The organism is Pseudalkalibacillus salsuginis, assembly GCF_021646685.1.
Taxonomy (GTDB): domain Bacteria; phylum Bacillota; class Bacilli; order Bacillales; family Fictibacillaceae; genus Pseudalkalibacillus; species Pseudalkalibacillus salsuginis.
Genome location: NZ_JAKJHW010000004.1, coordinates 115,343 through 173,013 on the forward strand (window position 1 = coordinate 115,343; position 57,671 = coordinate 173,013).

A 57,671-nucleotide genomic window follows, 5' to 3' on the forward strand; every position below is an offset into this window, starting at 1 on the left:
GGCGGGCGTTTGGATCATGAAATAATCAATATCCAACTCCTAAAATTAGGTATAGAACAGAAGATAGAGGTCGAGGTCGTAGACCGGGATAACATCATCGTTATGAGAAGTCCGGGGTCCTATACAATTGAAGCCATTCATGAATTTCCGTATGTTTCTTTCATTCCATTTTCCCCGCTCGTATCGGGTGTAACACTTGTGGGCTTTCGTTATCCATTAGAGGATGCAATGATAGAATGGGGATCCACCCTTTGCATTTCAAATGAGCTTGTAACAAAAAAAGGTACTTATTCATTTGATAGCGGCATAATTATGATGATAAGAAGCAAAGATCGAGATCAAAAATTACAAACTCCGGGTACTATTTCTAAGTAGACGAATATACTTAAATAGAATGTTAATTTTCCGAAGGTGGGTTCTTCCGGAAACTAACGTTGGAGGAGGCGGAATCATGAAATTTTATACCATCAAACTGCCAAAGTTTTTAGGCGGATTCGTCAGGGCGATCTTAGGATCCTTTAAAAAAGGGTAACAAAAAAGCACCAACCAGGTGCTTTTTTGTTTTTTAAAAGGATAAGAAATTATAGAAATTTTGGTTGGGGTGAAGTGATGTCTAGCTCCACCGCCCAACCATTTGGATCACTTCAGTCCTCCTGCGGCGGCCGACACATTGATTTAGATCGAAGGGTTTACCCACGCAGTCGGACTTCCAGTGACCTTCGTGGCTGACTAGGGCGTTTGCGCTTTTCTTTAGTTAATTGTTGATTTTTGCGCAATCACTTTGCCACTTTGAAATTATCTCTAAATCAAAAAAGGGCCAGCTCCCTCTTGAAAGTGAGCTGGTCCTTTTTGTGCTTTTTAAATTAGACGCGTTCTACTTTGCCTGACTTCAAGGCACGAGCAGATACATATACCCGTTTTGGTTTACCGTCTACAAGAATACGAACTTTCTGAACGTTCGCTCCCCATTTACGTTTCGTAGTGTTTAACGCGTGAGAACGCTTGTTTCCAAAGTTAGTCTTCTTACCAGTAACAACACATTTTCTAGCCATGATTGGTACCTCCTTTATTACAATAAGAAACTTGAATAATCTTAGTAAAATTTTAAGAAAACACTACATTATAGTAGCATGAGATATAAAAGAATGCAACATTGTTTATCAAGTTTATTTACTTGACACGACAATTTCCAATTCCATGATATTTTCTTTCAAAATGAAGGATATTATAGTAAAATGACACTAGCCATAGGTCATTATAATCCAAGGGAGGATTTTGCATGTCTATAGAAATGAAAACAAAGTACGGGGAAATTGATATTTCTAACGATGTTATTGCAACAATCGCAGGTGGAGCTGCGATCGATTGTTATGGTATCATCGGAATGGCCTCGCAAAAGCAAATTAAAGATGGCATCACTGAACTTCTTGGCCGCGACAATTTCAGCCGTGGAATCGTTGTGCGGCAAGAAGAGGATGAAGTCCACATAGACATGTATATCATCGTCAGCTATGGAACGAAAATTTCTGAAGTAGCTCACAATGTACAAACAAAAGTGAAGTATACGCTTGATCAGATGCTCGGCTTATCAGTAGATTCGGTCAACATATTTGTTCAAGGCGTGAGGGTGACGAACCCGTAACGAGGAGGAAGGATTCGTGACAGTTAAGAAGGTAGGCGGGAATAAGCTTTCCCAAATGTTCATTTACGGAGCGGACAACCTGAACAAAAACGTAAAAATGGTAGACGCTCTCAATGTCTTCCCAGTCCCTGATGGGGATACTGGGACAAACATGAATTTAACGATCACGTCAGGTGTTAAGGAAGTGGAAAATAGTACAACCGACGACGCCGGTAAAGTTGCAGCTTCTTTTTCAAAAGGATTGCTCATGGGGGCACGCGGTAATTCAGGTGTCATCCTGTCACAGTTGTTCAGAGGCTTTTCAAAAGCGATTGAAGGAAACAGCGAAATTGACACGAAACTGTTCGCTGAGGCGTTTGAAGCTGGTGTAGAAACGGCTTATAAGGCAGTAATGAAACCAGTGGAAGGTACGATCCTGACTGTAGCTAAGGATGCTGCTAAAAAAGCGACGAAAACGGCACGTAAATCAGACGATATGGTTGACGTCATGGAGCAAACCTTAAAAGAAGCAAAAGAATCCTTGAAGCGTACACCTGACTTATTACCAATCTTGAAAGAGGTCGGAGTGGTCGACTCTGGAGGCCAAGGTCTAGTTACGATCTATGAGGGATTTTTAGCAGTACTTGAAGGAAAAGAGCTTCCAGAGGTCAGCAGCTTAGGTCCATCCATGGATGAACTTGTGAAAGCGGAGCACCATAAGGCACAAAACCATATGAGAACAGATGATATCCATTATGGATACTGTACAGAATTCATGGTGAAATTCAAATCTGAAAAAACGAAGGAGAACCCTTTTTCTGAAGAAGATTTCAGAAATCAACTCAGCAAACATGGGGATTCCCTACTCGTCGTTTCGGATGAGGATCTCGTCAAGGTTCATATACATACGGAAAAGCCGGGAGATATGCTGACTCTCGCTCAAACGTATGGTGACTTGATTAATATAAAAATTGAGAACATGCGGGAACAGCATATGGCTATAATAGATAAAGAAGACAAGCCTGAATCAACAGAGAACATCCAATCTAAAGCTGCAAAAAAGGAATTCGGGATCATTACCGTTTCGATGGGATCCGGGATTGAAGCGTTGTTCAAAAGTTTGGGAGCCACGGTCGTCATTGCCGGAGGGCAAACGATGAACCCAAGTACAGAAGATATTGTCCAGGCAATCCATGAGGCGAACGCTGAAAAGTTGATCATCCTTCCGAACAACGGGAACATCGTCATGGCTGCTGAGCAGGCAGCAACAGTCGTGGAGGAAGAAGTGGCAGTAGTGAAAACGAAAACGGTTCCACAAGGGATTTCTGCACTTCTCGCATTCAATCCAGGCTCTTCACTCGATGAAAACCAATCGGCGATGACTGAAGCGGTCAAACATGTAAAATCCGGACAAATCACCTTTGCAGTACGGGATACGAGCATTGATGGAGTTGATATCAAGAAAGATGATTTCATGGGAATCTTCGATGGGAAGATCGTTGCAGCGAAAGGCACTCAAAAAGAGGCTGCCGAAGCGCTGTTGTCAGAAATGATCAAAGACGAAGATGAAATCGTCACCATCATTTTCGGAGAAGATTGCGATGAAGCTGAAGCAACCGCGCTTGGAGAATGGATTGAGGGAAAATTCCCTGATGCTGAAGTTGAAATCCATCCAGGCAACCAGCCAATATATTCGTATATCATTTCTGTAGAATAAACGCCTTGAATATTCCTACCATGATCAGAACGGATTCCTGACAGGTAGGAATATTCTTTATCTGTCAGAGCTGTTCAATCAGTTCTCTATATGCACAAATGGGGGAATCACAATGAAGTTTAAAAGCGTCTTCGATATCATCGGTCCTATCATGATCGGACCATCCAGCTCCCATACAGCGGGGGCAGCTCGGATCGGACGAGTGGCCCGGTCATTGTTCGGTCGTAAACCCGAATGGGCGCATATTTCCTTTTACGGTTCTTTTGCGAAAACGTACCGTGGTCATGGTACGGATGTGGCGATCGTCGGGGGGATTTTGGATTTCGACACATTCGATGAACGGATTAGTGATTCGTTGAATATCGCTAAACAAGAAAAAATCAAGATCAAAATGTCAGAAGAGGAAGCTTTGACGGATCATCCCAATACAGCACGGATCCGGCTTGGAGATAAGGATGGGGAGCTGGAAGTTGTCGGGATTTCCATCGGAGGCGGAAAGATCGAAATTATCGAGATGAATGGATTCGAACTAGGTTTATCCGGGAATCATCCTGCATTATTGGTCGTACACAACGATCACTATGGTGCCATTGCCGGTGTAGCCAACTTATTAGCCAAGCACCAGATCAACATTGGACATATGGAAGTCGGTAGAAAAGAAATCGGCAGTGAAGCTTTGATGACGATTGAAGTCGATCAAAATATCGGAGACGACGTTTTGAAAGATATTGAAAAACTTCCACATATCATTAAGGCGACACGGATTCATGAATAATGGGAAAGGCGGTATGAGCTATGTTCAGGAATGTCAGTGAGTTGGTGGAACTTTCCATTTCTAAGAATGTTCCGATATCCGAAGTGATGATCGAACAGGAAATGGAAGTGACCGGAAGATCCAAAGAAACAGTCATGGAACTTATGGAAAAAAATCTTGATGTCATGGAAAAAGCTGTGGAACGCGGAATAAGGGAAGGTGTCAAATCCCACTCTGGTTTGACTGGTGGGGATGCTGTTCTTCTACAGAAATATATCGAGAGCGGGAAAAGCCTTGCGGGTACAACTGTTCTGGATGCAGTCAGTAAAGCTGTTGCCACGAACGAAGTGAATGCAGCGATGGGGACGATCTGTGCAACACCTACAGCAGGTTCTGCAGGAGTCGTACCAGGTACTCTTTTTGCTCTTCGGGATAAACTTAACCCAACCCGGGAACAAATGGTCCGTTATTTATTCACTTCAGGTGCGTTCGGATTTGTTGTAGCAAACAACGCCTCGATATCAGGTGCTGCAGGAGGCTGCCAAGCAGAGGTCGGTTCAGCTACAGGGATGGCAGCAGCTGCGATTGTCGAACTCGCTGGTGGAACACCCGAACAATCTGCAGAAGCCATGGCAATCGCACTCAAAAATATGCTTGGCCTGGTATGTGACCCTGTGGCAGGCCTTGTAGAGGTTCCGTGTGTAAAACGAAATGCAATCGGGGCAAGCATCGCCATCACCGCAGCAGACATGTCCCTTGCAGGTATCACAAGCCGAATTCCCTGTGACGAAGTAATCGATGCGATGTACAAGATCGGGCAAACGATGCCGACAGCACTTAAGGAGACTGCACAAGGAGGATTAGCGGCCACTCCGACCGGCAGGGAGCTTGAAGCGAAAATTTATGGAGTGCCGTTAAAGAAAAAGTGATGGATTTATCATTACCTGTCACGCATGTCAAAGGAATTGGAGAAGCGCGGGGAGAGGAATTGGCTGATCTGAAAGTGTACACTGTAAATGATCTTCTCATGTATTTTCCGTACCGCTATGAAGATTTCAAAGTGAGGGATTTGACAGAACTGAAGCATGATGAAAAAGCAACAATCGAAGGGAAGGTTCACAGTGAGCCTTCTCTCCGTTATTTTGGCCGGAAGAAATCAAGACTTACGGTAAGGGTGCTGGTTGGAAAGTATCTTGTCACCGCTGTATTTTTCAACCGTGCCTTTTTGAAGAAGCAGCTTGCTATCGGCCAACCTGTTACGATAACTGGGAAATGGGACCAAAACAGGCTTACGATCACGGCCCAGCATGTGGTCTTCGGCCATCCTGAAAGCGATGAGACAATCGAACCGGTATATTCCATCAAAGGTGATTGGACAGTCAAAAGGCTCCGGAAAGTCATCCGATTATGCATACAGCAATATTTAGATTCAGTGGAGGACATTTTACCTGAAGAGTTGAGGAAGCAATACAAACTCGTCAAACGCAGAGAAGCGATCCAATGGATCCATACACCAGTTACCCACGATCATTTAAAGCATGCTAGAAGATACTTTGTCTATGAAGAATTGTTGATGTTCCAACTGAAAATGCAGTGGTGGCGTAAACAAGAAAAAGAAAAATCCGATGGGATAGAGAGGAAGTTCAACCAATCTGAAATCGAGTCTTTCATTGGGTCACTTCCTTTCCCTTTGACAGGTGCCCAGAACCGTGTAGTGGATGAAATTTTAAAAGATTTACGATCGCCTTATCGTATGAATCGCCTGCTGCAGGGTGATGTAGGTTCAGGAAAGACGATCGTTGCGGCGATCAGCATGTATGCTCTTGTGACGACGAATATGCAATCCGCTTTGATGGTCCCTACTGAAATACTAGCTGAACAACACTGCGAATCCATGACCAGATTGTTCAATGATTTCAATATCGAGGTAGAACTCTTGACTAGCTCGATCAAAGGGAAACGTCGGAAGGATATCCTGGAACGGGTCAGAAGTGGAGATGTTGATATTTTGATCGGCACACATGCCTTGATACAGGACGAAGTCCAATTCAGTAACTTAGGCCTTGTGATCACTGATGAACAGCATCGGTTCGGAGTCGAGCAGAGGAAGGTATTGCGGCTGAAAGGGATGACTCCGGACGTCCTTTTCATGACCGCTACACCGATTCCGAGGACTTTAGCCATATCCGTTTTCGGTGATATGGATGTTTCCACCATCGATGAAATGCCTGCCGGTCGAAAGCCGATAGAGACATACTGGGCGAAGCATGGGATGTTGGATCGGGTGCTCGGATTCATCGAGAAGGAATTGAATCGGGGTAGGCAAGCCTATGTGATCTGCCCGTTGATCGAGGAATCGGATAAGCTGGATTTCCAGAATGCGGTCGATGTGCACGCACAGCTCGTCCACTATTTTACCAACTTCAACGTAGGACTGATGCATGGCCGTCTATCGTTTGATGAGAAAGAAGAGATCATGGCCAGATTCAGTAAAAATCAGGTCCAAGTTCTTGTGTCGACAACTGTTGTCGAAGTAGGTGTGAATGTTCCAAATGCTAGCGTAATGGTCGTGTATGATGCGGAGAGGTTCGGGCTGTCTCAGTTACACCAATTACGGGGAAGGGTAGGAAGGGGAGATGCTCAATCGTATTGTATCCTCATTGCAGATCCGAAATCGGATGTTGGAAAAGAACGTATGCAGATCATGACGGAGACGAATGATGGATTCGAATTATCCCAGCGGGACCTGGAGCTGAGGGGACCAGGGGACTTCTTTGGGAAAAAACAGAGTGGCCTGCCCGATTTTAAAGTCGCTGATCTTGTCCATGATTATAGGGCATTGGAAGTTGCAAGGAACGATGCTGCAAAAATGGTGAACTCTGAAGTTTTTTGGAAAGATCCGCAATATGACGTTTTAAGAAATTGGTTACTTGAACAGGTTGAGGTATGGGAAGAGCTCGATTAGACTTCTATTCCTTGAAAAGAATGACCAATCAATATATACTACTGTTAGTACCTACTCATAAGAGTAAGGGATGGTGAAGGAATGAAGAGAAATAAAAAAGAACGTCAACAACTGTTGAAGGAGACAATTCTTTTAAACCCATTCACAACAGATGAAGATTTAGCGGATCAATTCCAGGTAAGTGTACAAACAATACGGCTTGATCGCCTTGAATTATCGATACCTGAGTTACGGGAACGAATCAAAAGTGTTGCTCGGCAGCAACTGGATGAAGTGAAGGCACTTTCAATTGAAGATGTCATCGGTGAAATTATCGATCTCCAGCTTGATAAGTCTGCAATTTCGATATTGGACATCAAAAAAGAGCATGTCTTTTCAAGGCATAACATTGCTCGAGGACATCATTTGTTTGCACAAGCGAATTCGCTTGCCGTAGCGATCATAAATGATGAAATGGCTCTGACTGAAAAATCCGATCTCCGTTTCACCAGACAGGTTAAAGTCGGAGAACGGGTTGTAGCCAAAGCGATTGTGATCGACAATCAGAGTGATCGATCCATCGTGGAAGTGAAGAGCTATGTTGAACAGGAACTGGTTTTTGAAGGTATATTCACCATGTTCCGTTCCAACAAAAGCAACATAGAAAGGACGTCATTCATAAATGAAAATCGCGATTGATGCAATGGGCGGTGATCATGCACCAGAACAGATTGTGCTCGGTGCTGTTGAAGCTGTCAATCAATATGCCGACCTTGAGGTTGTCCTGGTCGGTGATGAAAATAAGCTCATTCAATATTTGTCCGGAACAGACCGGGTCTCGATTATACATACATCAGAAATGATCTCGAGTGGAGACGAACCAGTACGTGCTGTCCGCAGAAAGAAACAAGCATCGATGGTGTTGTCTGCGGTTGAAGTAAAAGAAGGAAGAGCGGATGCCTGCATTTCTGCGGGAAATACGGGGGCGTTGATGACGACGGGACTCTTACATATCGGTCGTATACCTGGAATCGAACGGCCTGCATTATCCCCGACTCTCCCTACATTGGACGGACAAGGGTTCGTCTTGTTGGATGTTGGGTCCAATATGGATGCGAAACCTGAACACATTTTCCAATATGCTTTGATGGGAAGTGTTTACAGCGAGAAAGTGAGAGGCATCGGAAAACCCCGAGTAGGGTTATTGAACGTCGGGACCGAGGACGGAAAAGGAAACGAGCTCTCTAAACAAACTTTTCAATTGTTAAAAGAAACCGATCTTGTTCACTTTGTCGGCAACGTTGAATCCAGGGATCTTCTTGATGGGGTTGCTGATGTGGTGGTTTGTGATGGTTTCTCTGGCAATCTCGTTTTAAAAACAATTGAAGGAACAGCGCTCTTGATGTTCAAAATGCTGAAGGAACAACTGATGAGCTCAGTGAAAAGCAAATTGGCTGCTGCTGTTTTGAAGCCGGAGTTCAAAGCCATCAAAGAAAAACTTGACTACAGCGAATATGGCGGTGCAGCGCTATTCGGCCTCCGCGCACCGGTCATAAAAGCGCATGGTTCTTCAGATGCGAATGCCGTACTGAATGCAATCCGACAAGCACGCCACATGGTTGAACATGATATGGTGAGAATCATTACTGAAAAAGCAGTTCGACTAGAAGGGAAGGAATGACGAATGGGGAAAATTGCATTTATTTTTCCAGGACAAGGTTCCCAGCAGGTTGGGATGGGACAAGAATTTGTGGAACAAAACGTCCAATCTGCTGAGGTGTTTAAGCAAGCAGACGAACGGTTAGGATACCCTCTTTCTTCCATCATCGCAGAAGGTCCGGAAGAAACCCTTACAAGGACAGAGAACACCCAGCCTGCATTGTTGACCACGAGTATTGCAATCCTGAAAGCTTTGGAGCAATATGATATCCGGCCAGATTTTACAGCAGGACATAGCCTAGGTGAATATACCGCATTGGTCGCATCCAAAGCACTGACCTTTGAAGATGCAGTCTATGCAGTTCGTAGACGCGGCATGTTCATGGAAGAAGCAGTTCCAGCTGGTAAAGGGGCAATGGCTGCGATACTCGGAATGGATGCGGAACAGCTGGATTCGATTACCGACCGCATAACTGCTGAAGGAGATTCGGTTCAATTAGCAAATCTTAATTGCCCGGGACAGATTGTCATATCTGGTTCCAAGGGAGGTGTAGATAAAGCATCAGAGGCAGCAAAGGAAGAAGGGGCGAAAAGAATCATCCCGCTTCAGGTGAGTGGACCTTTCCACTCCGAATTGATGAAGCCTGCTGCAGAAAAGATGGCTGATGTATTGGATGAATTGACGATTACTAATGCAGAAATCCCTGTGGTGGCGAATGTCACTGCTAAGCCGGTTACTGGAGCAGATGAAATCCGTTCTAAATTGATTGAGCAAATCTATTCCCCGGTTCGTTGGGAAGAGACGGTTCGATACTTGCTGGATGAAGGGGTCGATACTTTTGTTGAAATTGGCCCAGGTAAAGTGTTATCTGGTCTCGTGAAAAAAGTCCACAGACGGGCGACGACAGTTGCGATTTCCGATCCAGAATCATTAGAAGCTGCTGTAAAGAAACTAAAGGAGGTATGATTTGATGTTTAATGGTAAAACTGCCTTAGTAACTGGGGCCTCTAGAGGAATCGGCCGCGCAATCGCAATCGAGCTGGCCAAACAGGGAGCTTCAGTTGCAGTGAACTATTCTGGAAGTGAAGAGAAAGCCAGGCAAGTGGTAGAAGAGATTCAAGAAAACGGTGGTAAAGCCTTCGCTATCCAATCCGATGTTTCAAGCGTGGATTCTGTAACGGCGATGATCAAAGAAGTGATCACGACTTATGGTTCTCTTGATATCCTTGTCAACAACGCTGGAATAACACGAGACAACCTTCTGATGCGGATGAAAGAAGAGGAATGGGACACCGTCATCAACACAAACTTGAAAGGTGTATTTAACTGTACAAAAGCCGTTGCACGTCAAATGATGAAACAACGTGCAGGAAGAATCATCAACATCGCTTCAATTGTTGGTGTTTCCGGTAACCCGGGACAAGCTAACTATGTTGCAGCAAAAGCAGGCGTGATCGGTCTTACAAAAACCACCGCAAAAGAGCTTTCCAGCCGTGGAATCACAGTCAACGCTGTTGCACCAGGGTTTATTGAAACCGACATGACTGATGCCCTTGAAGGAAGCGTAAAAGATGAAATGCTAAAGCAAATCCCATTGGCACGCCTCGGAAGACCAGAAGACATCGCAGCAGCGGTCAAGTTCTTGGCTGGTGATGAGAGCAGTTATATTACTGGGCAGACTATCCACGTCGATGGCGGCATGGTAATGTAATAATATGATATGATGCTTAAAATGCATCCAAATGATAAACGTCGAATTTCATCGTTACTCGGTTTTACCGGTCCTCATGTATTGGTAACATACATTCCGGTCCTCAAAACCTTCGTGCCTTGAACTTCTCGTTTCTGATTCGTCTGCATTTTAAGCTTCTAATTATATGCATCCAAATGATAAACGTCGAATTGGTAGAGAATAATATAGGTGTTAAGTGTACAATCAAGGCTCAGCCTACGCCAAGACTTGATTGTGCCTAAGTGAAATTCACGACACTCCTGCGGGAAGAGCGAGTCAGGCGAGACCCCGCAGTGACCTAAAAGTTAAGGATCTTCGACTAAAAATAACCACGTCCTGTGGTGAACGTCGAAGCCAGCACATCCTGTGCAAGTGAGGAGGCTTGCGGATTTTCCCGCGGAAAGGGAGGGTGAATCCCGCAAAACTCGATAATTTTACATCATCTTGTATTTCTAAGATTTACTCCTTTAAGGACATCTCGTATAATATTTGAGAGGAGGTGAACGGACATGGCAGACATTCAAGAGCGTATTACTAAAATCATCGTTGACCGTTTAGGGGTTGATGAGGAAGAAGTCAAGATTGAATCTTCATTTAAAGAGGATCTGGGAGCGGATTCTTTAGACGTCGTAGAACTTGTTATGGAGCTTGAAGATGAGTTCGACATGGAGATTTCTGACGAAGATGCTGAAAAAATTGCTACTGTTGGCGATGTAGTTGATTACATAAACAGCCATCAATAGTATTTTTGTAAGTCCCGCGTCGACACTTGATTGCGGGACTTTATTTTAATAGAATTGATTATGTAATGCGAGACAAGGATTATGGAGGTCACAATGTCCAACCGTACATCATCAAAGAGATATTCACGAACAAAACGCAGACCTTTTACAAAGGAAGAGCTTACTATTCGCTTCAAACCATTCCAGGAAAAGATAGATATACAATTTGAAAATGAAAGATTGCTCTTTCAGGCATTCACTCATTCTTCGTATGTGAATGAACATCGTAAACGCCCGAGTGATGATAACGAACGTCTGGAATTTCTGGGAGATGCAGTCTTAGAACTGACGATTTCACAATATTTATATAAAAAGTATCACAATATGTCCGAAGGTGAATTGACGAAAATGCGTGCAGCAATCGTATGTGAACCATCCCTGGTGACATTTGCGCTTCAATTGAATTTCGGAGATCTTGTATTACTGGGTAAAGGTGAAGAGAATACAGGTGGGCGAACGCGTCCCGCGCTATTAGCGGATGTTTTTGAGGCTTTCATAGGAGCTCTGTATCTAGATCAAGGATTAGATGTTGTAGAACAGTTCTTATGCAAGTTTGTATACCCGAAAATCAATGAAGGAGCTTTTTCGCATGTAATGGATTTCAAGAGCCAGCTTCAGGAATTCATTCAAAGGGAAAATCATGGTACACTCGTTTACCGGATCGTTCAGGAAACTGGTCCTGCACATAATCGGGAGTTTACTTCTGAAGTGTATCTAAGCAGTGAACGTCTGGGAATCGGACATGGCCGTTCTAAGAAGGAGGCAGAACAGCATGCTGCCCGTGAAGCACTTCAATATCTGAATAGAAAATAAAGAAGGTTGATCCATTTCAGAACGGCTCCCTATGGCCAATCGGGGAGACTGGTTCCAAGCTTGGATCAACCTTACTCATTCCAGTTCGTTAAACACATTCATTTTTTACGTAATTCACTTAATTCCTGGATGATTCCCTCTGTTTCATTGACGCTGAAATGCTCTTTTTTCATTACGTAATCATAAAGATCCTTCAAGTCCTCGTACTGCTCTAAATCGAAGTCCTCTGGACGCATGACTCCAGTATTTACTACTTGCAGCTGTTTTTGCATCTGTTCTACCATATAAGCTACATTTTCTTCACTTTTTACTTCGAGATTCACCGAATCATCCTTTCTTCCATCCGTTCTTCAATGACATTGTAGCATGAATCGACAATAGATGCGGAATTTTATCGCAGTTCTTCTGCACATTCCATCTTTATGATAAAATAAACAAGTATGTATTCAAATGCAGAGGATTCAACACCCAAGCATATTGCGAAGATGAATTTAATGAAGGGGGAATCTTAATGTTCCTCAAAAGGTTGGATGTCGTCGGTTTCAAATCATTTGCTGAGCGCATTGGTATCGAATTCGTACCAGGCGTGACCGCCGTGGTCGGTCCGAACGGCAGCGGTAAGAGCAACATTTCAGATGCAGTCCGATGGGTTCTGGGAGAACAATCTGCAAAGTCATTACGCGGAGCTAAGATGGAAGATATCATTTTTGCCGGCAGTGACACACGTAAATCATTGAATGTTGCGGAAGTTACATTGACTTTAGATAATGAAGATCAGCATATACCCATTGAATATAATGAAATTAGTATCACTAGAAGGGTCTACCGTTCTGGGGAAAGTGAATATCTCATCAATAAACAGCAATGCCGTCTAAAAGATATCATCGATTTGTTCATGGATTCAGGACTTGGAAAGGAAGCCTATTCAATCATAGGACAAGGAAAGGTTGAAGAGATCCTGAGCAGCAAGCCTGAAGATCGAAGGAAAATATTTGAAGAAGCTGCAGGTGTTTTGAAATATAAGACACGTAAAATAAAAGCGGAACAAAAGCTCCGTGAGACAGAGGAGAACTTGAACCGTGTAGAGGATATTCTGCATGAGCTTGAGGGACAAGTTGAACCATTGAAGATACAGGCTTCCGTCGCTCGTGATTACTTGGATAAAAAAAGTGAGCTTGAAGTGATCGAGTCTGCACTATTGGTCTATGAAATAGAAGATCTACATACAAGATGGGAAGCTAAGTCCAAAGAAATCGAACAATTGAGAGTTGAAGAAATCAAACTTAAAGACCAGGTTCAACATAAAGAACAGGAGATCGGGGTCATCAGAGATGAACTGGCTGCATTGGACGAGTCGATCGATGAACTTCAAGACGTCCTCCTTAATGTAAGTGAGGAGCTTGAAAAGCATGAGGGCAAGCGTGAAGTCATGCGGGAGCGAAAAAAGAATTATCATCAAAATAAAGAACAGCTTACACTCAAAATCGCTCAGCAAAAAGGAAAAAAGAAATCTATTGAAGAAACTTTACAAATTGAACGCAATCAGTTGGAGCAATACCAGGGTAAGCTGAAGAGTCTTCAAAACAAACTGAAGGGTCACGAACAACAACTTGAACTGGTCGATAAGAATATCGAGGAAGAGCTTGAACAGCTGAAAAGCGAATATTTCGATTGTCTTAATGAACAGACATCGATCAAAAACGAAATCCGTTATTTAACTGAACAGCTTGAGCAGCAAACTTCAAAATCATCCAGGCTCCATGAGCGTCATAGACAGTATATGGAAGAGCGTGACCGAATTGCAATACAAAAAGAAGACCTGACTGAAAAGTTGAAGGATGTCCAAACAGAGCTTGAAATACAAGTCGATGCTTTCATGAAATTGAAAACAGAAATTGAAAAGGATGAAAAAACGCTTAGTGACAAAGAATCTAAATTGTATAAAGCGTATCAATTCATCCAACAGTTCCGTTCGAAAAAAGAAATGATCGAGGAAATGCAAGAGGATTACAGTGGTTTTTTCCAGGGTGTCCGGGAAATCTTGAAAGAACGAGGTAAACGTCTGTCCGGGATTGAAGGTGCAGTGGCTGAACTGATCACTGTATCGAAAAAAGAAGAGACAGCGATCGAAACGGCACTCGGTGCAGCCACTCAGAGCATTGTCGTCCATACAGAGGAAGACGCAAGGACAGCGATCGGCTTTTTAAAGAAAAAGCGGCTTGGGCGAGCGACTTTTTTACCGATGTCAGTCATGAAGAGCCGGAAGCTTCCCCGCCGGGAGGAAGGGAGTGTATCCAATCATCCTTCTTATATCGGTATTGCTTCAGATCTGGCTGCTTATGAAGATAAACATCGGAAGGTCATTGAAAACCTGTTAGGGAACGTTGTGATTGCGGAAAACCTTGAAGGTGCCAATGCTTTAGCTAAAATTCTAAACCACCGCTACCGGATCGTGACTTTGGATGGGGATATCGTCAATCCAGGTGGATCGATGTCCGGAGGTAGCTTGAAGCAGAAGAACACCTCTCTATTATCGCGACAACGTGAACTAGATTCGATTTCAGAAAAGCTCAGTACCATGGAGGAGCAGACAAACCAGCTTGAAAAGGATGTCAAGCAAGGGAAACAGAGCTTAATCGGCCAGAAAGAGAAGCTTGAAATCCTTCGTGAAGATGGGGAAAGCAAGCGATTGGAAGAACAACAATTGAAAGGAGAGCTCAGGGAAATCGAGCTCCAGGATAAAAACATCAATGAACATTTATCGTTATACGATCGTGAGAAAGGGACTTATGATTCTGAAAAGGAAACGATGGAAGAAAGAGTCGCTTCTCTCAAGAGTTCATTGGAAGAATCCGAAACAATGGCGTCTGAACTTGAAAAAGAAGTTGAACGTTTGTCGAGCCAAAAGAAAAACCAGCAGACCACAAAGGATGATTTGAAAGAAGAGATCACCTCATTGAAGGTGAGCCTTGCACAATCGGAAGAGCAATTCTCCAACTCGAATAGTACCGTCCAACGTATGCAAAATGAATTAGATGAAACGATGAAGATCATGAATGAGGCGGAAGAAGAATTCTGGCTGCTTGAAGAGGCAGTGAACACGAGTTCTTCTGATGAAGAAGCTTTAGATAGGAAAATCATCCAGCACCGTAAAGATAAAGATGCGACAGTCCAATTGATCGGTGATCGCCGAAAGGAACGGAGCTTGCGGCAAGAAAGAGTCGAAGACCAGGAGCTTAAGCTTAAAGAACTGAAGCGTCTTCACCACCAAATGTCAGATGGGATCCATCAGGAAGAACTTAGGCTGAATCGTATGGATGTCGAGCTTGAAAACCGTTTGAACCATTTGAATGAGGAATATCAGCTTTCATACGAAAGAGCGAAAGAAAAATACAGCTTGGAAATGGAAACTGATGAGGCTCGGACGAAAGTGAAACTCATTAAACGTGCCATCGATGAACTTGGAACGGTCAATCTTGGTGCCATCGAAGAGTATGAACGTGTATCAGAACGCTACAACTTTTTGGTTGAACAGCGGGATGACTTGAATGCGGCGAAAGCGACCCTTTATGGGATCATAAACGAAATGGATGAAGAAATGACGAAAAGGTTCAAGAAGTCGTTTTTTGAAATCAAGGACCATTTCCGTGAAATATTCCGGGAACTATTCGGAGGGGGAAGAGCGGACCTTGAATTGACGGATCCGGATGATTTATTGAATACAGGAGTCAATATCCTCGCTCAGCCCCCAGGTAAGAAACTGCAGCATCTCGCTTTGCTATCTGGTGGAGAGCGGGCATTGACGGCAATTGCGTTATTATTTGGCATTTTAAAAGTTCGACCTGTCCCATTCTGTATTTTAGACGAGGTTGAAGCAGCACTGGATGAAGCTAATGTAAGCCGTTTTGCTAGGTTTTTGCGTGCATTCAGCAAACAGACGCAATTTATCGTCGTAACCCACCGGAAAGGTACGATGGAAGAAGCGGATGTTTTATATGGGGTGACGATGCAGGAATCTGGAGTATCGAATCTTGTATCCGTCAAATTGGAAGAGACGAAGGAACTAGTAACGACATAGTAATGAGGTGGAGCGAATGAGTTTTTTTAAACGATTGAAAAATAAATTGACGACCCAAAGCGATACGGTTACTGAAAAGTTCAAAGATGGCCTGACAAAAACAAGAGCCTCATTTTCAACCCGTATCAATGACCTTGTAAAAAATTATCGTAAAGTAGATGAAGAATTCTTTGAGGAATTAGAGGAAATCTTGATAGAGGCAGACGTCGGTGTATCGACCGTGATGGACCTGATCGATGAGCTGAAGGACGAGGCAAGGACCCAGAACATCAAAGAAACCGAGGAGCTGCAAGGCGTCATTTCAGAAAAACTTGCGGAACTCCTTGATAAAGGCGATGATGATACCAAGCTAAACATCCAGGAGGATGAACTGACAGTTATCTTGTTCGTTGGCGTCAATGGTGTAGGGAAGACGACTTCCATCGGTAAGCTTGCACATAAGCTTAAACAGGAAGGCAAATCTGTTTTGATGGCAGCGGGCGACACATTCCGTGCAGGGGCGATCGATCAGCTGCAAGTATGGGGTAACCGTGTCGGGGTCGACGTCATCAAGCATAGTGAAGGAGCAGATCCTGCAGCTGTCGTGTTTGATGCAGTGAAATCAGCGAAGACACGGGGTGTAGACGTACTGTTATGTGATACAGCTGGAAGACTTCAAAACAAAGTCAACTTGATGAATGAGCTTGAAAAGATCAAAAGAGTGATTGGGAGAGAACTTCCAGGAGCTCCGCACGAGGTCTTGCTTGTGGTAGATGCCACAACTGGCCAGAACGCCATGAATCAGGCGAAAACGTTCAGCCAGGCGACAGACGTGAGTGGCATCGTGTTGACAAAGCTTGACGGAACCGCGAAAGGTGGCATCGTACTGGCAATCCGCCACGAGCTGGAAATTCCGGTCAAGCTCGTCGGTTTAGGGGAAAAAGTAGAGGACCTCTATGAATTCGATGCCGATCAATTCGTCTATGGACTCTTCTCAAACATCCTGCCAAATGTAGAGGAAGAAGAATCGGTAGATCGTTATTGAGAAGGGACGATCCTGACAGGGGTCTCCCTTTATTTATGCCTAACAGACGTTTACCAATACCTTTCAAGCGTTTACCGATAAATTATTGTGTGTTACCAATATTTTCACACCTATTACCAACATTTTTTTAAGCAATACCAATATTTTTGATGCTTTTACCGATATTTGTTGTAAAATTACACCCTCACCACTTGAGAAAAATGGCTGCAATCCTAGTTGAAAACTAATGTTAAGAAAAAAACTTGACAAAGGTTTTTGTGGGGTGTAGTATGATTAATCGTAAAGGCATTTCGCTTAACAAGGGGTGGAGAAAGTGCTTGAGAAAACGACACGAATCAATCTATTGTTTGATTTTTATCATGCGCTTCTAACTCCGAAACAGCGGAATTATATGGCGCTTTATTATCTCGATGATCTTTCCCTTGGAGAGATTGCCGAGCAGTATGAAGTTAGCCGCCAAGCAGTATACGACAACATCAAACGAACAGAATCAATGCTCGAAGAATACGAAGCAAAGCTTGAACTTCTCGGAAAGTATCAGACGAGGCAGCAGCTTTTGGCGAAATTGTGTCAACAGGTTGCTGAAGAAAAGAATCAGAAAGAGTTGCTCGATACGATCGATCGTATCGAGAAATTGGATTAGGAGGCGGCATTCTATGGCATTTGAAGGTTTAGCCGACCGACTTCAACAAACACTTCAAAAGGTTCGCGGAAAAGGCAAAGTTACCGAAGCGGACGTTAAAGTCATGATGCGAGAGGTTCGACTGGCGTTACTAGAAGCTGACGTCAACTTCAAGGTCGTAAAGCGATTCGTTGCAAAGGTCAAAGAAAGAGCGATCGGACAAGAGGTGCTTGAAAGTCTGACACCGGGCCAACAAGTCGTCAAGGTCGTTAACGAGGAACTGACAGCGCTGATGGGTGGGGAGCAGAGCAAAATTGCTGTTGCCAACAAACCGCCGACAGTCGTCATGATGGTAGGACTTCAAGGGGCTGGTAAGACGACGTCAACTGGTAAACTGGCCAACCACTTGAGAAAGAAGAATAACCGGCAACCGTTGCTCGTTGCAGCCGACGTTTATAGACCTGCCGCGATCAATCAGTTGCAGACACTAGGAAAACAACTAAGTATGCCTGTATTCGATCTCGGTACAGATGTAAGTCCTGTTGAAATCGCCAAGCAAGGAATTGCAAAAGCGAAAGAAGAGCATCACGATTATGTGATCATCGATACGGCAGGTAGATTGCATATTGACGAAGGATTGATGGGTGAGCTTGCTCAAATCAAAGAAATTGCAAAACCCGATGAAATCCTGTTAGTCGTCGATGCGATGACCGGTCAAGACGCAGTCAATGTTGCTGAAAGTTTCCATGAACAGCTGGGGCTCACCGGTGTCGTCCTGACAAAGCTGGACGGAGATACACGTGGTGGAGCTGCGTTGTCAATCAAATCAGTGACCGATACGCCTATCAAGTTCGTCGGTATGGGTGAGAAGCTGGATGCGCTGGAGCCTTTCCATCCGGAACGTATGGCTTCAAGGATCTTAGGAATGGGAGATGTCCTTTCCCTTATTGAAAAAGCCCAGACGAACGTAGATGAGAAAAAGGCGAAAGAGCTTGAAGAAAAGATGCGGACGATGAGCTTCACGTTCGATGATTTTCTGGAGCAGCTTACACAGGTAAGAAGCATGGGTCCGCTAGATGAACTATTGGGCATGTTACCAGGTGCAGGCCAGATGAAGCAGCTGAAGAACGTAAAAGTCGACGAAAAACAGCTAAATCATGTTGAGGCGATCATCCAATCAATGACAAAGGGTGAAAAGCTCCATCCTGAAACGATCAACGCAAGTCGAAAGAAACGTATCGCAAAAGGAAGCGGCCGTTCCGTTCAAGAAGTCAACAGGCTCTTGAAACAGTTCGAGGACATGAAAAAGATGATGAAACAAATGTCCAATATGCAAAAAGGCAAGAAAAAAGGTGGAATGGGCAACATGAAATTCCCATTCATGTAATTCAGGATTTGACCGGTACACATTACCGTGATAATAAACAACTCACAAAATTTTAGGAGGAATTATAGATATGGCAGTAAAAATTCGTTTAAAGCGTATGGGAGCAAAAAAGTCTCCATTTTATCGTTTGGTAGTAGCAGATTCTCGTTCACCTCGTGATGGACGTTTCATCGAGGAAATTGGGTACTACAATCCAATCGTTCAACCAGTTGATATTAAAATCGACGAAGAGAAAGCACTTGACTGGATGTTGAAAGGTGCAAAGCCTTCTGACACAGTACGTAACCTTTTCTCTGACGCTGGACTTATGGAAAAGCTTCACAATGCAAAAAATCAAAAATAAGTAGGGTGGGACTGATATGGAAGAGTTAATCGAAACGATTGTTAAGGCTCTTGTCGATCACCCAGACGATGTACGCATAGAGGAAGTTGAAACGAGCAGCATGGTCACCTATCAGCTCAGTGTCAACAGTGAAGACATGGGTAAGGTGATCGGAAAACAAGGCCGGATCGCTAAAGCGATCCGAACAGTGATCAATGCTGCCGGTACCAATGAAAGTAAGAAGATAAACTTAGAGATTGTTTGATTTTGTGAGAGGTGGGGGGAACCCCGCCTCTTCTTAATAGGAAGTTCAAACTTTGACGGATGATAAACAGCGGATTTCCGACGTGCAGCAAGTGCTAGTACTTCCGTTTTCACTGGACGTGGTGCTTTTTGACCATCTTATAAAACATCAATTCAAAATACTATGTTAGAAGTTCTTAAGAATATCTTCCTTGTGAATGTTCCATGATAGGAGAAACAAAACATTAATCGGGGGAAAGACAGATGAGCGAATGGTTTAATGTAGGGAAGATTGTCAATACACATGGAATCAGAGGCGAGGTGAGAGTCATCACCCGTTCGGATTTTTCTGATGAGCGTTACCAGGAAGGCTCGAAACTGTACTTATTCCATCCAGGGAAAAACGAGCCGATTCCGTTGGTTGTTCGCTCCCACCGGAAACATAAACAATTCGATCTTGTCGCCTTTGAAGGATACCCGGCCATTAATGACGTACAGCCTTTGCGAGATGGCATCCTGAAGGTTTCGAAACAACAGCTGGAGGATCTTCCGGAAGGGGAATATTATTATTACGAAATCATCGGCTGTGAGGTCAAAACGACTGATGGGAAAATCCTTGGAAGGGTTACAGACATTTTATCTCCAGGGGCGAATGATGTTTGGGCAGTATACTCTGATGAAATGAAGAAAGAGTTTTTGATTCCGTATATCGAACCTGTGGTAAAAGAAGTCGATGTGGTGGAAAAACAAATCTTGATTGAACCAATGGAAGGGCTATTAGAATGAAAATCGATATATTAACCCTTTTTCCCGAAATGTTTGAGGGAGTCTTGAATAGTTCCATATTGAAAAAAGCACAGGAAAAAGAAGCTGTAACCTATACGGTTATAGATTTCAGGGAGTTTACAACCAACAAACATCGGAAAGTGGACGACTATCCTTACGGTGGCGGTGCTGGAATGGTATTGGCACCACAACCTTTATTCGATGCGGTTGAAAGTATGAAAGACGGCCAGGAAAAGGAGCCTAGAATCATTTTGATGTGCCCGCAAGGCGAACCTTTGACACAGAAAAAGGCTGAAGAACTTGCTGAGGAGGACCATCTGATTTTCGTTTGTGGTCATTATGAGGGCTATGATGAGCGAATCAGAGAGCATCTCGCTACAGATGAAATTTCAATCGGTGACTATGTCCTTACAGGGGGGGAGCTGGCAGCTATGGTAGTCATAGACAGTGTCACAAGACTTTTACCAGAAGTGCTTGGTAATGAAGCGTCCTCTAAACTGGACTCATATTCTTCAGGTCTGCTTGAGCACCCGCATTATACCCGCCCTGCCGACTTCAGAGGGATGAAAGTGCCTGATGTCCTTCTTTCAGGAGATCATGCAAAAATTCAAAAATGGCGTGATCGCGAATCTTTGAAAAGGACGTTCTTAAGGCGTCCAGATCTGATTGATGAGGGCTCCTTATCTGATGAAGACCGTAAGTTCCTGGAAGAATTAAAAAACAACACGAATGCCGAATAAAGTAGCTTCAAGATATTGCGTCGTGGCAACGTTTATGCTAAGATATTCTTTGTGGCTTGTGCCAGATTACGATGTTCCGCTGTTATGATGTAAAAGCATAGACAAGAACATTTGTAAGGAAGGAGGAAATACCATGCAACAACTACTTAATGATATTACGAAAGAGCAGTTGAAAACAGATTTGCCAGAATTCCGTGCAGGAGATACTGTCCGTGTTGACGTTAAAGTTGTCGAAGGAACACGCGAACGTATCCAGGTATTCGAAGGTGTTGTCATCAAACGTCGTGGATCTGGAATCAGCGAAACATTTACCGTGCGTAAAATTTCTTATGGTGTTGGAGTGGAACGTGCTTTCCCAGTACACTCTCCAAAAATCGCGAAAATCAAAGTTGTACGTCAAGGTAAAGTACGTCGTGCTAAGCTTTACTATCTACGTGCACTACGTGGAAAGGCAGCACGTATCAAAGAGATTCGCAGATAATAACTCGCACTTGTGCAGAAAGGAGCTTGGAAACAAGCTCCTTTTTTACGTAGATTAGATGATTCTGCAGACCATTTCGAATATAATATAGATAAAAATAAATGGTAAATCGTAAAACTGGGGTGGAGAAATGGTAAAGAGAAAGAATGAATCTTGGGAATGGCTGAAGGCTCTTGTTATTGCATTGGTGATTGCAGCAGGGATACGTTATTTCTTGTTTGCTCCAATCGTTGTAGATGGAGAGTCGATGATGCCTACACTTCATAATGGAGACCGTATGATCGTCAATAAATTCAGTTATGAGGTAGGAGAACCTGATCGTTTTGATATTGTAGTATTTCATGCACCTGAAGGGAAAGATTATATAAAAAGGATCATCGGTTTACCCGGGGATAAAATCGAGTATAAAGATGACACACTATATGTTAATGATAAAGAAATTCCTGAGCCATACTTGAATGAATACAAACAATCACTATCAGGAGGCAATTTGACCTATAATTTTGATTTAAGTGATGAAATAGGCTCTCAGACAGTCCCTGAAAACCATGTATTCGTGCTTGGGGATAATAGGCAACATAGTAAAGACAGCCGGAATATCGGTTCAGTTCCTATGGATGAAATCATCGGAAAAGCGAACGTCATCTTTTGGCCGGTTGCACATTTTGAAGTATTAAAGTAGGTGAAACAAATGCAAATCCAATGGTTCCCAGGACATATGGCGAAAGCAAGAAGGGAGATTACAGAGAAACTTAAAATGATCGATGTCGTCTTCGAACTTGTGGATGCCCGTATCCCATTATCTTCACGGAATCCGATGATTGATGAGATTGTTGACCATAAGCCGCGGTTGATCCTATTGAATAAAACCGATATGGCGGATCGAGTGATCACAAAGGAATGGGAAGAGTATTTTGGGGAACGTGATTTGAAAACGGCCACTGTCAATTCCAAAACCGGGCAAGGGCTCGAGAAAATTCCAGATATGGCAAGAGAACTTGTGAAGGCTAAGCTTGAGAAGATGATTGAAAAGGGAGTGAAGCCTCGGGCTGTCCGTGCATTGATTCTTGGAATCCCGAATGTCGGAAAATCGACGCTGATCAATCGTCTTGCCAACAAGAAAATCGCGAAGACAGGAGATCGACCTGGAATTACACAAAGGCAACAATGGATCAAAGTCGGTAAAGAACTGGAATTACTTGATACGCCAGGTATATTATGGCCAAAGTTTGAGGATCAGACTACAGGCTATCGATTAGCCGTGACAGGAGCAATAAAAGATGAAATCCTTGATTTTGGGGATATCGCTTTTTTTGCGATTCAATATTTGAAAGAAGCGTATCCAGAGAAACTGATGGAGCGTTATAAATTGACGGATACCACAGCTCCGCCACTTCAAGTATTTGAAGAAATCGGGAAAAAGAGAGGCTGCCTCATCAAAGGTGGGGAAGTCGACTATGAAAAGGCTGCTGAACTCATCCTGAGGGATATCCGATCCGAAAAGCTCGGACCGGTTTCTTTTGAAAGGCCGGCAGACTACGAATAGGTACTGGGTCAGGGGGGATTTTGCCCCCTTTTGATAGTTGTACATAAGCATGGCCAAAGAAATACGACATAAAGGAGTTCCCGATGAAAGAGAAATCAATCAAGGAGATTCGTGTCTTAATAGAAAAGCATAGTGGAAAGCTTGACCAAAAGTTTATCCTTCAATTGAAGGATGATCCGAGAAAAGGCGTCCAAAAGCTCTATTCACAATGGTGCAAAAGGGTTGAAAAAGAACAGAAGCGTTTACATACATACAAGCAGATGTCTTCATATGAGAATAAATGTTACACAGATGGATATCGGTTGATTGCAGGGATTGATGAGGTAGGACGTGGACCGCTAGCCGGTCCTGTTGTCGCCAGCGCAGTCATTTTGGACAGAAACGTCAAGATCATAGGTTTAGACGACTCGAAAAAGCTGTCAGTACAAGTAAGGGAAGAACTATACGAAAAAATCATCGAGAACGCTGTTGCAATCGGTATAGGCTCTGTGCCAGCAAAGGAAATTGACCGGATCAACATATATGAAGCAAGCAGGGTGGCGATGATGAAAGCGATCGAAGATTTACCGATATATCCTGATTATTTACTGATCGATGCGATGAGCCTCCCTACTGACCTGCCACAAGAAAAAATCATCAAAGGGGACGCACAAAGCAATTCGATAGCTGCAGCCTCCATAGTCGCAAAGGTGACGCGAGACCGCATGATGCTGGAACTTGACCGTAAGTACCCTCAATATTTCTTTCATTCGAATGTCGGCTATGCGACTGCAGATCATCTGGACGCGTTGAAGGAATATGGTATTACACCAGAACATAGAAAGTCATTTGCCCCTGTTTCACAGTTACTTCCTAACAATTGAGATCCAGATGACGATATAAGGAAGGAACAGATTGTAATAGAGGGTGTGTTTGAATGAAGGCAATGCCGATCGACTCCATCATGCGCAATATCAATCGGTTGAACCCTGCTGTTGAGTTGAAGCCAGGGCAGATATTTTCTGGAAGATTATTGGCCTTGTATCCGAATGATTTGGCACAAGTCCAACTTGCTGGGCAGAAAATTAACGCCCAGCTGTTGGCTGGCTTGAGCCTTTATGAAAACTATTGGTTTAAGGTAAAGCCGAATACAAAGAGTGGACTTCCAGTCTTGGAAGTGTTGGAGAAAAGCAATGATTATCATTTGCCGAGACAGGTTTTCGGCAGCCGCAAAAATTCGCCGGAATTGCAACATCTTATTACACATCTTTCGAAAGAGCAGCTTCCGATTACAAAAGAATTGATCGGCCAATCTGGAAAATGGTTGTCCCAGGTTGATTCAATCGAAAAAGGTATACAAGCTTTAAAAACGATGCTCATTAAAAACCTTCCTATTTCGGAACCGATTTTTAGGGCTCTTTATCATGTTCAGGATCGTAGCTCTTTAACGACAGAACTACTGTCTCTGAAACAATCCCTGGGCACATTGGGTTCTCATAACGTCGCGAACTCGGTAGACAGGGCGATAAATCGTGTTTTAGACATGACAAACCGTAATGCAGCTCTGGATATCGTCAAAGAAATGGTGCAAGTGTATTCTCTGCCGACAACCCGGAAAGAGATAAAGCTTCAGGTTGAGCATATCCTAAGGGCATTGTCTATTAAAATACCTGATATATCCGTATTGGAGAACCGGTTCCAAAATACAAACTTTCCGATTTCAGATAAAGCGCTCCTGAAGGAATTGAAGGTGAATATGTCACCTGTAAAAGCTGAACTTTTCTTCCAACAGAAATTAAACTCATTACATCAAACGCAAATGAACTGGATCAGCGAACAATTGAACTTAAAAATGGTACAAAAACCACAGCTCAATGTTATTGAAATCCTCCGTGGACTAGGCTTAACCTTTGAACAGGACCTAGTACATGGGCAGCTGGCTGATATGAGAAGCCAACCTCAACTGAAAGCAGCATTGCTTGAACTTTTGGCTTCCGATCTCCCTGCAGGCATGAAGGAAATGGCAGAGGGATTGATCCATCGTCTTACAGGCCAGCAACTTTTACATATGAATGAAAATCAGTCCCTCACTTCCTTGTTTTATCAATTTCCCGTTCATTTCAAAGAATGGAAGAGTGATATCATGATGCGTTGGGATCTGAAACGAAATCGTATGGGAGAGATTGACGAAGATTTCAGTCGTATTTTATTTTATCTTGACCTTCAATTTCTTAAAGAGACAGTCGTGGATATGAATGTGCAGAATAGGGTCGTTTCTCTCAAAATCATAAATGGTAAGGAATCTGTAAAACAATTCATACCAGACTTGAAAACTGAATTGAAAACACAGCTTGGAAAGATTGGTTACAGATTATCCACTGTCAAGATAGAGAAGCCTTCCGATCAATCCAGCCAGTTGTTGAAAATCGAAGCGACAGACATATCGTTCAGAGGAGTGGATCTATCCATATGACGGATAATCAACGCAAATCAGCCGTTGCCCTTAAATATGATCAAGCTGCTGCCAGTTCACCAAAAGTCATAGCGAAAGGGATGGGGGCGACAGCTGAAGAGATAATAGAATCGGCAAGACAGAATCAAGTGCAGATCCAAGAAGATGCTTCCCTGGTCCAGTTACTATCTAAGCTCGAGATCAATCAGGAAATACCTCCGGACTTGTATCAGGCGGTAGCTGAGGTTTTTGCTTTCATTTATCAGCTAGATCAAGCATCCGAACCGAAAGGCTGAATATTGAACTCATAATAACGTACAAATCACCACATACTATGGAAAAAGTATGAGGTGATTTTTGTGAAAAAGAATAAATTGGAAGTACCTGGATGCGATCAAGCTGTACAACAGTTCAGAGAAGAATTTGCTGAAGAGTTCGGTGTATTCCGCCCAGCAGCTGAGCGTGAAAGTATCACAAAGAAAATAGTAGATGAAACAGAAAAAAAGGAAGATTGTTAACGAAATATGCGAAATGCTGTAACATATAAATGGCACTTATGTGGAAAAACACAAAGTGCCTTTGCCATGTGAACTTTATAAGCGGATATAGAATTATATAAGCCTGAATTCAAATTTTATGAACATAGATTGAAATTTTATAAGCTGATTTTCAAAAATATATGTAATTTTCCTGATATTGCGAGCCAAAATATTGAAATTCGCCAGAAATCAGTCACAACGGTGGACATGAGGTCGGTTTATTTATACAATAAAAACGGTGTTGCATAGATTAGACACATGATAGGAGGATGGAGAATGAATATCCACGAGTATCAAGGAAAAGAACTCTTGAGAAAGTACGGGGTATCAGTTCCAAATGGTAAGGTTGCATATACGATCAAAGAAGCAGTAGATGCAGCAAAAGAACTCGGTACTGGAATCAATGTAGTTAAAGCTCAAATTCACGCTGGTGGACGTGGGAAAGCCGGTGGTGTTAAGGTTGCTAAAAATCTTGATGAAGTACGTACATATGCTGAAGAGATTTTAGGCAAAACACTCGTTACCCATCAAACAGGCCCTGAAGGTAAAGAAGTAAAGCGTTTACTTGTTGAAGAGGGCTGTGACATCAAGCAAGAATACTATGTAGGATTAGTATTGGACCGTGCGACTTCTCGGGTCGTTATGATGGCTTCAGAAGAAGGCGGTACAGAAATTGAAGAAGTAGCGGAAAAGACACCTGAAAAAATCTTTAAAGAAGTAATCGATCCTATAGTAGGTCTCAGCCCTTATCAGGCTCGCCGCTTAGCTTTCAATATCAACATTCCAAAAGAGCTTGTGAACAAAGCTGTCAAGTTCATGATGGGCTTATACACTGTTTTTGTCGAGAAGGACTGCTCCATTGCGGAAATCAATCCTCTCGTTACAACAGGAGATGGGAATGTAATGGCTCTTGATGCGAAATTGAACTTCGATTCAAACGCCCTATTCCGAAATAAAGATATTCTTGAATTGCGTGACCTTGATGAAGAAGACACGAAGGAAATCGAAGCTTCCAAGTATGACCTCAGCTATATTTCCCTAGACGGAAATATCGGTTGTATGGTCAACGGAGCAGGACTTGCGATGTCTACAATGGATATCATCAAATATTACGGCGGAGACCCCGCGAACTTCCTTGATGTTGGGGGCGGTGCAACAGCAGATAAGGTAACTGAAGCCTTCAAAATCATCTTGTCTGATCAAAATGTTAAAGGGATATTCGTTAACATCTTCGGTGGGATCATGAAATGTGATGTCATCGCTGAAGGTGTAATTGAAGCAACGAAACAAGTAGGTCTGGAACTTCCTTTGGTAGTACGTTTGGAAGGAACGAATGTTGACCTTGGGAAGAAACTTTTGAATGAATCCGGCTTGAATATCACTGCAGCGGAATCTATGGCTGACGGTGCAGAAAAAATCGTTTCACTAGTGAAGTAGGAAGGTGGGGAAAACTCGATGAGCGTTTATGTTAATAAAGATACGAAAGTAATCGTACAAGGGATCACTGGTTCGACAGCCCTTTTCCATACAAAACAAATGCTAGAGTACGGTACTAAAATCGTAGGTGGCGTGACACCTGGTAAAGGCGGAACTGAAGTTGAAGGTGTCCCTGTATTCAACACAGTTGAAGATGCAGTAAAAGAAACTGGAGCTACGGCTTCTGTCATTTATGTGCCTGCACCATTCGCTGCTGATGCGATTCTTGAAGCGGTAGATGCAGAGCTTGATCTTGCAATCTGTATTACAGAACATATTCCTGTATTGGACATGGTGAAAGTCAAGCGTTATATGGAAGGGAAGAAGACACGCTTGGTAGGGCCAAACTGTCCAGGTGTCATCACTCCCGATGAGTGTAAGATTGGAATCATGCCAGGCTACATCCACACGAAAGGCCATGTCGGGGTTGTTTCTCGATCTGGAACATTGACTTATGAAGCTGTTCATCAGCTTTCACAAGCAGGTATCGGCCAATCTACAGCAGTAGGAATCGGTGGGGATCCGGTCAATGGTACAGACTTCATCGATGTTCTTAAAGCTTTTAACGAAGATGAGGATACTTACGCAGTGATTATGATCGGTGAGATCGGCGGTACTGCTGAAGAAGAAGCTGCAGAATGGGTTAAGGCAAACATGACAAAACCTGTAGTTGGCTTCATCGGTGGCCAGACTGCACCTCCCGGGAAGCGGATGGGACATGCTGGTGCTATCATTTCCGGTGGTAAAGGAACTGCGGAAGAAAAAATCAAGACGATGAATGCCTGTGGAATCAAGGTAGCTGAAACGCCATCAGTTATGGGAGAAACATTGATTTCCGTGTTGAAGGAAGAAAACTTGTTAGATCGCTGTACAACAGCAAACAAATAAATCATCTATGGGGCTGGTCCGGAGGATTGGTGTCAGACTCCTGAAGACGGGGAGTCTGGCCGTATGGGCTGGCTCCTCTTTTATTTACATACATAAAAAAGGTACCTGTCATTTTTAATGATGATTTGTCATTACTTGGTTCACTTCAGTCCTCCTGCGGCAGCAACACATTGATTTAGTTCGAAGTGTTTACCCACGCAGAACCGAACTTTGATTGGTTCGAGCCTCCTCGTCGGACTTCCAGTGACCTTCGCGGCTGTACAGGGCGATTCCGCTTTTAGGAGTGAATTTTGTAAAAATAAACAAGTATAACAAAGCTAAAAAATAAAGGTGAATTGGATAGACATATCGAACATTTCGTGAAGAAGAATTTTCTTGGATTGTTCACAACCCATATGTAGTTTCAGCTATATACATGCCAGTTTAATAAAAGAGGAGATCGAATCATTGTTAGATAGCAGGAAGAAGCGTCTTTTATTTTTATCTCGGTGTCATGGTTTAGGGAATAAAACGTTGTCTAGAATGATAGAAGAAGACAGCACGCTTGAAAAAGTGTTTCAAATGAGTAATCATCAATTAAAGAAAAAGTATCAACTTTCTGAAGTGACTGTACATCAAATGAAAGACAGGATGAAGCAAGAACGTATTCTGGATCAATTCGAAAAATATATCAATGAAAAGATTCATGTCATCACACTATTCGACTCTGAATATCCTGCCTTATTACGGGAAATATTCGATCCCCCACTGGTGCTCTATTTAAAAGGCGACAAGACCCTTTCAATCAGGGACAGGATATTGAGTGTAGTCGGAACGAGGGACGCCTCAACAAACGGGCGACGGAGTCTAGAAAAGATCATCACTCCTTTAATTGAAGGTGGATGGACCATTGTCAGTGGATTGGCGTACGGGATTGATATCGCAGCCCACCGACAGGCGATAGCATCTGGCGGCAGCACGATTGCAGTTCTAGGGAGTGGGTTTCATCATATTTATCCACGTGAACATACGGATATTGCCTGTAATATCGCTTCAAATCACCTGTTAGTATCAGAATATCCACCTGACCGTAAGCCGGCAAAATGGCAATTTCCGATGCGAAATAGGATTATAAGCGGTCTTTCAAGGGGAACATTGATTATAGAAGCTCGCGAAAAGAGTGGATCTTTGATCACGGGAGATCAAGCTCTGCAACAGGGGAGAGAAGTTTTCGCAGTTCCTGGATCCATTTTAGAACCTCGCACAGGGGGGACCCATTACCTGATACAGCAAGGGGCAAAGCTCACGACGAGTGCTGAAGATATACTGGAGGAGTTGTGTGACTTTAAATCTTAGGTTTGACAAACCATACTTCTATATACAATAATAGGGAAGATTTTAAATTTAGAAAAAGGGGGAGACAGATAGGCTTATGGCTGATTACTTAGTAATAGTAGAATCTCCCGCCAAGGCAAAAACGATTGAAAAATACCTAGGCAAAAAATATATCGTAAAAGCTTCAATGGGACATTTACGTGATTTACCGAAAAGCCAAATGGGTGTTGATGTAAAGAACGATTTTGAACCTAGATACATTACGATCAGAGGGAAAGGTCCTGTTCTGAAAGATTTGAAAGCTGCAGCGAAGAAAGTGAAAAAGATTTACCTTGCAGCTGACCCTGATCGTGAAGGAGAAGCGATTGCTTGGCATTTGGCACATAGTCTTGAAATAGACGATCAATCCGATTGCAGGGTTGTGTTCAATGAAATTACAAAGCAAGCTATAAAAGATTCGTTCAAGAGACCACGTAAGATCAATATGGATCTTGTGGATGCTCAACAAGCGAGACGGATTTTGGATCGACTGGTCGGTTACAATATCAGTCCTTTACTATGGAAGAAAGTGAAAAAAGGACTCAGTGCTGGTCGTGTCCAAACCGTCGCTTTACGCTTGATCGTTGAACGGGAGAAAGAAATCCAGAATTTCAAACCTGAAGAATATTGGAAAATCAAAGCGATCTTCAATAAGAATGGAGAGCAATTTGAAGCCTCCTTCTTTGAACTGAATGGAGAAAAAGTTGAATTATCGAATGAAGAAACAGTAAAAGATGTATTGAAACACATTAAAGGTGATTCATTCGATATTACTTCTGTGCAAAAGAAAGAGCGAAAGAGAAATCCTGCTGTACCATTTACAACCTCGTCACTACAACAGGAAGCGGCAAGAAAGCTGAATTTCCGTGCTAGGAAGACGATGATGATGGCTCAGCAGCTTTACGAAGGTATTGATATCGGAAAAGAAGGTACAGCCGGTCTGATCACGTACATGAGAACCGATTCTACACGTGTAGCAGATGTTGCAAAAAATGAAGCAAAAGATTACATTACTGAGCAATATGGCTCAAAATTCACGAGCAATCGTACAAGCGGCAAAAAATCCAACAATGCACAGGATGCTCACGAGGCTGTAAGACCGACGTCGACCATGCGGGATCCGAAAACAGTGAAACCCTATTTGAGCCGTGACCAATATCGCCTATACAAATTGATCTGGGAACGGTTCGTTGCAAGCCAAATGGCTCCAGCAATCATGGACACGATCGCTGTAAACCTGGATAACAATGGCGTCCGTTTCCGTGCTAACGGTTCAAAAGTAAAATTTCCTGGATTCATGAAAGTTTATGTCGAGGGTAATGATGATAATAAGAATGATGAAGATAAAATCCTCCCCGACCTAAAAGAAGGGGACGCAGTCAAAACAGAAGAGATTGAGCCAAGCCAGCATTTCACTCAACCACCACCTAGATATTCCGAGGCAAGGCTGGTCAAAACGATGGAAGAGCTTGGAATCGGCCGGCCATCGACTTATGCTCCGACACTTGATACCATCCAGCGTCGAGGCTATGTTGCATTGGATGCACGAAAATTCGTACCGACGGAGCTTGGTGAAATTGTTTTGGAGCTGATTCTTGAATTCTTCCCAGAAATCATTAATGTTGAGTTTACCGCAGAGATGGAAACGAATCTTGACCATATTGAAGAAGGTACGGAAGAATGGAAGAAGATCATAGATGCCTTCTATAAGGAATTTGAAAAGAAATTGAAGGTTGCCGAGGAAGAAATGAAAGAAGTGGAGATCCAGGATGAGCCAGCCGGCGAGAAGTGTGAGAAGTGCGGCAGTGAAATGGTCTTTAAAATGGGTCGATACGGAAAATTCATGGCATGCTCAAATTTTCCTGACTGTAGGAATACAAAACCGATCGTTAAAGATATTGGTGTGAAATGTCCAAAATGCAATGAAGGGAACATCGTGGAGCGTAAGAGCAAGAAGCGCCGAATCTTCTACGGCTGTGATCGATTCCCTAAATGTGATTTCGTTTCTTGGGATAAGCCGATCAGCCGTCCGTGTCCAAAGTGCGAAAGCATGCTCGTTGAAAAGAAATCGAAGAAAAGCACAACAATTCAATGTACGAATTGCGACTACAAAGAGAAACAAAATTAGGGTGATGTGAAAGTGGATTTACAAGCAGTTAATGTCGTGGGAGCAGGATTAGCAGGAAGTGAAGCTGCATGGCAGTTGGCGAAACGCGGGATTAAAGTCAATCTATATGAAATGAGGCCCAAAAGGCAGACACCAGCCCACCATACGGATAAGTTCGCAGAATTGGTCTGCAGCAATTCCTTGCGTTCAAACGCATTGACGAATGCAGTCGGCGTTCTGAAGGAAGAAATGAGATATCTGGACTCCGTCATCATCCAAAGTGCTGATGATTGTTCTGTTCCTGCAGGTGGAGCCCTTGCAGTCGATCGTCATGAGTTTGCAGCGAAGGTGACAGAGCGGGTTAAAGGTCATCCGAACGTAACGGTTTATGAAGAAGAGATCCGTGACATTCCAGAAGGACCAACAATCATTGCTACAGGTCCGCTGACATCTGAAGATCTATCCAAGGCATTATTGTCATTGACGGGTGAAGAATATCTTTATTTCTATGATGCAGCAGCCCCGATCATCGAAGTGGACAGTATCGATCGGGACAAAGTATACTTGAAGTCACGGTATGACAAAGGCGAAGCGGCTTATCTCAATTGTCCGATGACAGAAGAAGAATTCGATTGTTTTTATGAAGCACTTATTTCAGCAGAGACAGTCCCTTTGAAAGAATTTGAGAAAGAAATTTTCTTTGAAGGTTGTATGCCCGTCGAGGTCATGGCAAAAAGAGGGAAGAAGACATTGCTCTTCGGACCGATGAAGCCGGTCGGGTTGGAGGATCCGAAGACCGGGAAGCAACCTTATGCGGTCGTTCAATTGAGACAGGACAATAAGTCGGGCACCCTTTATAATATAGTAGGTTTCCAGACCCATATGAAATGGGGGCCGCAAAAAGATGTCATTCGGTTGATCCCTGGTTTAGAAAATGCTGAAATCGTACGTTACGGTGTCATGCATCGAAATACGTTCATCAATTCACCAAACCTGCTCAAGCCGACATATCAATACAAAGGTCGGGAGGATCTGTTCTTTGCTGGTCAAATGACTGGTGTAGAAGGATATGTAGAAAGTGCAGCATCAGGATTGATTGCTGGAATCAATGCGGCTCGATTTATCCAAGATCAGGAACTGATGATCTTTCCACTGGAAACAGCCTTAGGCGGTATGGCAGAATACATTACAACTGCAAATCCGGATAATTTCCAACCGATCAATGCAAATTTCGGACTCTTTCCTCCGCTTGAGAAGCGAATCAAGAATAAGAAGGAACGATACGAAAAAATTGCTGACCGTGCATTGGAAACAATTCAGAATTTTTTAACAAAAGTGTGAATATATATTGTCAAGGCCTCTAAGTTGTGGTACGATTTAGGGGTCTTTATGCTAATTGTTTCACTATTCAGAAAATAACAGGAAGTTGATGTTGTATGCAAGAAGACATCTGTCTCTTTATTGAGTATCTGCAAATTGAAAAGAACTGTTCGCAGCACACGGTCCTCAACTACCAACTTGACATCGACGATTTTGTCGGATTCATGAAGCAGCAAGGCTTGCACCAATTTGCTGCTGTTTCTTATGTGCATGTCCGCCACTACTTGACGGTATTGCATGAAAAGCGATATGCCAGGAAAACTGTAGCAAGAAAAGTCTCAACTTTAAGAAGCTTCTACCGTTTTTTGATCAGAGAAGATCGCTTAGAACAGAATCCTTTCAAAACAGCAAGTTTACCTAAACAAACCAGGCGACTCCCCAAATTCTTTTATGAAGAAGAACTTGAGGAGTTGTTTGAAGTTTCGAACTTGAACACACCGTTGGGACAAAGGAATCAAACATTGCTCGAACTCCTTTACGGAACGGGAATTCGAGTCAGTGAATGTTGTGAGCTTTCTTTGAAAGACATCGATTTCACCATTGAGACGATCCTTGTAAGGGGGAAAGGCCGGAAGGAAAGGTATGTCCCGATCGGAAGCTTTGCAGTAGAAGCCATTAAACGCTATTTGCAATCTGGCAGGAAGACATTGATGAAAACAAAAGAGCACGATAAAGTTTTCGTGAATTATAAAGGAGATCCCTTAACGGATGAGGGTGTAAGGAAAGTTTTGAAGAAGCTGATTGAATCGACGTCTCTGACGGTGAACATCACACCCCACATGATGAGACATACGTTTGCAACCCATCTATTGAATGAGGGTGCTGATCTGAGAGCTGTACAGGAACTGTTGGGCCATTCGCAACTGTCGACAACCCAAATCTATACACATGTTACAAAAGATAGATTACAGCAGCTGTATCGCAACTTTCATCCAAGAGCTTAACGAGAGTCAAATGAAGGGAGGGGGGCGATTATGGATACGTTCCATGCTACAACAATTTTTGCTGTCCATCATAAAGGCAAATGCGCAATGGCAGGAGACGGGCAAGTAACTTTCGGAAATGCTGTAGTGATGAAACATACAGCAAGGAAGGTCCGTAAACTTTACGATGGCAAAGTTCTTGCAGGATTTGCGGGTTCTGTCGCAGATGCATTCACGTTATTTGAAAAATTCGAAGCAAAACTTGAAGAATTCAACGGAAACCTACAGCGTTCTGCTGTGGAACTTGCTAAAGAATGGCGTGGTGATAAAATGCTGCGCAAATTGGAGGCGATGCTGATCGTTATGAATAAAGAGACACTGTTGCTCGTTTCTGGCACCGGGGAAGTTATCGAACCTGATGATGGAATATTAGCGATCGGGTCAGGTGGGAATTATGCTTTGGCCGCAGGCAGAGCTTTGAAAAGGTATGGTGAACATCTAACTGCTGCCGATATTGCAAAAAGTGCTTTGGAAACCGCTGCAGAAATTTGTGTTTACACAAATGACCATATTCTTGTTGAACAATTAACTTGAAACGGGGGAGTTTGGCACGATGAAAATGGATTATACACCAAGACAGATTGTTGAACGACTTGATCAGTTTATTGTTGGTCAGCAGAGTGCGAAGAAAGCGGTTGCAATTGCACTTCGTAACAGGTATCGCAGGAGCTTGATCGATGAATCGATTCGAGATGAAGTCGTTCCCAAAAACATATTGATGATCGGTCCTACAGGAGTCGGGAAAACTGAAATTGCAAGAAGGCTGGCAAAAGTAGTCGGGGCACCATTCATAAAAGTCGAGGCGACTAAATTCACTGAAGTCGGATACGTCGGGCGCGATGTAGAATCCATGGTGCGTGACCTGGTTGAAACATCCATCCGTATCGTTAAAGAGGAAAAGGTGGCTTCAGTCAAAGAAGTGGCTGAACAGAATGCAAATAAGAGACTTGTGGAATTACTTGTCCCTTCAAAGAAAACTGAACAAAATACTTATAAAAATCCACTTGAAATGTTATTCGGGAACCAACAACAGCAAGACACGGATGACAATGCTGATCATGAAAAGGATCAAATCGCTTCGAAAAGGAAGCAGATCGCTCATCAACTTGCTCTTGGTGAATTGGAAGGTCACTTTGTCACCGTCGAAGTAGAGGAGCAGAACCAAAATATGATGGATTTGTTCCAAGGATCGGGTATGGAACAAATGGGGATGAATATGCAGGATATGCTCGGTAATCTGATGCCTAAGAAAAAGAAGAAACGGAAGCTTACCGTAAAGGAAGCAAGGAAAGTATTGACCCATGAGGAAGCCCAGAAACTGATCGATATGGACGAAGTTGGTCAAGAAGCTGTTACAAGAGCCGAACAAACGGGTATGATTTTTATAGATGAGATTGATAAGATTGCAGGGAAAGGGAATCAATCTGCTGACGTCTCCCGTGAAGGGGTTCAAAGGGACATTTTACCGATTGTAGAAGGATCGACCGTTGTTACGAAATATGGGCCCGTAAAGACAGATCATGTGTTGTTCGTAGCAGCTGGTGCGTTTCATATTGCAAAACCTTCCGATTTGATACCAGAGCTTCAAGGCAGGTTCCCGATCAGGGTCGAGCTCTCGAGTCTTACTATTGATGATTTTGTCTCGATACTTGTGGATCCTGACAATGCTTTGACAAAACAATATAAAGCTCTTTTGCAAACGGAAGGTATAAACATAGAATTTTCTGACGATGCTATTCGTAGAATTGCGACTATCGCAACTGATGTGAATCAAAATACTGACAATATCGGAGCAAGAAGACTTCATACGATTCTGGAAAGATTGCTGGAAGATTTATCTTTTGAAGCCCCAGATATTAATCTTGAGACGATTACAATTACTCCGGATTATGTCGATGAAAAACTAGGAGCTATTGCAAAGGATCGGGATTTGAGTCAGTATATCTTATAATACTTAGGAGGAGTTACAAATGAATTTATTAGAAAAAACCAGGAAAATCAACGCATTACTTCAAGAGTCTGGTGGCAAACCAGTTAATTTTAAAGAAATGGCAGGGACACTGTGTGATGTGATCGAGGCCAATATCTTCGTCGTCAGCCGACGTGGAAAGTTACTTGGGTTCTCACTTGTACAGGAAATTGAGAATGAAAGAATGAAAAAGATGCTTGTTGATCGACAGTTCCCTACTGAATATACGAAGAACCTTTTCAACATCACTGATACTTCTTCCAACCTGGATATCAACAGCGATTATACCGCTTTCCCTGTGGAGAACAAAGATCTATTCGGTAAAGGCCTTACAACAATCGTGCCTATCGTAGGGGCTGGTGAACGTTTAGGTACGCTGATTCTTTCAAGATTGAATGAATCCTTCGAAGATGACGATCTGATCCTTGCTGAATATGGCGCAACAGTTGTAGGTACAGAGATCCTCCGTGAAAAATCGGAAGAAATCGAAGAGGAGGCTCGTAACAAAGCTGTTGTACAGATGGCGATCAGTTCATTGTCATATAGTGAATTGGAGGCGATCGAGCATATTTTCGAAGAATTGGATGGAAATGAAGGGCTTCTAGTTGCGAGTAAAATTGCTGACCGTGTGGGAATCACCCGTTCTGTAATTGTAAACGCACTCCGGAAGCTGGAAAGCGCTGGGGTGATCGAGTCGCGTTCACTTGGGATGAAGGGTACTTATATCAAAGTGTTGAATGATAAGTTCTTACATGAGCTTTCTAAATTAAAAGCGATCTAATGAGGAGAAGGACTGACATCGAGTCAGTCCTTTTTTAGTGGCGGATTTGTTCCCAAACAAAGGCACTTAGGAAAGCGTCTTACATGGGAACTACTACCCTAAAAATAGACAGTTTTTAAAAAGGTGAATGAACCCGATATTGAACCGGGATCATCTCTTCCAATGTCCATTAGTAACCAGGTGTTATGAGACCCTGAAAATGGGGAAAACGAATTTTGAAGGACTTATGACCGCTTTATGAGACCCTGAAAATGGAGAAAACAGATTTTGAAAGCACTCATGAGTGAAAAGGTCTCTGGTGTCTGCAGAATGAGCTTGAATAGAACATTGGTCATCGTTGATGGTTCTCTTTCATAAGATTGGATTTCTTATTTCCATAATGCAATACAATCTTTATATCAAATCGTTTTTTGTTTGGTTTAAGCGGCATATGCGAAAAATGTCGAATATTTATGAATAAAAAGAAGGGTTTTTTCAAGAACTTGCGGAAATAAGGTAATACAGGAGTTGAATGTGGAATATATGATTCTAAAGTCCTATTTTATTATTAGGGCTTTATATCGAAAAATATCGAAATATCGGAAATACATAGACAGTTGACAGGTAAAACTATAAAATACTCCTTGAAAGCATGTTAGAAATTGTTGGATATTAAGGAAATTTTACTATAAGGAGGGTAGATATGCTAAATTCGGGAACAATTCAACATCTTGAGAATGCATTGAATTATCGTACAGCAAATCATGAAGCGATTGCCAACAATATTTCAAATGCTGATACACCCAACTATAAAGCGAAATCGGTTGAATTCAGAGAAACCTTAAATAGCTCATTAAAGGCTTATCGGACGGATCAGAAGCATATTCCTTTCTCTACAGAAGCTCCCAATAACCCATCCTTTCTTACTAGAACCAATACCCATACATCGTATTCCCACAATGGAAACAATGTAGATGTCGATAAGGAAATGTCGAAGCTTGCAGAAAATCAGTTATATTATCAAGCATTGATTCAGAGAATGAATGGGAAATTCAATTCCATTAATACGGTGATCAAAGGGGGGAGGTAAATAAATGGGTTTATTCAATTCGTTGAATATTTCAGGTTCTGCATTGACAGCCCAACGGCTCAGAATGGATGTTGCATCCTCAAATATGGCTAATGCGGAAACGACGAGGTCACAGATGGTGGATGGACAATGGCAACCCTACCGACGAAAAATGGTCGTCCTCCAGCCTCAAGGAACGGAGTTCAAAGCGATGCTCGCTCATGCACAAACAAGCGACAAGTTCAGCGGTGTCAGAGCAAGTGCTGTCGTAGAAGATGATCAGCCTTTTAAGTTGGCTTATCAACCAGACCATCCAGATGCAGATGCTCAAGGATATGTTCGTCTGCCCAATGTCGATCCTTTGAAGGAAATGGTTGATCTGATGAGTGCAACACGTTCCTATGAAGCGAATGTGACGGTAATGAACGCAGCGAAAGGTATGTATATGAAAGCGTTAGAAATCGGAAGATAAAGGGTGTGATGTAATTGGAACCAGTGTTGAATAACAAGATCACTTCTATACCCGTCGTGTCCAAAGCTACACCTGATCAAGCGCGGGAGAAGCTGGCTGTATCATTTAAAGACATGTTACATAAAGTCAATGAGGCACAGATCAAATCTGACATTGAAACAGAAAAGCTCATTACGGGTAAGACAGACAACTTACATAATGTAATGATAACTGCAGAAAAGGCAAGCATTACTCTCAATACAGCTGTAGAAGTACGCAACAAAGCTATCGAAGCATACCAGGAAATCATGAGAATGCAAGTTTAGTAGCCTTTTATAGTAATTACATATACGCACATAGTTTTCGATGGGTCCAAAAAGTTTTTGACCATCGAAAATCAATTTTTTTACGAATGACCACCGGGGGATAAAATGAACGAAAAGATCTCGTCATATAAAAATCAAATGCAGCAGTATTGGCAAGAACGTACTAAGAAACAAAAAACGTTGATCCTAGGTTCTTTTATCGGTTTGTTAACCTTCATCATAATATTAACCATCATTGTTTCTCATAAAAATTACGTTCCTCTATATTCGGGCCTGTCTCCAGAAGAAACTGGACAGATAAAAGGTAGCCTTGATACCAAAGGAATCACTTATGAAATAGCAAACAACGGAACAGTCATCAATGTTCCAGAGGATAGGGTGGATACCTTAAAGGTTGAACTTGCAACCGAAGGCATACCTGAAAGTGGTGCTATCGATTATAAATTCTTTGGGGAAAACAATGGTTTTGGGATGACGGATAAGGAATTCGGAGTTCTTGAAAGAGCAGCGATGCAAACCGAACTGCAAAATTTGATAGGTAGCATTGAAGGAGTCAAAAATTCTAAAGTAATGATTAATCTACCTAAAGAGAATGTTTGGGTAACAGATGCAGAGGAAACAGCTTCCGCATCAATCGTCCTTGATTTGAAACCTGGGTATACGTTGAAACAAAAGCAAGTCAATTCGTTGTATCACCTTGTCTCAAAAAGTGTTCCGTCATTACCTATTGATAATATCGTCATTATGGATCAATATTTTAATTATTTTGATATAAGTACTGAACAAGAATCTACGACACTATCTGCTTATGAGCAGCAAAAATCAATTAAAGATGACATCGAAAAAGATTTACAACGTAATCTTCAGAGGATGTTAGGTACGATGATGGGGCCGGAAAAAGTGGTCGTTTCTGTGACGACTGATATCGATTTCACAAAGGAAAAACGGCAGGAAGAACTTGTGGAGCCTGTCGATCAAGACAAAATGGAAGGCATCCAGATGAGTGTCGAACGGATTCGTGAAACTTATACCGGATATGGTACGCCCCCAGGTGGGGTAACAGGTACCGGGGAAACGGATATCCCTACCTACCAAGGTGAAGACGGACAAACTGGGGATTATCAAAGAGTAGAAGAGAGGATCAATAACGAAGTAAATCGGATTCATAAAGAGGTTGAAGAAGCTCCATTTACAATCAGGGATATCGGAATCCAGGTAATGGTCGAGCCGCCTGACCCGGAAAATGTGAACTCCTTACCTGCTGAGCGGCTCAATGATATTGAACAAGTATTGAGCAGCGTTGTCCGAACTACAATATCGAAGGATCAAATGAATGAAATAACTGATGAGGAAATCGGCCGGAAGATTTTTGTTTCTGCTCAACCACTTAATGGGAAGGTTGAAATGCCTGTCCAAGAAACGACATTTCCAATCTGGATCTATATTGTAGGCGGTATCCTTTTGATCTTGATCATCATCCTTCTCGTCTTGTTGTTGAGAAATAGAAAAGCACAAACAGAAGATGACGATAGTACAGAGGTTGACTATCATATCGAAGACGTTCCTGAATTGAAACCTCAACAAACGGAAGAAACAACTCGCAAGCAACAACTAGAACGATTGGCAAAAGACAAGCCGGATGAATTCGCGAAATTACTTCGTTCATGGTTGTCAGATGATTAGGAGTGGTACGAGTGGCTAGAGGGCTACAAAAACTTTCCGGTAGAGAAAAAGCAGCTGTTCTGTTGATTTCCTTAGGGCCGGATGTTTCCGCGCAAATATATAAGCATCTTAGTGAAGAAGAGATCGAACGATTGACCCTGGAAATTTCGAATGTCAGAAAGGTAGAGGCTTCTATCAAGGAGGACATCATCGAAGAGTTCCATCAAATTGCGCTGGCACAAGAATATATCACTCAAGGTGGTATAGGCTACGCGAAAACAGTTCTTGAGAAAGCTCTAGGGTCGAGTGAAGCATCGACTATCATCAACCGATTGACTTCGACGCTTCAAGTGAGGCCATTTGATTTTGCAAGGAAAGCTGATCCGGGTCAAATCTTGAATTTCATCCAGAACGAGCATCCGCAGACGATTGCGTTGATTCTATCCTATCTGGAGTCAACCCAATCTGCCCAGATTTTATCGGAACTTCCACAAGAAGTGCAGGCTGATGTTGCTAAGAGAATTGCGCTCATGGATCGGACTTCTCCGGAAGTCATTACCGAAGTTGAACAAATTCTTGAGCAAAAACTTTCAACGACAGTGACACAAGACTTTACACAGGCTGGAGGGATAGAAGCAGTCGTGGAAGTCTTGAACGGTGTAGACAGAAGTACCGAAAGAACGATACTGGATGCACTCGAAGTTCAAGATCCTGAGTTGGCAGAGGAAATCAAAAAGAGAATGTTTGTGTTCGAGGATATTGTTACGTTGGATAACCGTTCGATTCAGCGGGTTATCCGTGAAATTCCAAATGAGGATCTCTTACTTTCATTAAAAGCTGCAAGTGAAGAAGTCAAGGAAATCGTTTATCAAAATATGTCTAATCGAATGGTGGATAATTTCAAGGAAGAGATGGAGTACATGGGGCCTGTAAGGCTTCGCGATGTGGAAGAGGCGCAATCCAGAATTGTTTCGATCATCCGCAGACTAGAGGAAGCTGGAGAAGTCGTAATCGCACGTGGCGGAGGAGACGATATCATTGTCTAAAGTCATAAAGTTTTCACCTCTTTTAAATCAAATTGATCATCAACCAGTTGAGATCAAAAGGCTGAATTCATTTCAACTTCCAGAACCTGTATACGTGGATAACAGCCAAAGTGAAACAAAACAATTTGCAGCACAGCAGAAAGCCCAGAAAATCCTGGCTGAGGCTGAACGACAAGCTGCTGAACTTTTGGAGCGTGCAGAAAAAGAGGTAGCTGCCAAGGATAAAGAATTAAGAAGTAAAGAAGCCGCGATTGACATGCAAATAGAAGAAGCTAGAAACATTGCAGCTTCAGAGGGATATGAAGAAGGTTACCAAAAAGGGATGGCACAGGCTGAACTTGATTATAAAAATGCATTGGATCAGGCGAAGGAAATCCTGTCAATGGCACAAGCTTCTTACGAACATAAAGTGAAAGAGGCAGAACCCGAAATTATTCAATTGAGTGTAGAAATTGCTGGGAAAATCGTCGCTGAAAAACTTGAGTATGAAGAGAAGTGGACACATTACATAAGTGAAACGTTGAAACAGGTGAAAGGCGAAGCTGATATCAAATTATTCGTGTCGCCAAAGTACTATGAGTTGACATCAACGTATGCTCAAGAACTTTCTGTGCATTTGAATTCAGAGATCTTGGTCTACCCTGAAGTTTCTATGAAGGATCACCTATGTTTGATTGAAACGAAATATGGACAGATCGATGCATCGGTTGACAGTCAAATGAGTGAGATCAAGAAAAAACTATTGGAACTTGTAGGTGAGGAACATGGACATCAAGTCGATGCTGGCTGCCGTAAATAAAATCGATCCATATAAACGCTTTGGGAAGGTCAATCGGGTGATTGGGATCATGATCGAATCGAAAGGCCCGAGAGCTTCCATTGGAGATGTCTGTTATATCCATACAGGCGAGGCGATTAAAAGAACAATACCTGCTGAGGTTGTCGGTTTCAGAGAAGAACATGTCCTATTGATGCCCTTTACATCAATTCAGGAAATCTCACCAGGAAGTTTAGTGGAAGGGACAGGGAAACCTCTCCAGATCAAAGCGGGTGAAGCATTAATTGGAAAAGTGTTGGACGGTTTAGGCAGACCTTTGGGTGGGGAGGATCTGCCAAATGGGTTGAAACCCTGCTTGACAGATACGACACCGCCTAATCCTATGGAAAGGCCACGGATCAACGAAAACATCAGCTGTGGTGTAAGAGCGATAGATAGTTTCTTGACAATCGGTAAGGGGCAGAGGATCGGGATCTTCGCTGGGAGCGGTGTTGGAAAGAGTACACTTTTAGGAATGGTAGCGAGACGATCCAGCGCTGATATCAACATTATCGCTCTTATTGGAGAACGCGGCCGTGAAGTCCGGGAATTCGTAGAACTTGAATTGGGTGAGGAAGGATTGCGTAAAACAATCGTAGTAGCTGCCACATCAGACCAACCAGCATTGTTGCGAATAAAAGGTGCGCTTACTGCAACAACCCTGGCAGAATATTTCCGTAATCAAGGGAAAAACGTAATGTTGATGATGGATTCTGTCACACGGGTTGCTATGGCTCAGCGGGAGGTAGGATTGGCTGTTGGTGAGCCTCCCGCAACGAAAGGCTATACGCCATCTGTTTTTGCATTATTGCCAAAGCTGTTGGAAAGATCAGGTACCTATGTGGATGGAAGTATCACGGCCTTCTATACGGTTCTGGTCGATGGAGATGATATGAATGAACCAATTGCTGACGCTGTCAGAGGAATTTTAGATGGTCATATTGTTTTGGATCGTGAACTGGCGAACAAAGGACATTTCCCGTCAATCAACGTGCTGAAGAGCATAAGCCGGATTATGAACAACATTGCCGATCCCATTCATATGAAAGCAGCTTCAAAAGCAAGAGACTTATTGGCCTCTTATGCAGAATCTGAAGATCTGATTTCGATCGGAGCCTATAAAAAAGGAAATTCGAAAAAAGTAGATGAAGCGATCCATTACTATCCAAAAATAATGGCATTCCTTCGCCAGGAAACAAACGAAGATGTCAATGCTTCACAATCAGTTGAAGAGCTTTTAAGACTTTTCCAAGAGGAGAGGTAAACGATGGCGTATCAGTTCAGAATGGAACAAGTATTGGAATACAAACAACAAGTGAAAGACCGGACCCAGAAGGAATACATAGAAAAACAAGGAAGATTTGAAGAAATTGGATATGAACTATATGAAGCTCTCAAAAAGAAGGAAACACTTCAAGCCCAACAGTCCCAACGCATGATGGACGGGGATAAGGTCATTACCCTGCAGCATTACAATCAGTACATCGATCAACTGGACTTCCAGGTCGAGTCTTTACAGCAAAGATTAAAGCATGCAAGGGAAAATATGCAGACTGCTCATGAGAGACTTTTATCCGAAACGATCGACGTAAAAAAATATGAGAAATTGAAAGAAAGACAATTTAGTAGATACCAATACGACAGTAAGATCGAAGAAATGAAAGCAACAGACGAGCTTGCAGTATTGAGATATACTTCAAACGAAATCAGGTGAGGACATTTGGAGAAAAAATCGAATAAATTTTTATGGTTCCTGCTCGTCGTTGTCATTCCTTTATTATTCACGGTTTCATTATCTGTCATCATTTTTTCTCTGATGGGTGTAAATGTGATCGAGAAAGGAAAAAGTTACGCAACAAACCTCCCAGTTGTATCAGAATGGGTAGTGGAAGAAGAGGATTCATCAAAGTCCAATGATGAGCTGATCCAATCGATGGAGAATCAAATCAATACTTTGCAGAACCAAGTGGAAGAGGCGGAAAAGGCAGTATTGCAAAAAGAAGATGTGATCAAAGAACAGCAATCCGATATTGTACTCCTGAAAGATCAATTACAGAAAAAAGAAGATGAACAAACGCAACAAGATGAGTCGATGACCAAACTAGCTGATGTTTATACAGCGATGTCACCAGGGAATGCCGCTAAGATTCTCGAGAGCATGGAACAAAGCGAAGCAGCTATGATCATTACCAGCCTTGATTCTGACACACAAGCCAACCTATTGGCAGAAATGAATCCTGAAATAGCAGCTGAACTAACCAAACTTCTGACAAATTAATCTAGTCGGAAATTAGAAAGGGGGTGAGAAGATGACAGTTGTAGCCAACATGATGATGAACACACAAATCCTGCAAGGCTATAAAATGGGGCAAACAAATCATAAGGAAGCTGAAAATGCTGCTTTCAGCAAAGTGATTGTGAAGGCATTAGAGGTGGATCTAGAAAAAGGGGACGATTTATTGACGGGTGCTCAGCTACTCAATCGACTTGAAGAATTTCGTGCTGAAGTGAATGAGCAAAACGGGACCGATTTGAGTTTAGAACAATTAATCGAACAGCTCCATCAAAATATATCCCAACCTTTTGAGAAGAGCTTTCTGAAGACGATGCCGATACTTGATCCATTGCACACTAATACTGGTCAGCATGTTGCCGTAGCGATTGAACAAGGATCCAAAACAGCTAGTGATGACGCTCCTGTTGTTAAGCTTTTTAAGCAAAGTGATCTGCAGCTTTTAAACGGAAACGCTAGACAGGATGGCTTGTTGCAAACGTTTGTAAAGTTCCTGATGAAAAATGATACCGGCAACCCTTTACCCCAGGTTAATAAATTGAATCAAATGTTGAAAGAATTACAAGGGAAACTGGATTCACAACCGATAGATAGCCAGACCGTGACGGCTGATGGAGAGTCCTTAAAAAAGGGAAGAGCAAATCAGGTTATCCTTTTCAATATGAAAAATCAGCCTGTAACAGATGGGACGGTCAGTACAGATATGAATGTCACCCAATCTAAGGGTGAAGCGGCCAATACATCCGGCCATTTTAACGTTAACAGTCCAAGTGCGATGACTAAAGTGGAGCAATTCATCTTACATGCACCACAGGAACATACATCTACTTCACATTTTGCCAATGAATTAGGGAAAATTATCAACCGCGGAAGGATCTTGACGCTTCCGAATGGCAGTACACAACTCTCGATCAAACTTTTTCCAGAAAACCTTGGGTCACTGGATATACAGATCGTTCAACGGAATGGTGAAATTGCCGCAAAGATCATTGCGTCTACCGCTCAAGCAAAAGAATTGATCGAGTCTAATCTGCATCAATTGAGACATTCATTACAAGGACAGAACCTCAATATCGATAAAATTGAAATCGCCAGCCATACACCAGATTGGATGAATGATAAACAAGAGCGTGAAAAAAATCAACAATTTTCCAGCGGGCAACACAATCAAGAACATGATCAACAAGATGAACATGAAAATCAAACTACCTTCGATCAATTTTTGAAGGAGATGGGAATCGATGAGGAGGTGTGAACCAGGATGGAAGCTAAAATCGACCAAAGTCTGATGCTGCCGGATCGTGCTCAACTGAGGGAAACCGGAAACACGAACCTAGGTAAGGATGACTTTTTGAAAATTTTGATTGCCCAATTAGCGAACCAGGATCCCTTGAATCCGATGGAGGATCGCGAATTCATTTCACAGATGGCCTCATTCTCAAGCCTTGAACAAATGGTCAACATGAACGAATCGTTACAGAGCTGGGTTTCGCATCAGAATAATGGGCAACTGCTCCAATACAGTCAATTGATCGGTAAAGAAATCACATGGGTCGAGAAATCTGCGAAAGATCGCGAACCTGTTGAAACGACCAAAACAGGTGAAGTTGCCAAAGTGCATTTCGAAAAGGGTGAAACCAAAATCGAACTGACGGATGGAACTAGGGTACACCCAAGTCAGATCATCACATTATCAGCTTAAGAAATTTCAAAGGAAGAGGTGATCAAATGCAGAGAGTTTATCAACCACCGATCACTTCAGTCATATCACCACGGAACAAAGTGATCAATAAGAAGGAGCAAGCTGCGACCAACTTTCAGGAACTTCTTCATGACCAGGTAAAAGGTTTGAAAATTTCCAAGCACGCCCATACCAGATTGGCAGAAAGGGCTATCCGTATCGAAGAGACTACCTGGGATCGAATTTACCAGAAAGTATCCGAAGCGAAACATAAAGGGATCAAAGATTCACTCGTATTGGTAGGAGAAGCGGCACTGGTCGTGAACACAACGAATAACACTGTCATCACCGCTATGAACAGGCAGGAAGCTTCAGACCATATTTTCACGAACATCAATGGCGCGATTGTCATGAATTAAAGGTAATTAAATTTTCCGGTTACCATTACCGGCCAATTTCTTTTACTTATATCATTAACAAGTTGGAGCTGGACCGACTGGAGGCTCTTATGCTGCTGACCGATAGATGCAGCACACCTAAAAAAATGAGAGGGGTTTTATAAATGTTACGTTCAATGTACTCAGGAATTAGTGGAATGAAAAACTTCCAAGCGAAGTTGGATGTATTAGGGAACAATATCGCAAACGTGAATACATACGGATTCAAGAAGGGGAGAACAACATTCAAGGATCTTGTATCACAGCAAATTTCAGGGGCGAGTGCACCAACACAAGAACGTGGAGGTGTCAATCCAAAACAGATTGGACTAGGCGCGCAGCTTTCAACCATCGATACGATCGATACACAAGGGAGTTTGCAAACAACTGGACGGCCACTGGATTTAGCGCTTTCCGGGGATGGCTTTTTCGTAGTTTCAGATGGCCCGAACAATTACTTTACAAGAGCGGGGAACTTTTACTTGGACCAAGAAGGGACATTAGTCAATGCGGATGGACTGAAACTATTGGACACTGCTGGAGATGAAATAGACATCCCTACGGATGCCGAGAGTTTCAGTATCGGTAATGATGGTAGTGTTACTTATATCCAAAACGGAGTATTGAATGCGAATCCACAGCAAATCGGTATCGCTAAATTCGCGAATAACGGAGGACTTGAAAAAGTTGGATCCAACCTTTATCAACAAACAACGAACTCTGGCGCTGTTGATATCAATGCTTTGGCAGGACCAGGAACACAGGGCGCGGGTGAAATTGTTGCCGGAGCTTTAGAGATGTCCAATGTAGACCTTTCTGAAGAATTTACCGAAATGATCGTTGCACAGCGGGGATTCCAGGCGAACACTCGGATCATTACGACTTCAGATGAAATCCTTCAAGAGCTTGTCAATTTAAAGAGATAAAGTGAGGTGACAGGGACTAGTCTTCATTAGTCCCCTCCAAAATGATCGAACTCACCAAATTGAATGGTCAGAAGTTTACACTCAATGCCATCTATATTGAGCAGGTACAGGCGTTTCCTGATACAACGATCACACTTACGAATGGCAGAAAGTTTGTAGTCAAAGAAGGAGTATGGGAAGTGAAAGAGGCAGTCAACGAGTTTTATAAGGGGATTTCGATTATAGGTCTACCAAGGCAGAAGGAGGATGAGTCACTTTGAAAAATAACCTTGTCAAAACCATGCTTGTTATGATTACGGCGATAACGATAGTAGCAGTGGCTGGCGTAGTACTATACATGAATTTAATCTCTAAAGATGATGTCAAAGCTTCAGGTGAACTATCCGCCTCAGAATTGGTAGAGCTATCGGTTGATACAGATCAAATCATGACCAATTTGGAGGATAAAGGATTCGCGAAAATGACATTTCGGATCCAGGTTGATAATTCAAAAGCAAAACAAGAACTGGAAAAAAGAATGTTCCAAGTCAAGAATTCGATCATCTATCAGCTTTCTGGTACGAAATCACAGGAACTCCAAGGACCTGAAGGAATTGAAAACTTAGAGTCAAGCTTACAAAAAACAATCAATGAGTTTCTTGACAGCGGTGAGGTCGTCCAGGTATTCACAACGGAAAAAGTTGTTCAATAAAAGCTTAGAATTTACAGCAGAAAAGAGGTGAGCCTCTTGGCCGATGTACTCTCCCAAAATGAAATAGATGCGTTATTATCCGCGATCTCCACTGGAGAAATGGATGCTGAGGAACTTAAAAAAGAAGAAGCTGAAAAGAAAGTAAGAGTATACGATTTCAAAAGAGCATTAAGGTTTTCTAAAGATCAAGTGAGAAGCCTGACCCGAATCCACGAAAATTATGCTCGATTACTGACAACCTATTTTTCTGCGCAGCTTCGTACATATGTCCAAATTTCCGTAGCTTCAGTCGATCAGGTCCCATATGAAGAATTCATCCGATCTGTACCGAAAATGACCATCCTTAATTTGTTTGAAGCGCCACCATTGGATGGACGTCTACTGATTGAAGTCAATCCGAACATAGCGTATGCAATGCTCGATCGTGTCTTAGGCGGGCAAGGTAAAGGGATGAACAAGGTTGACAGTTTGACAGAAATCGAAACACGGATCATGAACCAGCTGTTCGATAGAGCTTTAGATTCCTTTGGGGAAGCATGGGGATCGATTATAGATGTAGAACCTGAAATGCTGGATTTTGAGGTGAACCCTCAATTCCTTCAAATGGTATCCCCTAATGAAACGGTTGTCGTCATTTCTTTGACGACAACGATCGGTGAAACAAGTGGGATGATCAACATCTGTCTGCCGCACGTTGTTTTAGAACCAATCATACCGAAACTGTCTGTTCATCATTGGATGCAAAAGAAGCAGCGTGAAAGACTTCCTGAAGAGATAGAAAAACTCGAAAGCCGGGTGAAGACAGCCATGCTGCCGATTACTGCAGAGCTTGGCCGGTGCGATATTTCTGTCCAGGAGTTCCTTTCTTTATCGAATAATGATGTTCTAGAGCTTGATCAGAAAATTTCGCAACCGCTGACAATCAGTGTTCAAGGTAGGAATAAATTTATCGGACAACCCGGTAAGGTAAAAAATCAGATGGCGATCCAAATTATTGATGCTTACGAGAAAGGGGACTTTAATGATGAGTGACGGCATGCTCTCCCAGGAGGAAATTGACGCACTATTGAATGGTGGAGATGACAGTACAACAGAACCATCAAAAGAAAATTTGTTGTCTAGTATTGAAAGGGATGCGATAGGTGAAGTCGGAAATATCTCCTTTGGAAGTGCAGCAACAGCATTATCGACACTACTTAACCAAAAGGTTGAAATCACAACGCCGAATGTATCGATCGTCGAGAGAGCGAAACTTTCAGATGAATTTCCGAAGCCTCATGTAGCTGTATTAGTAAGTTATACGGAAGGTTTCGACGGATCGAATCTGCTCGTCATCAAAACGACTGATGCACAGATAATAGCGGACCTCATGCTTGGTGGGGATGGGACAAATCCTCAAGGCGAACTGGGTGAACTGCATTTAAGTGCGGTTCAGGAAGCGATGAATCAGATGATGGGCTCAGCCTCCACCTCTATGTCTACCGTGTTTAATAAACGTGTCGATATATCTCCACCTACCATCGATTTGATGGATGTCAATGCAAATGAAGGAACAGACCATATTCCGAACGAGGATATGCTCGTAAAAGTGTCGTTCAAACTGAAGGTTGGAGATTTGATTGATTCCAATATCATGCAGCTCGTGCCGCTTGATTTTGGTAAAGACCTAGTAGACCAACTCATGAATCCAGACACCGGTGGGGATACGGTGGTGGAGCCTGCTAATGAAGAACAAGCTCAACCTAAGCTTTCATCAACTTATCCGGAAAGCAAACAGGCTTCAGCAACTTCGTACCCACAAGAAAGTCGGCAGGACGAGTCTTCTTACACGAATCAAAGGAATGCGAATGTCCATCCAGCTGCATTTACTGACTTCACGCCACACGAATCAGTTTCGGTGGACCAACGGAACCTTAACATGCTACTGGACATTCCTTTACAAGTGACAGTGGAATTGGGAAGGACGAAACGCTCCGTCAAAGACATCCTCGAACTTTCACACGGTTCGATTATAGAATTGGATAAACTCGCAGGTGAGCCGGTTGATATCCTCGTCAATCAGAAATTGATTGCAAAAGGTGAAGTCGTGGTCATCGATGAGAATTTCGGTGTCAGGGTCACAGAGATTATCAGCCAAAGAGATCGATTAGAAAAAATACAATAAACAATATATCCAGGGGGAAAGTAACATGGCAAACCGTATTTTAATTGTAGATGACGCAGCATTCATGCGAATGATGATCAAAGATATCCTTACGAAAAACGGGTTCGAAGTTGTTGGAGAAGCAAGTGATGGCGCACAAGCAGTTGAGCTGTATAAAGAACACACACCAGATTTAGTGACGATGGATATTACGATGCCTGAAATGGATGGTATCACAGCCTTAAAAGAAATCCGGGGTTTAAATGCTGATGCGAAAGTTATCATGTGTTCTGCGATGGGACAACAAGCAATGGTCATAGATGCAATCCAAGCTGGAGCAAAAGATTTCATCGTAAAACCTTTCCAGGCAGATCGAGTTATAGAAGCGATCAAGAAAACACTAGAAGCATAAGTAGGTGTCATTTGTGAATTGTAAATCATCCATAATGGTCTTACTGATAGGATTCCTTTTACTGGGAGGACCGTTATACTCCTCTGCCAATACGAACAGTTTACCGGAAGGATGCGAGGGAACATCGCCTGTTTCTCATTGTTATAAAGATAGTGGTGAAGAGGTTCCGAAAGAGAAAGAAACGACAGTAAGTCCCTCCCAACCAGAACCAGGACCATCAACATTCGTGACGATGATAAAAGTACTCTTAGCACTTGCATTTGTCGTCGGGCTTATGGTACTCGTCTTGAAGCTGTTGCATAAGCGCACCCAAGTGGTACAACAAGGGAAAGGCATCCAGACTCTTGGCGGAGCGATGCTTGGGAATCAACGGTCTTTACAACTGGTAAAGGTTGGGGACAGGGTACTGGTCGTCGGTGTCGGCGATAATGTTGAATTGATCAAAGAGATCGAAGACGAACATGAAATCAAGGCGTTAGTATCCCACAATGGTACACAAACATACGGTTCTGACAAAATGGATGGGCTGTCCAAGTGGGTAAGTTCATTATGGGGGAATAATAATCATTCTAATGGAACCAGCTTCAAGAATATTTTGAAGCAGCAGCTCGATGAAACGAAACAAAGTCGAAATGCGTTTATGGAGTCCTTGAAGAAGGGGCATGACAATGATTGAACTACCAGGTATCAGTAACGAACTGTTCAGCAATGATCCAGAAAATATAGCCACTACAGTTCGATTGTTAGTCCTGTTAACTGTTCTTTCCCTTGCACCAGCGTTTCTTGTTTTGATGACTTCATTTACAAGGATCATCATTGTACTTTCATTTGTCCGTAACGGACTTGCAACCCAACAGATGCCACCCAATCAGGTATTGGTCGGACTAGCACTCTTTTTAACATTTTTCATTATGGGACCGATTTTATCCGATGTAAACGAAGAAGCCATCACTCCGTTTTTGGCAGGTGAACTATCACAGGATGAAGCCATGGATCGAGCAAGTATACCGATGAAAGAGTTCATGGCGAAACACACTCGTCAGAAAGATTTGGCATTATTTATGAATTATACAGGGGAAGAGAGACCGGAAAGCATAGCGGATATCCCGCTTACCACATTAGTACCAGCCTTTGCCATCAGCGAGCTGAAAACAGCATTCCAGATGGGATTCATGATTTTCGTCCCGTTTCTTGTCATTGATATGATTGTCGCAAGTGTATTGATGGCGATGGGGATGATGATGCTTCCTCCAGTCATGATTTCTTTACCTTTTAAAATATTGCTTTTTATCCTTGTTGACGGTTGGTACTTGATTGTCCAATCATTATTGGAAAGTTACTAGATTAGATGAGAAGGTGTTCATTCAATGGACTCACAATTCGTTATTTCCCTTGCTGAAAAAGGAGTTTATACGACGTTGATCATCAGTGGGCCTTTGCTTATATTGGCTCTTGCGGTCGGACTATTCGTCAGTATCTTTCAAGCTACAACTCAAATTCAAGAGCAGACTCTGGCATTCATTCCGAAAATTGTCGCTGTTCTTGTTTCACTGATTTTCTTCGGACCGTGGATGTTGGCTCAAATGGTGTCCTTCACTCATGAACTCTACAGCAACATCAATAATTATATAGGTTTATAGATTTATGGAGGAATTTGTAAATAGCATACCAGCCTTCTTACTAGTCCTGGTTAGAGTGACAGCATTCATGGCAACCGTCCCGATCTTTTCCTATCGAAATATACCCATCATACATAAAATCGGCTTCTCCGCGGTATTTTCTTTCTTTATCCATACCACACTGGAGGCACCGATGATCGCGTTGGATGGAGAGTATATCCTGCTATTGATGAAGGAATTGATGATTGGGTTAAGCATCGGTTTCATTGCTTCAATCCTCTTGTATGGTTTACAAGTAGCTGGTGGGTTCATCGATTTGCAGATGGGATTTGCAATCGCAAATGTATTCGATCCGCAAACTGGGATCCAAACGCCACTCATCGGTAGGTTTTTATATATTTTCGCGATTTTATTCTTGCTTACGATTGATGCACATCATATGTTCCTGAATGGCATCTACCAAAGTTATCAATTTGCCCCGATCGACCGTTGGGCCTTCCTTTTCGGTGATGGGAATGTAGCAAGGCTAGTAGCTGATACGGTTGTAAAGATGTTCTATATCGCTTTCCAAATGGCGATTCCCGTGGTGGGATGTTTGTTCTTGGTGGATTTGGCTCTTGGAATCATTTCAAGGACTGTACCGCAAGTGAACGTGTTCATCGTTGGTCTGCCTTTGAAAATTTTGGTCAGCTTTATCCTATTAATGCTGGTCATTCCAGGCATCTTTCAACTGGTAGGTTCATTGAATATCGAAATGCAAGAGTCCATGAGAAAAATGATGAGACTGTTAGGTGGTCAGTAATGCCAAACTTAACGCTTGATCTACAGTATTTTTCACAAGAGAAAACAGAGAAGGCGACTCCAAAAAAGAAGCAGGATAGTCGTAAAAAAGGACAGGTTGCCAAATCGAGTGATATCAACACTGCAATCATATTATTAATCGTTTTTCTATTCCTATGGCTGATCGCACCTTACATGCTGGATACGTTGTTGGCTATTTATCAAATGAGTTTCAGAGAGTTCATTCATTTTGATACTACAAGTGAAAACATACAACAAGTGATGTCTACCATGGCATACGAAGCATCAAAGATTGTTGCTCCGATCTTGTTGATTGCAATGGTTGCGGGTGTCGCCGCCAACTACTTGCAAGTGGGTGTTTTGTTTTCAACAGATCCGTTGAAAGCGAAATTGGAGCGGATCAATCCATTGAAAGGATTCAAGAGAATATACTCTGTAAGAGCAATCGTTGAACTCTTGAAATCCATCTTGAAAATATCCCTTGTCGGGTTTGTCACCTTTGCCGTCTTATGGTTCCAGAGGGATGAGGTTTTACTTTTGTCCCATGTTACTGTCGAACACGCCCTACTTACCATCGGAAAGCTGACGGTCCAAATGGGGTTGGCTGCATCTGTCCTCCTCATTTTTCTGGCGGTGTTGGACTATTTATATCAGAAATACGATTTCGAGAAGAGCATCAAAATGAGTAAACAAGATATCAAGGATGAACATAAAAAATCAGAAGGGGATCCGTTGATCAAATCCAAAATCAAGGAAAAACAACGGCAAATGGCGATGCAGCGAATGATGCAGGAAGTTCCAAAGGCAGATGTCGTCATAACGAACCCCACTCATTATGCAATCGCATTGAAATATGATGAAAATGAACACGATGCACCAGTGGTAATTGCTAAAGGTGTGGACTTTGTCGCATTGAAAATCCGTGAGGTCGCACGGCACAATGAAATCGAAATCGTCGAAAATCGACCACTTGCAAGAAGCCTTTATGATCGGACGGAAATCGGAGATCATGTTCCCGAAGCGTTGTTTAAAGCAGTGGCTGAGGTTTTGGCTTATGTATACCGTTTAAAGAAACTCATCTAATAAATGGAAAGTTTAAAATCACCGAATGATAAACTTTGAATTTCTGTGTTACTTGGTTTTACCGGTCCTCACGTATTATTAAATAAGCTCCGGTCCTCAAAACCATCGTGCCTGGAACTTCTTGTTTCTAATTCGTCAATTTTAAACTCATCTAAAAGATGGAATGTTTAAAATCACCGAATGATGTTAATGGTTTTTGAACTAGAAGGAGATTACAGCAATGAAGGCAAGAGATTTGACAGTCTTATTAAGTGTAATATTGATCATCACGATGTTGATCATCCCGCTGCCAACTTGGATGCTGGACTTCTTGATCATCACAAATATTTCACTGGCTCTTCTCATTATCCTGATTGCGATGAATACGAATGAACCGTTGCAATTTTCAATTTTTCCATCGCTTCTATTACTGGTAACGTTATTCCGATTAGGATTGAATGTTTCGACAACCCGTTCGATTCTAAGTCAAGCGAAAGCTGGTAATGTCATCGATACGTTCGGTTCTTTCGTTGTGGCAGGCAATGTACTTGTTGGTTTCGTCGTTTTCATCATTTTGATTATCATTCAATTCGTCGTCATCACCAAAGGTTCCGAGAGGGTTTCGGAGGTTGCAGCACGGTTTACGTTAGATGCGATGCCCGGTAAACAAATGAGTATCGATGCTGATTTGAACGCTGGCTTGATTTCTGAAAGGGAAGCGCGTGATCGAAGACAGAAGATTGAACAAGAGGCAGATTTCTATGGGGCAATGGATGGTGCCAGCAAGTTCGTAAAAGGTGATGCGATCGCAGGGATCATTATCGTCATCATCAATATGATTTTTGGAATCATCATCGGCATGGTCCAACAAGGTATGCCTTTAGCTGAAGCCTCCCAAACTTATACTCTATTGACAGTCGGCGATGGATTAGTAAGTCAGATACCTGCGTTGATCATTTCGACGGCAACGGGGATCATCGTCACAAGAGCTGCATCAGATGGAAACTTGGGCCAAGATATTACGAAGCAATTGCTTGCGTATCCAGCCATGTTATATGTGGCAGCAGCGACGATAGCCCTGTTAGGTATCTTCACGCCTATCCAGAATATATTCACGTTACCGATTGCAATTTTACTCGCATACGGTGGATATCATCTCAGCAGGGCAGAGAAGCAGCGTCAAGTTTCTGAAGAAGAAGTGGAAGAAGAAATCCAAACGGAAGAATTCAAGAGTCCGGAAAGCGTCGTAAACCTTTTGCAGGTTGATCCAATTGAATTCGAGTTTGGTTACAGCCTGATTCCACTCGCCGATACGGGCCAAGGGGGCGACTTATTGGATCGTATTGTCATGATACGGAGACAGCTCGCACTGGAATTAGGGGTAGTTGTGCCAGTAGTGAGAATCCGTGACAATATCCAATTACAACCTAATGAATATCGGATCAAGATCAAAGGAAATGAGATTGCTAGAGGGGAGCTCTTGCTTGATCACTTTTTAGCGATGTCTCCCGGGGTGGATGATGAGGAAATCGAGGGGATTGAAACGGTTGAACCTGCCTTCAATCTTCCAGCCCTATGGATTTCTGAAGAGTTGAAAGAACGAGCAGAACTTTCCGGATACACCGTCGTCGACCCGCCTTCAGTCGTCTCGACCCACATGACGGAAATCATCAAAAAACATGCACATGAATTATTGGGCAGACAGGAAGTCAAACAGCTAGTGGAGCATTTGAAAGAATCACACACAGCGTTAGTTGAAGATGTGACTCCCGATCCATTGACCATAGGTGAAATCCAAAAAGTCCTGGCCAAACTTCTGAAAGAGAACATTTCAATCCGAAACTTGCCAATCATATTCGAAACATTAGCGGATTACGGTCAAATGACGAAAGATACAGACCTTCTTACTGAATATGTACGTCAGTCGTTATCACGACAAATCTCCAAACAGTATAGTGACGATCAATCGGCCTTGAAAGTCATAACATTATCTGGAGGGGTCGAAAAAAGAATTGCAGAATCGATCCAGCAGACAGAACATGGAAACTATCTCGCAATGGATCCTAACGACTCCCAGAAGATCTTCGACTCGATCATGGGTGAAATGAAGAAGGTGAAAGAAGTGAGTCCAATGACAGTCTTGCTATGCTCGCCTGCTGTCCGAATGTATGTCCGACAATTAATTGAGCGCTATTTACCAGATGTCGTAGTCCTTTCTTATAATGAACTCGAACCAAATCTGGAAGTACAGAGCATCGGGGTGGTTAACGTATCATGAAAATAAAAAAATACATCGCACAAACCATGCCGGAAGCGATGAAAAAGATCAGAACCGATTTAGGCGAGGATGCAGTCATTTTAAATTCAAAAGAAATCCGAACAGGAGGCTTCCTTGGTTTTTTTACAAAACCTTCTCTTGAAGTCTTTGCTGCACTTGACCCTGATCCTGTTCTGAGTGAAAGAAACAACGACTACTATAGTCCGCGTAACAATATTCCAATACTGACAAATCATTCAATGGGACAGAAGGAAACCTTGAAACCTGCACATCAGTCAAAAACACCAATTGTTGCAGATCCGAATGTACGACAAACATCACAACCCATTCCATTTCCAGAGAAGATAACGAACATAATCAGCCATCTGGAAAATCAAGGAGTCAACAGTAAGCTGAGAGCAGACTTATCAAAAAGATTGCTGAAAAGATGGTATAGGGAGGAATCTGAAATAGCAGCAGATGACTCGATTCAAAAGTGGGTTAGGGAAGAAATCCTTAGTTTACTATCAAACGCAGCTTTCGGTCCTTTTGACTACGACAAAAAGTATCTAAATCTGATTGGACCGACTGGTGTAGGGAAAACAACGACTATCGCGAAAATCGCCGCTGATGCAGTGTTGAATAAGAAGAAAAAAGTCGCAATGATTACCACTGATACGTATCGGATTGCTGCTATCGACCAGCTTAAAACGTATGCGGAGATTTTGAATGTACCGTTGGAAGTTGCCTATAACCGTGAGGACTTCAAACGTGCTCAGGACAGATTTAAAGACTATGATGTCATTTTTGTAGATTCAGCCGGGCGTAACTACAAAAGGG

General features: G+C 42.7%; 64 protein-coding genes (2 of these 64 running past the window's edge). 62 read left to right on the forward strand and 2 right to left on the reverse strand.

What is annotated here, in order from left to right:
• Positions 1 to 375 carry the 3' portion of a thiamine diphosphokinase gene (locus L1611_RS12395; protein ID WP_236313597.1) on the forward strand. 303 nt of this gene lie to the left of the window's left edge, so only the last 375 of its 678 coding nucleotides appear in the window; its start codon lies off the left edge, out of view; the stop codon is at positions 373 to 375.
• Positions 376 to 451: 76 nt separating this feature from the next.
• A complete protein-coding gene (spoVM, locus tag L1611_RS12400) occupies positions 452 to 532 on the forward strand; it encodes a stage V sporulation protein SpoVM (RefSeq protein ID WP_096199318.1) in 81 nt (26 codons plus the stop codon).
• 331 nt (positions 533 to 863) lie between these two features.
• Here the strand turns inward: spoVM and rpmB are convergent, their stop codons facing one another.
• Positions 864 to 1,052 carry a 50S ribosomal protein L28 gene (gene rpmB / locus L1611_RS12405; RefSeq protein WP_221564186.1) on the reverse strand — a complete coding sequence of 63 codons (189 nt, stop codon included), beginning with the start codon at positions 1,050 to 1,052 and terminating at the stop codon, positions 864 to 866.
• Between the two features lie 227 nt (positions 1,053 to 1,279).
• Here rpmB and L1611_RS12410 point away from each other — a divergent pair, with 227 nt between their 5' ends.
• The 11 genes from L1611_RS12410 to rnc all read left to right on the forward strand — a co-directional run bounded on the left by L1611_RS12410 (position 1,280) and on the right by rnc (position 12,023).
• Complete coding sequence (locus L1611_RS12410) at positions 1,280 to 1,642, forward strand: Asp23/Gls24 family envelope stress response protein (RefSeq protein ID WP_225065629.1); 363 nt, start codon at positions 1,280 to 1,282, stop codon at positions 1,640 to 1,642.
• A 16-nt stretch (positions 1,643 to 1,658) separates the two neighbouring features.
• The gene (locus L1611_RS12415; protein ID WP_236313598.1) at positions 1,659 to 3,338 is read left to right on the forward strand and encodes a DAK2 domain-containing protein; all 1,680 of its coding nucleotides are present in this window, start codon (positions 1,659 to 1,661) and stop codon (positions 3,336 to 3,338) included.
• A 112-nt stretch (positions 3,339 to 3,450) separates the two neighbouring features.
• Positions 3,451 to 4,113 carry an L-serine ammonia-lyase, iron-sulfur-dependent subunit beta gene (gene sdaAB, locus L1611_RS12420; RefSeq protein ID WP_236313600.1) on the forward strand — a complete coding sequence of 221 codons (663 nt, stop codon included), beginning with the start codon at positions 3,451 to 3,453 and terminating at the stop codon, positions 4,111 to 4,113.
• A 20-nt stretch (positions 4,114 to 4,133) separates the two neighbouring features.
• Complete coding sequence (gene sdaAA, locus L1611_RS12425; protein WP_236313601.1) at positions 4,134 to 5,021, forward strand: L-serine ammonia-lyase, iron-sulfur-dependent, subunit alpha; 888 nt, start codon at positions 4,134 to 4,136, stop codon at positions 5,019 to 5,021.
• Positions 5,021 to 7,057: an ATP-dependent DNA helicase RecG gene (gene recG, locus L1611_RS12430; RefSeq protein WP_236313603.1), complete on the forward strand. Its 2,037-nt coding sequence runs from the start codon at positions 5,021 to 5,023 to the stop codon at positions 7,055 to 7,057. The genes sdaAA and recG overlap by 1 nt, the downstream gene beginning before the upstream one ends.
• A gap of 81 nt (positions 7,058 to 7,138) precedes the next feature.
• Positions 7,139 to 7,735, forward strand: coding sequence for a transcription factor FapR (fapR, locus tag L1611_RS12435; protein ID WP_236313604.1), 597 nt, complete (start codon positions 7,139 to 7,141; stop codon positions 7,733 to 7,735).
• Entirely contained in the window at positions 7,719 to 8,717 is a 999-nt protein-coding gene (gene plsX, locus L1611_RS12440; RefSeq protein WP_236313608.1) for a phosphate acyltransferase PlsX, read from the forward strand. The genes fapR and plsX overlap by 17 nt, the downstream gene beginning before the upstream one ends.
• 3 nt (positions 8,718 to 8,720) lie before the next feature.
• Positions 8,721 to 9,662 carry an ACP S-malonyltransferase gene (gene fabD, locus L1611_RS12445; RefSeq protein ID WP_236313611.1) on the forward strand — a complete coding sequence of 314 codons (942 nt, stop codon included), beginning with the start codon at positions 8,721 to 8,723 and terminating at the stop codon, positions 9,660 to 9,662.
• Positions 9,663 to 9,666: 4 nt separating this feature from the next.
• Positions 9,667 to 10,407: a 3-oxoacyl-[acyl-carrier-protein] reductase gene (gene fabG / locus L1611_RS12450; RefSeq protein ID WP_236313615.1), complete on the forward strand. Its 741-nt coding sequence runs from the start codon at positions 9,667 to 9,669 to the stop codon at positions 10,405 to 10,407.
• 530 nt (positions 10,408 to 10,937) lie between these two features.
• Positions 10,938 to 11,171, forward strand: coding sequence for an acyl carrier protein (acpP, locus tag L1611_RS12455; protein ID WP_236313616.1), 234 nt, complete (start codon positions 10,938 to 10,940; stop codon positions 11,169 to 11,171).
• A gap of 93 nt (positions 11,172 to 11,264) precedes the next feature.
• Positions 11,265 to 12,023 (forward strand): ribonuclease III, encoded by a 759-nt coding sequence (rnc, locus tag L1611_RS12460; RefSeq protein ID WP_236313620.1) that lies wholly within the window; start codon positions 11,265 to 11,267, stop codon positions 12,021 to 12,023.
• A gap of 98 nt (positions 12,024 to 12,121) precedes the next feature.
• Here rnc and L1611_RS12465 read toward each other — a convergent pair whose 3' ends face one another.
• The gene (locus tag L1611_RS12465) at positions 12,122 to 12,346 is read right to left on the reverse strand and encodes a DUF1128 domain-containing protein (protein WP_236313621.1); all 225 of its coding nucleotides are present in this window, start codon (positions 12,344 to 12,346) and stop codon (positions 12,122 to 12,124) included.
• 188 nt (positions 12,347 to 12,534) lie between these two features.
• On the opposite strand from L1611_RS12465, the gene smc reads away from it, so the two are divergent.
• From smc to flhF, 49 genes are all read left to right on the forward strand, one after another.
• Entirely contained in the window at positions 12,535 to 16,101 is a 3,567-nt protein-coding gene (smc, locus tag L1611_RS12470; RefSeq protein WP_236313625.1) for a chromosome segregation protein SMC, read from the forward strand.
• Between the two features lie 16 nt (positions 16,102 to 16,117).
• The gene (gene ftsY / locus L1611_RS12475; protein WP_236313632.1) at positions 16,118 to 17,125 is read left to right on the forward strand and encodes a signal recognition particle-docking protein FtsY; all 1,008 of its coding nucleotides are present in this window, start codon (positions 16,118 to 16,120) and stop codon (positions 17,123 to 17,125) included.
• Positions 17,126 to 17,438: 313 nt separating this feature from the next.
• Positions 17,439 to 17,768, forward strand: a complete 330-nt coding sequence (locus L1611_RS12480; RefSeq protein ID WP_236313638.1) for a putative DNA-binding protein — start codon at positions 17,439 to 17,441, stop codon at positions 17,766 to 17,768.
• Positions 17,769 to 17,781: 13 nt separating this feature from the next.
• Positions 17,782 to 19,134: a signal recognition particle protein gene (ffh, locus tag L1611_RS12485; RefSeq protein ID WP_236313641.1), complete on the forward strand. Its 1,353-nt coding sequence runs from the start codon at positions 17,782 to 17,784 to the stop codon at positions 19,132 to 19,134.
• A 70-nt stretch (positions 19,135 to 19,204) separates the two neighbouring features.
• Positions 19,205 to 19,477 carry a 30S ribosomal protein S16 gene (gene rpsP, locus L1611_RS12490; RefSeq protein ID WP_225065613.1) on the forward strand — a complete coding sequence of 91 codons (273 nt, stop codon included), beginning with the start codon at positions 19,205 to 19,207 and terminating at the stop codon, positions 19,475 to 19,477.
• A 16-nt stretch (positions 19,478 to 19,493) separates the two neighbouring features.
• Positions 19,494 to 19,721 carry a KH domain-containing protein gene (locus tag L1611_RS12495; RefSeq protein WP_236313642.1) on the forward strand — a complete coding sequence of 76 codons (228 nt, stop codon included), beginning with the start codon at positions 19,494 to 19,496 and terminating at the stop codon, positions 19,719 to 19,721.
• Positions 19,722 to 19,963: 242 nt separating this feature from the next.
• Complete coding sequence (rimM, locus tag L1611_RS12500) at positions 19,964 to 20,485, forward strand: ribosome maturation factor RimM (RefSeq protein WP_236313644.1); 522 nt, start codon at positions 19,964 to 19,966, stop codon at positions 20,483 to 20,485.
• Positions 20,482 to 21,225 (forward strand): tRNA (guanosine(37)-N1)-methyltransferase TrmD, encoded by a 744-nt coding sequence (trmD, locus tag L1611_RS12505; RefSeq protein ID WP_236313646.1) that lies wholly within the window; start codon positions 20,482 to 20,484, stop codon positions 21,223 to 21,225. The genes rimM and trmD overlap by 4 nt, the downstream gene beginning before the upstream one ends.
• A 133-nt stretch (positions 21,226 to 21,358) precedes the next feature.
• A complete protein-coding gene (gene rplS / locus L1611_RS12510; RefSeq protein ID WP_225065609.1) occupies positions 21,359 to 21,706 on the forward strand; it encodes a 50S ribosomal protein L19 in 348 nt (115 codons plus the stop codon).
• A gap of 130 nt (positions 21,707 to 21,836) precedes the next feature.
• Positions 21,837 to 22,388: a signal peptidase I gene (gene lepB / locus L1611_RS12515; protein WP_236313647.1), complete on the forward strand. Its 552-nt coding sequence runs from the start codon at positions 21,837 to 21,839 to the stop codon at positions 22,386 to 22,388.
• Positions 22,389 to 22,397: 9 nt separating this feature from the next.
• Positions 22,398 to 23,252, forward strand: a complete 855-nt coding sequence (gene ylqF, locus L1611_RS12520) for a ribosome biogenesis GTPase YlqF (RefSeq protein WP_236313649.1) — start codon at positions 22,398 to 22,400, stop codon at positions 23,250 to 23,252.
• An 83-nt stretch (positions 23,253 to 23,335) separates the two neighbouring features.
• Positions 23,336 to 24,115 (forward strand): ribonuclease HII, encoded by a 780-nt coding sequence (locus L1611_RS12525; protein WP_236313650.1) that lies wholly within the window; start codon positions 23,336 to 23,338, stop codon positions 24,113 to 24,115.
• Positions 24,116 to 24,168: 53 nt separating this feature from the next.
• On the forward strand, positions 24,169 to 25,704 hold the full coding sequence (locus L1611_RS12530; protein ID WP_236313651.1) for a hypothetical protein: 1,536 nt from the start codon (positions 24,169 to 24,171) through the stop codon (positions 25,702 to 25,704).
• A complete protein-coding gene (locus L1611_RS12535) occupies positions 25,701 to 25,979 on the forward strand; it encodes an EscU/YscU/HrcU family type III secretion system export apparatus switch protein (protein ID WP_236313653.1) in 279 nt (92 codons plus the stop codon). Before L1611_RS12530 ends, L1611_RS12535 begins: the two co-directional genes overlap by 4 nt.
• Before the next feature lie 63 nt (positions 25,980 to 26,042).
• On the forward strand, positions 26,043 to 26,201 hold the full coding sequence (locus tag L1611_RS12540; RefSeq protein WP_236313655.1) for a small, acid-soluble spore protein, alpha/beta type: 159 nt from the start codon (positions 26,043 to 26,045) through the stop codon (positions 26,199 to 26,201).
• A gap of 297 nt (positions 26,202 to 26,498) precedes the next feature.
• A complete protein-coding gene (sucC, locus tag L1611_RS12545) occupies positions 26,499 to 27,659 on the forward strand; it encodes an ADP-forming succinate--CoA ligase subunit beta (protein WP_236313656.1) in 1,161 nt (386 codons plus the stop codon).
• Positions 27,660 to 27,677: 18 nt separating this feature from the next.
• Positions 27,678 to 28,586, forward strand: a complete 909-nt coding sequence (sucD, locus tag L1611_RS12550; protein WP_236313658.1) for a succinate--CoA ligase subunit alpha — start codon at positions 27,678 to 27,680, stop codon at positions 28,584 to 28,586.
• 447 nt (positions 28,587 to 29,033) lie between these two features.
• The gene (dprA, locus tag L1611_RS12555; protein ID WP_236313661.1) at positions 29,034 to 29,921 is read left to right on the forward strand and encodes a DNA-processing protein DprA; all 888 of its coding nucleotides are present in this window, start codon (positions 29,034 to 29,036) and stop codon (positions 29,919 to 29,921) included.
• Positions 29,922 to 29,997: 76 nt separating this feature from the next.
• Complete coding sequence (gene topA / locus L1611_RS12560; RefSeq protein ID WP_236313667.1) at positions 29,998 to 32,067, forward strand: type I DNA topoisomerase; 2,070 nt, start codon at positions 29,998 to 30,000, stop codon at positions 32,065 to 32,067.
• Positions 32,068 to 32,079: 12 nt separating this feature from the next.
• Entirely contained in the window at positions 32,080 to 33,387 is a 1,308-nt protein-coding gene (gene trmFO / locus L1611_RS12565; protein WP_236313670.1) for an FADH(2)-oxidizing methylenetetrahydrofolate--tRNA-(uracil(54)-C(5))-methyltransferase TrmFO, read from the forward strand.
• Positions 33,388 to 33,482: 95 nt separating this feature from the next.
• Complete coding sequence (xerC, locus tag L1611_RS12570) at positions 33,483 to 34,370, forward strand: tyrosine recombinase XerC (protein WP_236313671.1); 888 nt, start codon at positions 33,483 to 33,485, stop codon at positions 34,368 to 34,370.
• A 30-nt stretch (positions 34,371 to 34,400) separates the two neighbouring features.
• On the forward strand, positions 34,401 to 34,943 hold the full coding sequence (gene hslV / locus L1611_RS12575) for an ATP-dependent protease subunit HslV (RefSeq protein WP_236313673.1): 543 nt from the start codon (positions 34,401 to 34,403) through the stop codon (positions 34,941 to 34,943).
• Between the two features lie 19 nt (positions 34,944 to 34,962).
• Positions 34,963 to 36,360 (forward strand): ATP-dependent protease ATPase subunit HslU, encoded by a 1,398-nt coding sequence (hslU, locus tag L1611_RS12580; RefSeq protein ID WP_236313675.1) that lies wholly within the window; start codon positions 34,963 to 34,965, stop codon positions 36,358 to 36,360.
• A 19-nt stretch (positions 36,361 to 36,379) separates the two neighbouring features.
• Positions 36,380 to 37,159 (forward strand): GTP-sensing pleiotropic transcriptional regulator CodY, encoded by a 780-nt coding sequence (gene codY / locus L1611_RS12585; protein WP_225065595.1) that lies wholly within the window; start codon positions 36,380 to 36,382, stop codon positions 37,157 to 37,159.
• Positions 37,160 to 37,841: 682 nt separating this feature from the next.
• Positions 37,842 to 38,228: a flagellar basal body rod protein FlgB gene (gene flgB, locus L1611_RS12590; RefSeq protein ID WP_236313681.1), complete on the forward strand. Its 387-nt coding sequence runs from the start codon at positions 37,842 to 37,844 to the stop codon at positions 38,226 to 38,228.
• 4 nt (positions 38,229 to 38,232) lie between these two features.
• Entirely contained in the window at positions 38,233 to 38,679 is a 447-nt protein-coding gene (gene flgC / locus L1611_RS12595) for a flagellar basal body rod protein FlgC (RefSeq protein ID WP_236313683.1), read from the forward strand.
• Between the two features lie 23 nt (positions 38,680 to 38,702).
• Positions 38,703 to 38,984 (forward strand): flagellar hook-basal body complex protein FliE, encoded by a 282-nt coding sequence (gene fliE / locus L1611_RS12600; protein ID WP_236313948.1) that lies wholly within the window; start codon positions 38,703 to 38,705, stop codon positions 38,982 to 38,984.
• Positions 38,985 to 39,089: 105 nt separating this feature from the next.
• Positions 39,090 to 40,667 (forward strand): flagellar basal-body MS-ring/collar protein FliF, encoded by a 1,578-nt coding sequence (gene fliF, locus L1611_RS12605; protein WP_236313685.1) that lies wholly within the window; start codon positions 39,090 to 39,092, stop codon positions 40,665 to 40,667.
• An 11-nt stretch (positions 40,668 to 40,678) separates the two neighbouring features.
• Entirely contained in the window at positions 40,679 to 41,692 is a 1,014-nt protein-coding gene (gene fliG, locus L1611_RS12610) for a flagellar motor switch protein FliG (protein WP_236313686.1), read from the forward strand.
• Positions 41,685 to 42,491 carry a flagellar assembly protein FliH gene (gene fliH, locus L1611_RS12615; protein ID WP_236313688.1) on the forward strand — a complete coding sequence of 269 codons (807 nt, stop codon included), beginning with the start codon at positions 41,685 to 41,687 and terminating at the stop codon, positions 42,489 to 42,491. The genes fliG and fliH overlap by 8 nt, the downstream gene beginning before the upstream one ends.
• Positions 42,457 to 43,773, forward strand: coding sequence for a flagellar protein export ATPase FliI (gene fliI / locus L1611_RS12620; protein ID WP_236313690.1), 1,317 nt, complete (start codon positions 42,457 to 42,459; stop codon positions 43,771 to 43,773). The genes fliH and fliI overlap by 35 nt, the downstream gene beginning before the upstream one ends.
• A 3-nt stretch (positions 43,774 to 43,776) precedes the next feature.
• Positions 43,777 to 44,223, forward strand: coding sequence for a flagellar export protein FliJ (gene fliJ / locus L1611_RS12625; RefSeq protein WP_236313695.1), 447 nt, complete (start codon positions 43,777 to 43,779; stop codon positions 44,221 to 44,223).
• 6 nt (positions 44,224 to 44,229) lie between these two features.
• Positions 44,230 to 44,787 (forward strand): MotE family protein, encoded by a 558-nt coding sequence (locus L1611_RS12630; RefSeq protein ID WP_236313698.1) that lies wholly within the window; start codon positions 44,230 to 44,232, stop codon positions 44,785 to 44,787.
• Positions 44,788 to 44,818: 31 nt separating this feature from the next.
• The gene (locus L1611_RS12635; RefSeq protein ID WP_236313704.1) at positions 44,819 to 46,057 is read left to right on the forward strand and encodes a flagellar hook-length control protein FliK; all 1,239 of its coding nucleotides are present in this window, start codon (positions 44,819 to 44,821) and stop codon (positions 46,055 to 46,057) included.
• Between the two features lie 6 nt (positions 46,058 to 46,063).
• Positions 46,064 to 46,504 carry a flagellar hook assembly protein FlgD gene (gene flgD, locus L1611_RS12640; protein WP_236313716.1) on the forward strand — a complete coding sequence of 147 codons (441 nt, stop codon included), beginning with the start codon at positions 46,064 to 46,066 and terminating at the stop codon, positions 46,502 to 46,504.
• 26 nt (positions 46,505 to 46,530) lie between these two features.
• Entirely contained in the window at positions 46,531 to 46,902 is a 372-nt protein-coding gene (locus tag L1611_RS12645) for a TIGR02530 family flagellar biosynthesis protein (protein ID WP_236313717.1), read from the forward strand.
• Positions 46,903 to 47,045: 143 nt separating this feature from the next.
• Positions 47,046 to 47,846, forward strand: a complete 801-nt coding sequence (gene flgG, locus L1611_RS12650) for a flagellar basal body rod protein FlgG (RefSeq protein ID WP_236313719.1) — start codon at positions 47,046 to 47,048, stop codon at positions 47,844 to 47,846.
• A gap of 41 nt (positions 47,847 to 47,887) precedes the next feature.
• A complete protein-coding gene (locus tag L1611_RS12655; protein ID WP_236313721.1) occupies positions 47,888 to 48,106 on the forward strand; it encodes a flagellar FlbD family protein in 219 nt (72 codons plus the stop codon).
• Positions 48,103 to 48,537, forward strand: coding sequence for a flagellar basal body-associated protein FliL (gene fliL / locus L1611_RS12660; protein ID WP_236313723.1), 435 nt, complete (start codon positions 48,103 to 48,105; stop codon positions 48,535 to 48,537). Before L1611_RS12655 ends, fliL begins: the two co-directional genes overlap by 4 nt.
• Before the next feature lie 36 nt (positions 48,538 to 48,573).
• On the forward strand, positions 48,574 to 49,569 hold the full coding sequence (gene fliM, locus L1611_RS12665; RefSeq protein WP_236313724.1) for a flagellar motor switch protein FliM: 996 nt from the start codon (positions 48,574 to 48,576) through the stop codon (positions 49,567 to 49,569).
• Positions 49,559 to 50,701, forward strand: a complete 1,143-nt coding sequence (gene fliY / locus L1611_RS12670) for a flagellar motor switch phosphatase FliY (RefSeq protein ID WP_236313726.1) — start codon at positions 49,559 to 49,561, stop codon at positions 50,699 to 50,701. Before fliM ends, fliY begins: the two co-directional genes overlap by 11 nt.
• Positions 50,702 to 50,726: 25 nt before the next feature.
• Complete coding sequence (cheY, locus tag L1611_RS12675; protein ID WP_236313727.1) at positions 50,727 to 51,092, forward strand: chemotaxis protein CheY; 366 nt, start codon at positions 50,727 to 50,729, stop codon at positions 51,090 to 51,092.
• A gap of 13 nt (positions 51,093 to 51,105) precedes the next feature.
• Positions 51,106 to 51,768, forward strand: coding sequence for a flagellar biosynthetic protein FliO (locus L1611_RS20820; RefSeq protein WP_236313729.1), 663 nt, complete (start codon positions 51,106 to 51,108; stop codon positions 51,766 to 51,768).
• Entirely contained in the window at positions 51,761 to 52,435 is a 675-nt protein-coding gene (gene fliP, locus L1611_RS12685) for a flagellar type III secretion system pore protein FliP (RefSeq protein WP_236313731.1), read from the forward strand. The genes L1611_RS20820 and fliP overlap by 8 nt, the downstream gene beginning before the upstream one ends.
• 24 nt (positions 52,436 to 52,459) lie before the next feature.
• Positions 52,460 to 52,732: a flagellar biosynthesis protein FliQ gene (gene fliQ / locus L1611_RS12690; RefSeq protein ID WP_236313733.1), complete on the forward strand. Its 273-nt coding sequence runs from the start codon at positions 52,460 to 52,462 to the stop codon at positions 52,730 to 52,732.
• Between the two features lie 4 nt (positions 52,733 to 52,736).
• The gene (fliR, locus tag L1611_RS12695) at positions 52,737 to 53,513 is read left to right on the forward strand and encodes a flagellar biosynthetic protein FliR (protein WP_236313735.1); all 777 of its coding nucleotides are present in this window, start codon (positions 52,737 to 52,739) and stop codon (positions 53,511 to 53,513) included.
• Positions 53,513 to 54,595 (forward strand): flagellar biosynthesis protein FlhB, encoded by a 1,083-nt coding sequence (gene flhB / locus L1611_RS12700; protein WP_236313736.1) that lies wholly within the window; start codon positions 53,513 to 53,515, stop codon positions 54,593 to 54,595. The genes fliR and flhB overlap by 1 nt, the downstream gene beginning before the upstream one ends.
• A 220-nt stretch (positions 54,596 to 54,815) precedes the next feature.
• A complete protein-coding gene (gene flhA / locus L1611_RS12705; RefSeq protein WP_236313738.1) occupies positions 54,816 to 56,852 on the forward strand; it encodes a flagellar biosynthesis protein FlhA in 2,037 nt (678 codons plus the stop codon).
• Positions 56,849 to 57,671 carry the 5' portion of a flagellar biosynthesis GTPase FlhF gene (gene flhF / locus L1611_RS12710; RefSeq protein WP_236313740.1) on the forward strand. Its footprint extends 314 nt past the window's final position, so the window shows 823 of its 1,137 coding nt (coding positions 1-823); its start codon is at positions 56,849 to 56,851; its stop codon lies beyond the right edge, outside the window. Before flhA ends, flhF begins: the two co-directional genes overlap by 4 nt.

What these genes read in the sequence shown, in the direction of transcription:
- spoVM (WP_096199318.1), top strand. Translation starts at nt 452, where the DNA reads ATGAAATTTTATACCATCAAACTGCCAAAGTTTTTAGGCGGATTCGTC.
- rpmB (WP_221564186.1), bottom strand. Translation starts at nt 1,052, where the DNA reads ATGGCTAGAAAATGTGTTGTTACTGGTAAGAAGACTAACTTTGGAAAC.
- L1611_RS12410 (WP_225065629.1), top strand. Translation starts at nt 1,280, where the DNA reads ATGTCTATAGAAATGAAAACAAAGTACGGGGAAATTGATATTTCTAAC.
- sdaAB (WP_236313600.1), top strand. Translation starts at nt 3,451, where the DNA reads ATGAAGTTTAAAAGCGTCTTCGATATCATCGGTCCTATCATGATCGGA.
- sdaAA (WP_236313601.1), top strand. Translation starts at nt 4,134, where the DNA reads ATGTTCAGGAATGTCAGTGAGTTGGTGGAACTTTCCATTTCTAAGAAT.
- recG (WP_236313603.1), top strand. Translation starts at nt 5,021, where the DNA reads ATGGATTTATCATTACCTGTCACGCATGTCAAAGGAATTGGAGAAGCG.
- fapR (WP_236313604.1), top strand. Translation starts at nt 7,139, where the DNA reads ATGAAGAGAAATAAAAAAGAACGTCAACAACTGTTGAAGGAGACAATT.
- plsX (WP_236313608.1), top strand. Translation starts at nt 7,719, where the DNA reads ATGAAAATCGCGATTGATGCAATGGGCGGTGATCATGCACCAGAACAG.
- fabD (WP_236313611.1), top strand. Translation starts at nt 8,721, where the DNA reads ATGGGGAAAATTGCATTTATTTTTCCAGGACAAGGTTCCCAGCAGGTT.
- fabG (WP_236313615.1), top strand. Translation starts at nt 9,667, where the DNA reads ATGTTTAATGGTAAAACTGCCTTAGTAACTGGGGCCTCTAGAGGAATC.
- acpP (WP_236313616.1), top strand. Translation starts at nt 10,938, where the DNA reads ATGGCAGACATTCAAGAGCGTATTACTAAAATCATCGTTGACCGTTTA.
- rnc (WP_236313620.1), top strand. Translation starts at nt 11,265, where the DNA reads ATGTCCAACCGTACATCATCAAAGAGATATTCACGAACAAAACGCAGA.
- smc (WP_236313625.1), top strand. Translation starts at nt 12,535, where the DNA reads ATGTTCCTCAAAAGGTTGGATGTCGTCGGTTTCAAATCATTTGCTGAG.
- ftsY (WP_236313632.1), top strand. Translation starts at nt 16,118, where the DNA reads ATGAGTTTTTTTAAACGATTGAAAAATAAATTGACGACCCAAAGCGAT.
- ffh (WP_236313641.1), top strand. Translation starts at nt 17,782, where the DNA reads ATGGCATTTGAAGGTTTAGCCGACCGACTTCAACAAACACTTCAAAAG.
- rpsP (WP_225065613.1), top strand. Translation starts at nt 19,205, where the DNA reads ATGGCAGTAAAAATTCGTTTAAAGCGTATGGGAGCAAAAAAGTCTCCA.
- L1611_RS12495 (WP_236313642.1), top strand. Translation starts at nt 19,494, where the DNA reads ATGGAAGAGTTAATCGAAACGATTGTTAAGGCTCTTGTCGATCACCCA.
- rimM (WP_236313644.1), top strand. Translation starts at nt 19,964, where the DNA reads ATGAGCGAATGGTTTAATGTAGGGAAGATTGTCAATACACATGGAATC.
- trmD (WP_236313646.1), top strand. Translation starts at nt 20,482, where the DNA reads ATGAAAATCGATATATTAACCCTTTTTCCCGAAATGTTTGAGGGAGTC.
- rplS (WP_225065609.1), top strand. Translation starts at nt 21,359, where the DNA reads ATGCAACAACTACTTAATGATATTACGAAAGAGCAGTTGAAAACAGAT.
- lepB (WP_236313647.1), top strand. Translation starts at nt 21,837, where the DNA reads ATGGTAAAGAGAAAGAATGAATCTTGGGAATGGCTGAAGGCTCTTGTT.
- ylqF (WP_236313649.1), top strand. Translation starts at nt 22,398, where the DNA reads ATGCAAATCCAATGGTTCCCAGGACATATGGCGAAAGCAAGAAGGGAG.
- L1611_RS12525 (WP_236313650.1), top strand. Translation starts at nt 23,336, where the DNA reads ATGAAAGAGAAATCAATCAAGGAGATTCGTGTCTTAATAGAAAAGCAT.
- L1611_RS12530 (WP_236313651.1), top strand. Translation starts at nt 24,169, where the DNA reads ATGAAGGCAATGCCGATCGACTCCATCATGCGCAATATCAATCGGTTG.
- L1611_RS12535 (WP_236313653.1), top strand. Translation starts at nt 25,701, where the DNA reads ATGACGGATAATCAACGCAAATCAGCCGTTGCCCTTAAATATGATCAA.
- sucC (WP_236313656.1), top strand. Translation starts at nt 26,499, where the DNA reads ATGAATATCCACGAGTATCAAGGAAAAGAACTCTTGAGAAAGTACGGG.
- sucD (WP_236313658.1), top strand. Translation starts at nt 27,678, where the DNA reads ATGAGCGTTTATGTTAATAAAGATACGAAAGTAATCGTACAAGGGATC.
- topA (WP_236313667.1), top strand. Translation starts at nt 29,998, where the DNA reads ATGGCTGATTACTTAGTAATAGTAGAATCTCCCGCCAAGGCAAAAACG.
- xerC (WP_236313671.1), top strand. Translation starts at nt 33,483, where the DNA reads ATGCAAGAAGACATCTGTCTCTTTATTGAGTATCTGCAAATTGAAAAG.
- hslV (WP_236313673.1), top strand. Translation starts at nt 34,401, where the DNA reads ATGGATACGTTCCATGCTACAACAATTTTTGCTGTCCATCATAAAGGC.
- hslU (WP_236313675.1), top strand. Translation starts at nt 34,963, where the DNA reads ATGAAAATGGATTATACACCAAGACAGATTGTTGAACGACTTGATCAG.
- codY (WP_225065595.1), top strand. Translation starts at nt 36,380, where the DNA reads ATGAATTTATTAGAAAAAACCAGGAAAATCAACGCATTACTTCAAGAG.
- flgB (WP_236313681.1), top strand. Translation starts at nt 37,842, where the DNA reads ATGCTAAATTCGGGAACAATTCAACATCTTGAGAATGCATTGAATTAT.
- flgC (WP_236313683.1), top strand. Translation starts at nt 38,233, where the DNA reads ATGGGTTTATTCAATTCGTTGAATATTTCAGGTTCTGCATTGACAGCC.
- fliF (WP_236313685.1), top strand. Translation starts at nt 39,090, where the DNA reads ATGAACGAAAAGATCTCGTCATATAAAAATCAAATGCAGCAGTATTGG.
- fliI (WP_236313690.1), top strand. Translation starts at nt 42,457, where the DNA reads ATGGACATCAAGTCGATGCTGGCTGCCGTAAATAAAATCGATCCATAT.
- fliJ (WP_236313695.1), top strand. Translation starts at nt 43,777, where the DNA reads ATGGCGTATCAGTTCAGAATGGAACAAGTATTGGAATACAAACAACAA.
- L1611_RS12635 (WP_236313704.1), top strand. Translation starts at nt 44,819, where the DNA reads ATGACAGTTGTAGCCAACATGATGATGAACACACAAATCCTGCAAGGC.
- flgD (WP_236313716.1), top strand. Translation starts at nt 46,064, where the DNA reads ATGGAAGCTAAAATCGACCAAAGTCTGATGCTGCCGGATCGTGCTCAA.
- L1611_RS12645 (WP_236313717.1), top strand. Translation starts at nt 46,531, where the DNA reads ATGCAGAGAGTTTATCAACCACCGATCACTTCAGTCATATCACCACGG.
- flgG (WP_236313719.1), top strand. Translation starts at nt 47,046, where the DNA reads ATGTTACGTTCAATGTACTCAGGAATTAGTGGAATGAAAAACTTCCAA.
- L1611_RS12655 (WP_236313721.1), top strand. Translation starts at nt 47,888, where the DNA reads ATGATCGAACTCACCAAATTGAATGGTCAGAAGTTTACACTCAATGCC.
- fliY (WP_236313726.1), top strand. Translation starts at nt 49,559, where the DNA reads ATGATGAGTGACGGCATGCTCTCCCAGGAGGAAATTGACGCACTATTG.
- cheY (WP_236313727.1), top strand. Translation starts at nt 50,727, where the DNA reads ATGGCAAACCGTATTTTAATTGTAGATGACGCAGCATTCATGCGAATG.
- fliP (WP_236313731.1), top strand. Translation starts at nt 51,761, where the DNA reads ATGATTGAACTACCAGGTATCAGTAACGAACTGTTCAGCAATGATCCA.
- fliQ (WP_236313733.1), top strand. Translation starts at nt 52,460, where the DNA reads ATGGACTCACAATTCGTTATTTCCCTTGCTGAAAAAGGAGTTTATACG.
- fliR (WP_236313735.1), top strand. Translation starts at nt 52,737, where the DNA reads ATGGAGGAATTTGTAAATAGCATACCAGCCTTCTTACTAGTCCTGGTT.
- flhB (WP_236313736.1), top strand. Translation starts at nt 53,513, where the DNA reads ATGCCAAACTTAACGCTTGATCTACAGTATTTTTCACAAGAGAAAACA.
- flhA (WP_236313738.1), top strand. Translation starts at nt 54,816, where the DNA reads ATGAAGGCAAGAGATTTGACAGTCTTATTAAGTGTAATATTGATCATC.